The 44,002-nt window shown below is 41.1% G+C and carries 45 protein-coding genes (1 of these 45 running past the window's edge); 33 read left to right on the forward strand and 12 right to left on the reverse strand.

Annotated elements, in window-relative coordinates; genetic code table 11:
• The 4 genes from VB733_RS08130 to VB733_RS08145 form a co-directional block, all read left to right on the forward strand.
• Positions 1 to 59, forward strand: partial view of a GspE/PulE family protein gene (locus VB733_RS08130; RefSeq protein ID WP_323339566.1) — the 3' portion only. It extends 1,957 nt beyond the left edge of the window; the window shows 59 of its 2,016 coding nt (coding positions 1,958-2,016); its start codon lies off the left edge, out of view; its stop codon occupies positions 57 to 59.
• Positions 60 to 194: 135 nt separating this feature from the next.
• On the forward strand, positions 195 to 1,313 hold the full coding sequence (locus tag VB733_RS08135) for a type IV pilus twitching motility protein PilT (protein ID WP_323339567.1): 1,119 nt from the start codon (positions 195 to 197) through the stop codon (positions 1,311 to 1,313).
• Between the two features lie 193 nt (positions 1,314 to 1,506).
• On the forward strand, positions 1,507 to 2,724 hold the full coding sequence (locus VB733_RS08140) for a type II secretion system F family protein (RefSeq protein ID WP_323339568.1): 1,218 nt from the start codon (positions 1,507 to 1,509) through the stop codon (positions 2,722 to 2,724).
• A gap of 128 nt (positions 2,725 to 2,852) precedes the next feature.
• Positions 2,853 to 3,407 (forward strand): hypothetical protein, encoded by a 555-nt coding sequence (locus tag VB733_RS08145; protein WP_323339569.1) that lies wholly within the window; start codon positions 2,853 to 2,855, stop codon positions 3,405 to 3,407.
• Positions 3,408 to 3,429: 22 nt separating this feature from the next.
• On the opposite strand, the gene crtO is transcribed toward VB733_RS08145, so the two are convergent.
• Positions 3,430 to 5,118, reverse strand: a complete 1,689-nt coding sequence (gene crtO, locus VB733_RS08150) for a beta-carotene ketolase CrtO (protein WP_323339570.1) — start codon at positions 5,116 to 5,118, stop codon at positions 3,430 to 3,432.
• A gap of 196 nt (positions 5,119 to 5,314) precedes the next feature.
• Here crtO and VB733_RS08155 point away from each other — a divergent pair, with 196 nt between their 5' ends.
• The 3 genes from VB733_RS08155 to VB733_RS08165 all read left to right on the forward strand — a co-directional run bounded on the left by VB733_RS08155 (position 5,315) and on the right by VB733_RS08165 (position 6,612).
• Complete coding sequence (locus tag VB733_RS08155; protein WP_323339571.1) at positions 5,315 to 5,530, forward strand: hypothetical protein; 216 nt, start codon at positions 5,315 to 5,317, stop codon at positions 5,528 to 5,530.
• Positions 5,531 to 5,721: 191 nt separating this feature from the next.
• Positions 5,722 to 6,246 carry a J domain-containing protein gene (locus VB733_RS08160; protein ID WP_323339572.1) on the forward strand — a complete coding sequence of 175 codons (525 nt, stop codon included), beginning with the start codon at positions 5,722 to 5,724 and terminating at the stop codon, positions 6,244 to 6,246.
• A 96-nt stretch (positions 6,247 to 6,342) separates the two neighbouring features.
• Positions 6,343 to 6,612: a DUF3143 domain-containing protein gene (locus VB733_RS08165; protein WP_323339573.1), complete on the forward strand. Its 270-nt coding sequence runs from the start codon at positions 6,343 to 6,345 to the stop codon at positions 6,610 to 6,612.
• Positions 6,613 to 6,846: 234 nt separating this feature from the next.
• Here VB733_RS08165 and VB733_RS08170 read toward each other — a convergent pair whose 3' ends face one another.
• From VB733_RS08170 to lysA, 3 genes are all read right to left on the reverse strand, one after another.
• Positions 6,847 to 7,596, reverse strand: coding sequence for an isoprenyl transferase (locus VB733_RS08170; protein ID WP_323339574.1), 750 nt, complete (start codon positions 7,594 to 7,596; stop codon positions 6,847 to 6,849).
• The gene (gene cdaA / locus VB733_RS08175; RefSeq protein WP_323339619.1) at positions 7,593 to 8,513 is read right to left on the reverse strand and encodes a diadenylate cyclase CdaA; all 921 of its coding nucleotides are present in this window, start codon (positions 8,511 to 8,513) and stop codon (positions 7,593 to 7,595) included. The genes VB733_RS08170 and cdaA overlap by 4 nt, the downstream gene beginning before the upstream one ends.
• Before the next feature lie 117 nt (positions 8,514 to 8,630).
• A complete protein-coding gene (gene lysA, locus VB733_RS08180; protein ID WP_323339575.1) occupies positions 8,631 to 10,028 on the reverse strand; it encodes a diaminopimelate decarboxylase in 1,398 nt (465 codons plus the stop codon).
• A 282-nt stretch (positions 10,029 to 10,310) separates the two neighbouring features.
• Between lysA and rimI the strand changes: the two genes are divergently transcribed.
• Positions 10,311 to 10,862 (forward strand): ribosomal protein S18-alanine N-acetyltransferase, encoded by a 552-nt coding sequence (gene rimI, locus VB733_RS08185; protein WP_323339576.1) that lies wholly within the window; start codon positions 10,311 to 10,313, stop codon positions 10,860 to 10,862.
• A 280-nt stretch (positions 10,863 to 11,142) separates the two neighbouring features.
• On the opposite strand, the gene VB733_RS08190 is transcribed toward rimI, so the two are convergent.
• Positions 11,143 to 11,307, reverse strand: a complete 165-nt coding sequence (locus VB733_RS08190; protein ID WP_323339577.1) for a hypothetical protein — start codon at positions 11,305 to 11,307, stop codon at positions 11,143 to 11,145.
• Here VB733_RS08190 and VB733_RS08195 point away from each other — a divergent pair.
• Complete coding sequence (locus VB733_RS08195; protein ID WP_323339578.1) at positions 11,291 to 13,768, forward strand: ATP-dependent Clp protease ATP-binding subunit; 2,478 nt, start codon at positions 11,291 to 11,293, stop codon at positions 13,766 to 13,768. The genes VB733_RS08190 and VB733_RS08195 overlap by 17 nt on opposite strands.
• Positions 13,769 to 13,997: 229 nt before the next feature.
• On the forward strand, positions 13,998 to 14,573 hold the full coding sequence (lepB, locus tag VB733_RS08200) for a signal peptidase I (protein WP_323339579.1): 576 nt from the start codon (positions 13,998 to 14,000) through the stop codon (positions 14,571 to 14,573).
• 260 nt (positions 14,574 to 14,833) lie between these two features.
• Here lepB and VB733_RS08205 read toward each other — a convergent pair whose 3' ends face one another.
• Together VB733_RS08205 and VB733_RS08210 are read right to left on the reverse strand one after the other, a co-directional pair.
• On the reverse strand, positions 14,834 to 15,364 hold the full coding sequence (locus tag VB733_RS08205) for a ComEA family DNA-binding protein (RefSeq protein WP_323339581.1): 531 nt from the start codon (positions 15,362 to 15,364) through the stop codon (positions 14,834 to 14,836).
• Between the two features lie 14 nt (positions 15,365 to 15,378).
• Positions 15,379 to 15,750, reverse strand: a complete 372-nt coding sequence (locus VB733_RS08210) for an NINE protein (RefSeq protein ID WP_323339582.1) — start codon at positions 15,748 to 15,750, stop codon at positions 15,379 to 15,381.
• 279 nt (positions 15,751 to 16,029) lie between these two features.
• Between VB733_RS08210 and VB733_RS08215 the strand changes: the two genes are divergently transcribed.
• Positions 16,030 to 16,353, forward strand: coding sequence for a DUF1825 family protein (locus VB733_RS08215; protein ID WP_096609798.1), 324 nt, complete (start codon positions 16,030 to 16,032; stop codon positions 16,351 to 16,353).
• Between the two features lie 162 nt (positions 16,354 to 16,515).
• On the opposite strand, the gene VB733_RS08220 is transcribed toward VB733_RS08215, so the two are convergent.
• The gene (locus VB733_RS08220) at positions 16,516 to 18,438 is read right to left on the reverse strand and encodes a transglycosylase domain-containing protein (protein WP_323339583.1); all 1,923 of its coding nucleotides are present in this window, start codon (positions 18,436 to 18,438) and stop codon (positions 16,516 to 16,518) included.
• Between the two features lie 114 nt (positions 18,439 to 18,552).
• On the opposite strand from VB733_RS08220, the gene tyrS reads away from it, so the two are divergent.
• The 3 genes from tyrS to VB733_RS08235 all read left to right on the forward strand — a co-directional run bounded on the left by tyrS (position 18,553) and on the right by VB733_RS08235 (position 21,432).
• Positions 18,553 to 19,815, forward strand: a complete 1,263-nt coding sequence (tyrS, locus tag VB733_RS08225; protein WP_323339584.1) for a tyrosine--tRNA ligase — start codon at positions 18,553 to 18,555, stop codon at positions 19,813 to 19,815.
• Between the two features lie 223 nt (positions 19,816 to 20,038).
• Complete coding sequence (gene pyrF, locus VB733_RS08230; protein WP_323339586.1) at positions 20,039 to 20,755, forward strand: orotidine-5'-phosphate decarboxylase; 717 nt, start codon at positions 20,039 to 20,041, stop codon at positions 20,753 to 20,755.
• Positions 20,752 to 21,432 (forward strand): hypothetical protein, encoded by a 681-nt coding sequence (locus VB733_RS08235; RefSeq protein WP_323339587.1) that lies wholly within the window; start codon positions 20,752 to 20,754, stop codon positions 21,430 to 21,432. The genes pyrF and VB733_RS08235 overlap by 4 nt, the downstream gene beginning before the upstream one ends.
• 108 nt (positions 21,433 to 21,540) lie before the next feature.
• On the opposite strand, the gene VB733_RS08240 is transcribed toward VB733_RS08235, so the two are convergent.
• Positions 21,541 to 21,774 (reverse strand): photosystem II protein, Psb35-related, encoded by a 234-nt coding sequence (locus VB733_RS08240; protein ID WP_323339588.1) that lies wholly within the window; start codon positions 21,772 to 21,774, stop codon positions 21,541 to 21,543.
• Positions 21,775 to 22,370: 596 nt separating this feature from the next.
• On the opposite strand from VB733_RS08240, the gene hemE reads away from it, so the two are divergent.
• The 8 genes from hemE (at position 22,371) to VB733_RS08280 (ending at position 28,948) form a co-directional block, all read left to right on the forward strand.
• The gene (hemE, locus tag VB733_RS08245) at positions 22,371 to 23,429 is read left to right on the forward strand and encodes a uroporphyrinogen decarboxylase (RefSeq protein WP_323339589.1); all 1,059 of its coding nucleotides are present in this window, start codon (positions 22,371 to 22,373) and stop codon (positions 23,427 to 23,429) included.
• Positions 23,430 to 23,542: 113 nt separating this feature from the next.
• Positions 23,543 to 24,097, forward strand: a complete 555-nt coding sequence (locus tag VB733_RS08250; RefSeq protein ID WP_323339590.1) for a Uma2 family endonuclease — start codon at positions 23,543 to 23,545, stop codon at positions 24,095 to 24,097.
• 154 nt (positions 24,098 to 24,251) lie between these two features.
• Complete coding sequence (locus VB733_RS08255) at positions 24,252 to 25,178, forward strand: hypothetical protein (RefSeq protein ID WP_323339591.1); 927 nt, start codon at positions 24,252 to 24,254, stop codon at positions 25,176 to 25,178.
• Between the two features lie 292 nt (positions 25,179 to 25,470).
• Complete coding sequence (locus VB733_RS08260) at positions 25,471 to 26,166, forward strand: alpha/beta hydrolase (protein WP_323339592.1); 696 nt, start codon at positions 25,471 to 25,473, stop codon at positions 26,164 to 26,166.
• Positions 26,132 to 26,437 carry a hypothetical protein gene (locus VB733_RS08265; RefSeq protein WP_323339593.1) on the forward strand — a complete coding sequence of 102 codons (306 nt, stop codon included), beginning with the start codon at positions 26,132 to 26,134 and terminating at the stop codon, positions 26,435 to 26,437. Before VB733_RS08260 ends, VB733_RS08265 begins: the two co-directional genes overlap by 35 nt.
• A gap of 48 nt (positions 26,438 to 26,485) precedes the next feature.
• Positions 26,486 to 27,046 (forward strand): Uma2 family endonuclease, encoded by a 561-nt coding sequence (locus VB733_RS08270; RefSeq protein WP_323339594.1) that lies wholly within the window; start codon positions 26,486 to 26,488, stop codon positions 27,044 to 27,046.
• Between the two features lie 103 nt (positions 27,047 to 27,149).
• The gene (locus tag VB733_RS08275) at positions 27,150 to 28,163 is read left to right on the forward strand and encodes a hypothetical protein (protein ID WP_416336302.1); all 1,014 of its coding nucleotides are present in this window, start codon (positions 27,150 to 27,152) and stop codon (positions 28,161 to 28,163) included.
• A 191-nt stretch (positions 28,164 to 28,354) separates the two neighbouring features.
• A complete protein-coding gene (locus VB733_RS08280) occupies positions 28,355 to 28,948 on the forward strand; it encodes a hypothetical protein (protein WP_323339595.1) in 594 nt (197 codons plus the stop codon).
• A 498-nt stretch (positions 28,949 to 29,446) separates the two neighbouring features.
• Here the strand turns inward: VB733_RS08280 and VB733_RS08285 are convergent, their stop codons facing one another.
• Positions 29,447 to 30,274 carry a carbohydrate ABC transporter permease gene (locus tag VB733_RS08285; protein ID WP_323339596.1) on the reverse strand — a complete coding sequence of 276 codons (828 nt, stop codon included), beginning with the start codon at positions 30,272 to 30,274 and terminating at the stop codon, positions 29,447 to 29,449.
• A gap of 203 nt (positions 30,275 to 30,477) precedes the next feature.
• On the opposite strand from VB733_RS08285, the gene VB733_RS08290 reads away from it, so the two are divergent.
• The 6 genes from VB733_RS08290 to folE all read left to right on the forward strand — a co-directional run bounded on the left by VB733_RS08290 (position 30,478) and on the right by folE (position 35,508).
• On the forward strand, positions 30,478 to 31,173 hold the full coding sequence (locus VB733_RS08290; RefSeq protein ID WP_323339620.1) for an aldehyde oxygenase (deformylating): 696 nt from the start codon (positions 30,478 to 30,480) through the stop codon (positions 31,171 to 31,173).
• Positions 31,174 to 31,287: 114 nt separating this feature from the next.
• The gene (locus VB733_RS08295; protein WP_323339597.1) at positions 31,288 to 32,307 is read left to right on the forward strand and encodes a long-chain acyl-[acyl-carrier-protein] reductase; all 1,020 of its coding nucleotides are present in this window, start codon (positions 31,288 to 31,290) and stop codon (positions 32,305 to 32,307) included.
• Between the two features lie 119 nt (positions 32,308 to 32,426).
• The gene (locus VB733_RS08300) at positions 32,427 to 33,407 is read left to right on the forward strand and encodes an acetyl-CoA carboxylase carboxyltransferase subunit alpha (protein ID WP_096609770.1); all 981 of its coding nucleotides are present in this window, start codon (positions 32,427 to 32,429) and stop codon (positions 33,405 to 33,407) included.
• A gap of 1 nt (position 33,408) precedes the next feature.
• Positions 33,409 to 33,612 (forward strand): hypothetical protein, encoded by a 204-nt coding sequence (locus VB733_RS08305; RefSeq protein ID WP_323339598.1) that lies wholly within the window; start codon positions 33,409 to 33,411, stop codon positions 33,610 to 33,612.
• Between the two features lie 382 nt (positions 33,613 to 33,994).
• Positions 33,995 to 34,732 carry an SDR family oxidoreductase gene (locus VB733_RS08310; RefSeq protein WP_323339599.1) on the forward strand — a complete coding sequence of 246 codons (738 nt, stop codon included), beginning with the start codon at positions 33,995 to 33,997 and terminating at the stop codon, positions 34,730 to 34,732.
• A 77-nt stretch (positions 34,733 to 34,809) separates the two neighbouring features.
• The gene (gene folE, locus VB733_RS08315; RefSeq protein WP_323339600.1) at positions 34,810 to 35,508 is read left to right on the forward strand and encodes a GTP cyclohydrolase I FolE; all 699 of its coding nucleotides are present in this window, start codon (positions 34,810 to 34,812) and stop codon (positions 35,506 to 35,508) included.
• 249 nt (positions 35,509 to 35,757) lie between these two features.
• Here folE and VB733_RS08320 read toward each other — a convergent pair whose 3' ends face one another.
• Positions 35,758 to 36,408, reverse strand: coding sequence for a phosphoribosylanthranilate isomerase (locus VB733_RS08320; protein ID WP_323339601.1), 651 nt, complete (start codon positions 36,406 to 36,408; stop codon positions 35,758 to 35,760).
• A 277-nt stretch (positions 36,409 to 36,685) separates the two neighbouring features.
• On the opposite strand from VB733_RS08320, the gene psaK reads away from it, so the two are divergent.
• Complete coding sequence (psaK, locus tag VB733_RS08325; RefSeq protein WP_323339602.1) at positions 36,686 to 36,940, forward strand: photosystem I reaction center subunit PsaK; 255 nt, start codon at positions 36,686 to 36,688, stop codon at positions 36,938 to 36,940.
• 101 nt (positions 36,941 to 37,041) lie between these two features.
• On the opposite strand, the gene VB733_RS08330 is transcribed toward psaK, so the two are convergent.
• Positions 37,042 to 38,346, reverse strand: coding sequence for a sugar ABC transporter substrate-binding protein (locus tag VB733_RS08330; protein ID WP_323339621.1), 1,305 nt, complete (start codon positions 38,344 to 38,346; stop codon positions 37,042 to 37,044).
• A 312-nt stretch (positions 38,347 to 38,658) separates the two neighbouring features.
• Between VB733_RS08330 and VB733_RS08335 the strand changes: the two genes are divergently transcribed.
• The 4 genes from VB733_RS08335 to VB733_RS08350 all read left to right on the forward strand — a co-directional run bounded on the left by VB733_RS08335 (position 38,659) and on the right by VB733_RS08350 (position 43,880).
• Complete coding sequence (locus VB733_RS08335) at positions 38,659 to 39,765, forward strand: type IV pilus biogenesis protein PilM (RefSeq protein WP_323339603.1); 1,107 nt, start codon at positions 38,659 to 38,661, stop codon at positions 39,763 to 39,765.
• Positions 39,766 to 39,769: 4 nt separating this feature from the next.
• Entirely contained in the window at positions 39,770 to 40,537 is a 768-nt protein-coding gene (locus tag VB733_RS08340; protein ID WP_323339604.1) for a PilN domain-containing protein, read from the forward strand.
• Positions 40,534 to 41,310: a pilus assembly protein PilO gene (locus tag VB733_RS08345; protein ID WP_323339605.1), complete on the forward strand. Its 777-nt coding sequence runs from the start codon at positions 40,534 to 40,536 to the stop codon at positions 41,308 to 41,310. Before VB733_RS08340 ends, VB733_RS08345 begins: the two co-directional genes overlap by 4 nt.
• A gap of 275 nt (positions 41,311 to 41,585) precedes the next feature.
• Positions 41,586 to 43,880, forward strand: a complete 2,295-nt coding sequence (locus VB733_RS08350) for an AMIN domain-containing protein (RefSeq protein WP_323339606.1) — start codon at positions 41,586 to 41,588, stop codon at positions 43,878 to 43,880.
• The last annotated feature ends 122 nt before the right edge of the window (positions 43,881 to 44,002 follow it).

Consider the following 44,002-nt stretch of genomic DNA (forward strand, 5'->3'; position numbering starts at 1 on the left):
AACTTCAACCAGAATGGCTTGATTGTCCTTACTGTATGACACCGCGTTTTTCAGATTAGTTACTAGTTACTAGTTAATAGTCAAAATAGTTGATTAAAAAATAATTATTATCTATTACCTATTTCCATGACTAATTAACTAATTAACTAATAAATATTCACAAATCATTAATAATCAAAAAAAGGAAATCAACTATGGATTACATGATTGAAGACTTGATGGAAGATATGATTGGGCAAGGGGGTTCCGATTTACATTTATCCGCAGGTCTACCTCCCTATTTTCGTGTTAGCGGAAAGCTCACTCCTCAAGAAAAATATGGTGTTTTAACAGTTGATAGCTGTCAGAGACTAATTTTTAGTATGCTCAACAATACTCAACGCAAAACATTAGAACAAACTTGGGAATTAGACTGTTCTTATGGTGTCAAAGGATTGGCTCGTTTTCGTGTTAACGTCTATAAAGATCGTGGTGCTTATGCTGCTTGTTTGCGTGCTTTAAGTTCAAAAATTCCTAACTTTGAAAAGTTAGGTTTGCCTGATGTTGTCAGAGAGATGTCTGAAAAACCAAGAGGATTAATCTTGGTTACTGGACCTACAGGTTCTGGAAAAACAACAACTTTAGCGGCAATGATTGATTTAATTAACCGCACCCGTGCTGAACATATTCTCACAGTAGAAGACCCGATTGAATTTGTGTATGAACCGATTAAAAGCTTAGTTCACCAACGTCAATTAGGTGAAGATACTAAGAGTTTTGCCAATGCACTCAAAGCCGCTTTACGGGAAGACCCGGATATTATTCTAGTCGGAGAAATGCGCGATTTGGAAACCATTTCTTTGGCAATTTCTGCGGCGGAAACAGGTCACTTAGTATTTGGAACTCTACACACTAGTTCGGCGGCACAAACAGTTGACCGGATTATTGACGTTTTCCCCCACGAAAAACAAACTCAAGTTAGAGTCCAATTATCTAACTCATTAGTAGCTGTATTTAGCCAAACTTTAGTACCTAAGAAAAATCCTAAACCTGGTGAATATGGTCGAGTAATGGCACAGGAAATAATGGTAATTACTCCTGCTATTTCTAACTTGATTCGTGAAGGCAAAACATCACAAATTTATTCAGCTATTCAAACTGGCGGTAAGTTAGGTATGCAAACCTTAGAGACAGTTTTAGCTAATTTATATAAAGCTGGGACTATCTCATTTGAAGCGGCAATGTCTAAGACTTCTAAACCTGATGAAGTACAACGCTTAATTGGTGGCGCTCCTCCGCAAGCTGGTGCAAAAACAGCAGCGAGAACACATTAAATCATCGAGACGTGCTGTAGCACGTCTCCATCGGAGTTATGAACTAGTAATTAATAATTAATAATAATTAATTTTTGAAATTAATTATTAATGCTCATTTTATAACTTTTATTCTTGTTAAATAATTACTAATTTTTGGCTTTTCAATATCTAAAAAGCAAATCTAAAAATTCAAATCTAGAAAAATCTAATTATGCCAAGTTTTGTTGCCCGTGTTCGAGATACACAAGGAAAATCTCGAACTGAGAAAATTGTTGCAGAATCTATCAAAGAAGCTCGTGTAAATTTGCGACAGCAAGGTTTTGTTATTCAGGAACTCAAACAAGCACAAGCTTTTGATTTAAAGTCAGCGCTTGACTTTAATACACGCTTTGCCACGGTTTCTGTAAAAGATAAAGCTGTTTTTTCTCGTCAATTTGCTGCGTTAGTCAACGCAGGTGTCGCGATTGTGAGAAGTTTGGGTGTATTGTCAGAACAATGTAATAATCCCAAGTTAAAAAAAGCCTTGATGGATATTAGTTCAGATGTTCAAAATGGATTGAACCTTTCTGATGCAATGCGGAAGCATCCTCAGTGTTTTGATGGTTTGTATGTAAGTATGGTGCAAGCTGGGGAAGTTGGTGGTGTATTAGATGAAGTGCTTAATCGCCTAGCCAAATTATTAGAAGACGTTGCTCGTTTACAAAATCAAATCAAATCAGCACTTTCATATCCAGTAGTGGTTGGTTTGTTAGCTGTGGCAATTTTTATTGGGATGACAGTTTTCCTGATTCCAATTTTTGCTGCTATCTTTAAAGATTTAGGTACTCAATTACCAGCCCTAACTCAATTTATGCTGGAGGTTAGTAAATTTTTGGTTGGTTTTTGGTGGACTCTACCAATTATTTTTGTTGCTTGTAGTTTTTCTTATAAAACTTACTACAGCACTCCTGTGGGCAGGTTAAATATTGATAGTTTGTCATTGAAGATGCCTCTATTTGGTGATTTGATTCAAAAATCAGCAGTTGCTAAATTTAGTCGTACTTTTGGTTCACTGACTCGTTCTGGTGTTCCGATTTTAACCTCCTTGGAAATTGTGCGTGATACCGCAGGTAATCAGGTTATTGCGAATGCAATTGATGCATCAAAAGTAGAAGTTCAACAAGGTGGCATGATTAGTATCGCACTACAGAAAGAAAAGGTGTTTCCAGCAATGGCAATTCAGATGATTAGCATTGGAGAAGAAACTGGGGAAATTGATGCAATGTTAATGAAAGTAGCTGATTTTTATGAGGATGAAGTAGAACAAACTGTAAAGGCATTAACTAGTATTTTGGAACCTGTGATGATTGTAGTTATTGGGGGTATGGTGGCGACGATTCTGTTGTCGATGTATCTACCAATGTTTGCGGTATTTGAGAAGTTGGGTTAGGAAATGTTAAATCTAGGAGTTAGAAGTCAGGAGTTGATAATTTTCTATGAAAACTTCTATCTTTTAACTCTACATATATTTAGAAATTATTGATTTTTTTATAAAAATTAACTATTCAATATATAACTATGCCAGTACAAAAATCTGATTATGAAACTTGTTTAGTAGATTATTGTCATCATGAAGGCATTATTACTCTTTTCAAACTACATCGTCCCTATTTGGAGATGATTCCTAGCCTTCGTCGCCCAGATGAAAGTGTCATTATTATTCCTTTACCTATTATTCGTCTTCGTAAGACTAATTTACCTGCGGAAGCAAATCATTTATCCTGCGATGTAGCAGTTTTAATGTGTGATCCGGAGTGGAAAATTAAAACTGGCGCAGAAATTTTTATTTTTATTCATCGCCCCCATGAGGATTTTTCAGATTTATTAAAACGCTGGCGAGAAACACAGATGTTACTCGATAAAGATTATGAGTGGTTGATGCCTTCACGTCATAGTCATATTTTGAGTGAGGGAAGCAATACTAAATATCCCTTGTTTGTGGTTTTCCCAGAAACATCAGAACGCATCAAGCGTGGACTATTAGGTACTGAATTACCTTTTGTAATTCAGATACCTGAAATAGTTTCTGATGAAGAGGGATTAGGTATTAGGGAAGAGAGATTAGAGAGATAAATTAAGTGATATTAAGTAGATATTAATTAATCTTAAATACAGAAGCAAGTGTAGATGCGATCGCATCTCTTGCATCTTTGAATGTTTGCGCGATCGGACGCTGTGTTTGTAGGAAAACTCGCGCACAATTACGTCCTGGCATCCCAGATATTGAACCACCTGGATGTGTTCCTGCACCTGTCAAAAATAAGTTGTCAATTGGTGTTTTATAGTTAGCAATTTCGGGTAAGGGACGGAAGAAAACCATTTGGTCTAAGGTCATATCAATATGATAGTAATTACCTTTATATGCACCTAGTCTTTCACCTAATTCGGCGGGACTTTCAACGCGACGGGCAATGATTGAATGTTGTAAATTTGGTGAATATTGTGCTAATTTGTCAACGACTTTATCGGCAACTTTATTTTTCAAATCATCCGTCCAACCAGTTCCTCTTAAACCAGTTTCTTCTGCACCTGCTATCTGATATGGGGCAAAAAATTCAATCCAGACTGTGTGTTTTCCAGGAGGCGCTAGGGATGGATCACGGAAACTAGGCATGACTACATACATCGAAGGGTCACTATCAGGAATTTCCCCCATAGTACACAAACTATGTGCTTTTTCGACATGCATCATTGAGTCAGCTATTAATATTGACCCCACTAAATATTCATCTTTATGCTCGTGATTAACAAAGTGTAACGGCTCGTCTAATGCCAAATCTATCTTGAGAATTGTTTCATTATTATTAACAATTCTTCTTTCTAATCGTTCACGCAAATTTTTATCCGCAGCATCAACATCACTACTATCCACTAACTGTAAAAATAACCGCTTGGCATCAATATTAGAAATCACACCACACTTCGCGCGATATTCATTAATTCCTGCTTGAACACCAACAGCTTTACCATCATCAATTAAGACTTTTTTTACATGCTGATCTGTTAATATTACTCCACCTAAACTAGTGACTAAATTCACTAAAGCTTGTACTAAAGCACCTGTACCACCACGGGGACGTGCCATGCCAGGGTTATGACGCATTGCCATCATCATCACACCAATAGCGAGGTTTTTTTGCGAAGGTGGTGCGCCTAATTCTGCTGCCAGCCGTGCTAAAGGTGCTTTTAAAAACTCCTCATCAAACCATTCATTGAGGATATCTTCAGCACTAGTTAACATTGTGCGGACAAAATCTAAAGTTTTATTTGGTGAACCAACAACTGAAAATAAATCTTTTATTTTGGCAATATCATAATTACCAAATATATCAATTACTGATTTTGGAGGTGCATTAAACATAGGAATCATCGCACTAATTGCACGTTGCCAATAATTTGTAAATTCGGCATATTTTTTGGCATCCCGTTCGTTATAACGGGCTATTTCGGTACAGGTTTTTTCTAGAGATTTATGCCCTAGAAAATATTTGCCATCGGGATGGGGACAAAATACAACTGGATCACAATCTAAATATTCTAAACCGTATTTTTCCAATTCTAATTCTTGAACAACAGGACCTAAATGAATAAATTCATGATCGATCGCACATAAATTAAATTTAAATCCTGGAGCTTCTGGTATACATTCTTCAGTTGTGGCTGCACCTCCAGGAACAGAGCGTTTTTCTAGCAAAATAACGCTATAACCAGCTTTGAGCAAATAGGCAGCACACACCAAACCGTTGTGTCCAGCACCAATAATTACGACATCATACTCTTGCATAATTGATATTTTAGTAATACATAATCTATCCCGATGCTAGAAATGACTTCATCTTTCTACATCATTCGGGAGTTATAAAAACTTACCTAGAAAGGTATATCTCTTATGATATTCCTTTTAGTAACTAAAATTCTGTATAGAAGATATTTTAATTGCCCGATGGAGAGAATTCTAGGAAATTGATACTTCTGGGAAAGTGTTATGTATTACAGAGGTACAAAGTAATTTCGAGCGATCGCAAATAATTTCGGTTATATTTTTTGTAGATAATTCTAAATACCCAACTATGTTTGTTTTCTTACTAGATGAAAATGGCAAATATCACCGCAATCAATTTCCAGCAAATGGTATTACCATTTCCCTCACATTTCCAAATTTAAAGTTCACAGTCGAAGAAATATTCAAAACTTGAGTATTTTCGCAAAAATATAATTTATTCTCTACCACTAAAAGGAATGGCAGGGATAATTTGTCATCAAAATTATCATTCCCCTTGCCAAGTATAACTAACTAACTGCGATCGCTCACAATTCACTTGCTTTAAAATAATAAAAAGCTTGAACAACAATAATTCAACAACGAGCAGTGAACCACGACGGGGAAATGCAACAACGCAGCAAACCGCAGGCAAAATCTAACTATTACACCATGCTGGGACTCCATCCCTCTGCATCTGTAATTGATATTCGCCGCGCTTACCGCGAACTCAGCAAGCGCTACCACCCAGATACAACTGATTTACCTGCTACTGTTGCTACAGCCCAATTTCAACAAATAAACGAAGCTTATGCAACCCTAAGCAGTCCAGAAAAACGATTCAACTACGATCTCAAAATCGGTTATTCCCGTTTTGGTGTCATCCAAGCACCACCCGATTTAAACCAACCCGTTTCCCATTCCGCTTACGACTGGACAAAATCAGCTTATATTGATGCTACAGACAGACCGCTTTCTGGTGGCGAATTATTTGCCCTATTCATTATGGGAATGACCCTTTTGGGCTGTTTGCTACTGGCGATCGCAGTTGGGATTATACGTGGAGATACTGCTTTTCAACCTGTCTCTCAACTACTTACCGATCACCTCGCATCAATGTGTACATTTATTTACCAACTGCGAGTCAGATAAAGATAAGATTATTAACATAAATTATAAATAATTTACTTCAACCTCCGGTGATAGACCGAAAGGTATTCTTGTCGTTTCACTCCTCATCCGTAAACTATGGCTATCTCTCCCGACACTCCCTTGTACAACCATTCCCTACCTGGAATCGAACAATGGTTACGTGAACAAGGTTGTCAGCAAGATGAACAGGAATTACACTGCTGGCGTTTACAAAAGACTACCTGGAGCGCCGAACTATGGCTAGATACGGAACAAATAACAGTTCGCTACATCCAAGCAGGAGAAGATGGACAAGATATTATGCGTTCCTTTAAATATTCCCTCAGTCGCCAAGATATTGAAAAAGCAGTCTTTGCCGGACCATAAATTAATGCTGGATGCTGAGAAAAATACTCAGCACTCAGCACTCAGGTGATTTGCGAAAAAGAAATTACCCATCTTGTTGTTGGTGTAGCGGGCAAGATGCCTGCACTACAAGAATTTTCGGGAAAACCTCTTCTTTTTCTGTAAAGTCAACCGTTTGTAGCGAGCAAGATGCCCGCACTACAAGAATTTTCGGTACATTATTTCCTGGAAATCTCCTCAGTCCTCAGCCCTCAATTAAATTTTCCCAAATCTCCGCTCGCGCTGCTGGTAGCTAGACAAAGCTTTATGTAACTGATTGCGGTCAAAATCGGGCCAAAGTGTATCCGTAACGTATATTTCTGTATAAGCAATTTGCCAGAGAAGAAAGTTACTAATCCGCATTTCCCCACTTGTGCGAATTAATAAATCTGGGTCATCAATACCAGCTGTATACAAATGCCGCTCAAATACTTCCTCGTCAATTTCTGAAGGTTTAAGCAAACCAGCCTCAACTTGTTGCGCGATCGCCCGGCAAGCTGATAGTATTTCTTGCCTACCACCATAATTAGTAGCGATCGTAAACTTAATGCCGCGATTGTTTTGAGTTTCCTCCATCGCGTTTTGAATCTGCTCTTGCAACGCTGCTGGTAATGCCTTTAAATTTCCAGCAAACTTAACCCGAACATTTTCCTTCATCATTTCGCGCAACTCTTGACGCAACACCACTTGAAACAAAGTCATCAAAAAATCAACTTCTTCAACTGGACGCTTCCAATTTTCTGTGGAAAAAGCATAAGCAGTTAGTGCTTCAATACCCCAATCATTACATGTACGTAAGATTTCTTTCAGGGCATTGACACCTTGCTTATGCCCCATAATTCTTGGTAATCCTCGATGCCTAGCCCATCGACCATTCCCATCACAAATCACGGCAACATGTCTAGGTAATAATTCGCGTTTTAGATCAGAAGGTAAAACTGGTAGTTCTGTTTGTTGTGCTGTCATTTTTTATCCCGAGAAGCGGTCGATGGTAATCCGAGTAAACGTGAAACCATAAAGAGTGCCTTGCTACGGATTTGCCTTCCTAAACTGAGTAATCCGGGTGCAACTGCTTCCCGGTCTACATTAGGAGAAAACTTGTCCTCAAGCAACTCTTTTAGTCTCCCAATTGTTAATGGTCTATTTAGGGTTCCCCGTTCTGCTAGAGAAATAGAACCTGTTTCTTCTGATACAACGACACAAATACAATTTTCGACTCGCTCAGTAATACCCATCGCCGCCCGGTGGCGTGTTCCCAACTGGCGCGAGGCTGTGCGTCCTGAAAGCGGTAGAATTATACCTGATGCGATAATCCGCGAGCCACGTACTAATGTAGCACCGTCGTGTAAAAGTGTCTTCGGCTGAAAAATAGTTTGAATTAGTTCTTTAGAAACTTCAGCATTTAGCTTGACACCAGGTACAGAAAAATCCCGTTCGTCAATCGGACCCTTAGTTTCTATAATTAACAAAGCCCCAATCCGGTTTTTCGACAGTTCTTTGACTGCTTCCACTATTTCATCAATCGTGCTATCAGACTTAGGAACCGATAAACTCGAAGGTTGAAACAATTGTCGGAACTCTCCACGTCCTAGCCGTTCCAAAAATCTGCGAAACTCAGATTGGAGTGCAACTGCCATCGCCACTGCACAACCAATTACCAATTTTTCTAATACAAAGTTCAATAGTTCCAGCCTCCACTGATGCGAGAGTGCTGAAGCCAACATCAAAATAATAAAACCTCGCACCATCCACAGCGTCCGGCGCTCATTAATTAGAACTAGCATCATATACGTTAGCGCCAGCACTAATACTATATCCAGTGTCTTCAGCAGCAAGGTGTGCGACCATTCCGGGGCTATCAGCTGCTTCAAAAAATCTTTCATGACACCTGGAAGGAAATATTCTGCTGCCAATACATTTGAGTCATTTGTCATTTGTCATTTATCCTTTGTCATTAGTCATCCGTTTTTTGCAAATGACCAATGACTAAGAACAAAGGACTAAGCTTTCAGTTTTTCGGGTAAACAATCTTGTCGAAGTAAATCCGCATAGGTTTCGCGTCGCAAAATGGTGTTTGCTTCGCCATCGGCAACTAAAACCGCAGCCGGACGAGGCACACGATTGTAGTTTGATGCCATACTGTAATTGTACGCACCTGTTGCCATGACTACTAGGATATCTCCAGACTGAGTTTTTGGTAGTTGAGCATTCTTAATTACAATATCCCCTGACTCGCAGTGTTTTCCGGCAACTGTCACAGTTTCAGTACAAGGTGCTGACATTTTGTTGGCAATTACTGCCCGGTAAATCGATTGGTAGGTAATTGGACGGGGATTATCTGACATGCCTCCGTCAACTGCAATATAATTACGAATTTCCGGGATTTCTTTAGATGAGCCGACTGTATAAGCAGTAACACAGGACGTTGCCACTAAAGAGCGTCCCGGCTCTGATAATAATTTTGGTAGGGTTACATTTGCTTCTGCACAAGCATTTTGAATTACTTCGCAAATTGGTTTTACCCACTCTTCGATACTTGGGGGGTCATCTGATTCTGTATACTTTATTCCTAAGCCACCACCAACATTTAATTCAGTAATATTTAATCCGTAAGTTGAAGCTTTAGTCAACCACTGCACCATTACTGCTGCTAAATCGCGATGGGGTTGACGTTCAAAAATTTGCGAACCAATATGGGCATGAACCCCCACACAGTTAAGAAAACTTTGTTTGCTGACGAATGTAAATACTTCGTCGAGTTGGTTGGGGTCAAATCCAAATTTACTGTCGAGGTGTCCAGTCCGAATATATTCGTGGGTGTGACATTCAATACCTGGAGTCAAGCGTAACAGAATACGGACGGGTTGCGAAGGAGAAGCAATCTTCACCAGAGTTTCCAGTTCGTACCAGTTATCAACAACAATGTTCACCTGTGATGTAATTGCCAGAACTAGTTCTTCCCGTGATTTATTATTACCATGGAAATATATTTTACTGGGACTAACTCCCGCAGCTAAAGCAGTGTGGAGTTCGCCTCCAGAGACGACATCAATTCCTAATCCTTCTTGGTGAGCGATCGCGCAAATTGCTAAACAACTCCATGCTTTGGAAGCATACAGGACTTGCGACTCCCCTTGGTAATAACGTTGAAAACTATCACGGTATTGGCGACAAGCTGCACGCAATGTTGCTTCATCGACTATATATAGGGGTGAACCGAATTGCTGTACTAGTTCTGGAACATCACAGCCACCTATTGCTAAATGGTCTTTGCTGTTAATACTAGCTGTTAGCGGTAGCAACTCCTGATTTGGAGAAGTTTCAATCTGATTGTTTTGAATCTGAGGTAAATATTTACTGCCTGAATCTTGAACCCCAGCCGGATGAGTCGATACCATAACTGTGAGAGTTGTCCTTGATTGTAATTAGAATTTGGGCATTGTCATACCCTGCCGATAGACACCCAGTCGCTTCTGCAAGTAGTTGCGATCGCGTCTATAACTTGAACATGGGCAATTTAATTGGTAATACTTAATGGGTAAGTAATTAGGTATTTAGTTAATGGGTAGTGGTGAGCAAGAATCAATGCTTTATCTAGTGCCCAATGCTCATTACCCATTTTAAATAAGCAAATACTCCCACTCCCAGTTTACAGAGGGAATGCACCATTACCAACAAGCGTGAACACACTCAATTTAACACTTCAGTCATTGACACAGAAGCACCTCAGTGCTGTCATCGAACTCGACCAAGCTTGTTTTGGTGGTCTGTGGACAATCGATGCATATCAACGAGAAATAGACAGTCCTAATAGTACTTTACTTGGTCTCATTTCCCCCCTCTCCCACATTGGTCTGTTGGCAATGGGTTGTTTTTGGTCAATCTTAGAGGAGGCACATATTACAATTTTGGCTGTTCATCCCCAATATCAACGTCAAGGTCTGGGACAAGCTTTACTATTTTCTCTACTGAAGACGGCTCATGAATCTGGTTTGGAGCGGGCTACCCTAGAAGTGAGAGCTTCTAACTTGGGTGCTACTACTTTATATCAGAAATTTGGCTTTAAGACAGCTGGATGCAGACGCGGCTACTACAAAGATAACGGCGAAGATGCCCTCATCCTTTGGCTGGGCGATATCCAAGACCCCCAATTCCCCAAAACTTTGGAGACTTGGCAGCAAATTACCGACAAACGCCTGAAATTATCTGGTTGGTTGTTTACTTGTTCTTAACTTATATGCCTTAAGTTATTACCTGTTGCCTCCTTTGTACCTTTTTCTGCAATCCTTAACAAATCTTTATTATTTGCTGAGAAATATTAATTTTTGAATTTTGTGCCGGCGATCGCACCAAAAACACCTCCTAAAGTTCAGATTCAACTTGACAGACAATAGGAAATGTGATAAAAATTTTCACTTAGGGGCTGTTTTAGCAAACACTCAACAAAAGTTAAAAACTGCCGAAAAATCAGTGTTTAAAAGGCTCTTGACGTTCGCCACCTCAGTACAGTAGTTAGGTCAAAGCAATAAAAAATTCAGGGTAAGTTCCGTAACCCGATATCCTCGTGGCAAATGCCTGTATCTTTATACAGACATCTGTTCGTTTTGGCTGTGCTAAAATCAGCGTACCGGCACGACGCAGGTGATGGGAAAACTGCCATATGTTTGAACGCTTCACAGAAAAAGCCATTAAGGTAATCATGCTCGCCCAAGAGGAAGCTCGAAGGCTAGGGCATAATTTTGTTGGTACCGAACAAATCCTCCTGGGTTTGATTGGTGAAGGTACCGGAGTAGCAGCAAAAGTACTGAAATCGATGGGTGTCAATCTCAAAGATGCCCGGATTGAGGTAGAGAAAATTATAGGTCGAGGTTCGGGCTTTGTAGCTGTGGAAATTCCGTTTACGCCACGGGCAAAGCGGGTTCTGGAACTATCTTTGGAAGAAGCGCGACAGTTGGGGCACAACTATATTGGCACCGAACATCTGTTGTTGGGCTTAATCCGAGAAGGGGAAGGAGTAGCAGCCAGAGTTTTAGAGAATCTTGGGGTTGACTTATCGAAAGTCAGAACCCAGGTAATTCGCATGTTGGGTGAAACTGCTGAGGTGACTCAGGGTGGTCCATCTAACCGGACGAAGACCCCAACGCTGGATGAATTTGGCTCAAACTTGACCCAAATGGCAGCCGACGGAAAGCTCGACCCAGTTGTGGGACGCGCCAAAGAAATTGAGCGCGTAATTCAAATTCTTGGTCGTCGGACTAAGAATAACCCAGTATTAATTGGTGAACCAGGGGTTGGTAAAACTGCCATTGCCGAAGGTTTAGCAACACGGATTTCTACTAAAGATGTCCCCGATATCCTCGAAGATAAGCGTGTTGTCACCTTGGATATAGGTTTGCTGGTAGCAGGAACCAAATATCGAGGTGAGTTTGAAGAACGCCTGAAGAAGATCATGGATGAGATTCGTCAGGCAGGAAATGTAATTTTAGTAATTGACGAGGTTCACACCTTAATTGGTGCGGGTGCGGCGGAAGGCGCAATCGATGCAGCCAACATCCTCAAGCCAGCATTGGCACGGGGTGAGTTGCAATGTATTGGTGCGACAACCCTAGATGAGTATCGCAAGCACATTGAACGCGATGCAGCATTAGAGCGTCGTTTCCAACCAGTCATGGTAGGAGAACCCTCAGTAGATGAAACCATAGAAATCTTGTACGGTTTACGCGATCGCTACGAGCAACACCACAAGCTGAAGATTTCCGACGAAGCTTTGTTGGCTGCGGCGAAGTTATCCGACCGTTATATATCTGACCGTTACCTCCCCGATAAAGCGATCGACCTCATCGATGAAGCTGGTTCGCGGGTACGTTTAATTAACTCCCAATTACCCCCAGCAGCTAAAGAGCTAGACAAAGAACTGCGTCAAATTCTCAAGGAAAAAGACGATGCAGTCCGCTCCCAAGACTTTGACAGGGCTGGAGAATTGCGCGATCGCGAAATGGAAATCAAAGCCGAAATCCGCGCGATCGCCCAAAACAAAGCAACTGGAAGCAAGAGCGAAGGTGGCGATGAACCTGTGGTGACAGAGGAAGACATCGCTCATATTGTTGCCTCTTGGACAGGTGTACCAGTGAATAAGCTGACGGAATCAGAATCCGAGAAGCTTTTACACATGGAAGATACCCTGCACCAGCGCCTTATTGGTCAAGAAGATGCAGTCAAAGCTGTGTCACGAGCAATTCGCCGCGCCCGTGTCGGTTTGAAGAACCCCAACCGACCTATTGCTAGCTTTGTTTTCTCCGGTCCTACCGGGGTTGGTAAAACCGAATTAGCAAAATCATTGGCTTCTTACTTCTTTGGCTCTGAAGAAGCAATGATTCGCCTAGATATGTCTGAGTACATGGAACGCCATACCGTCAGTAAACTGATTGGTTCGCCTCCAGGTTATGTAGGATACAACGAAGGCGGTCAGTTAACTGAGGCAGTACGTCGCAGACCTTACACAGTGGTGCTTTTCGATGAAATTGAGAAAGCGCACCCCGATGTATTCAATATGCTACTGCAAATCCTTGAAGACGGTAGATTGACTGATGCTAAAGGTCGGACTGTAGACTTCAAGAACACCTTATTAATTTTGACCTCGAACATTGGTTCTAAGGTAATTGAAAAAGGTGGTGGTGGTATTGGTTTCGAGTTTGCCGAAGATGCTAGCGAATCCCAATACAACCGGATTAAATTCTTGGTTAACGAAGAACTCAAAAACTACTTCCGTCCTGAGTTCCTCAATCGTCTCGACGAAATCATCGTCTTCCGTCAACTCAACAAAGCCGAAGTTACGGAAATTGCCGATATTATGCTCAAGGAAGTATTCGGTCGCTTGGGCGAAAAAGGCATCACCATGGAAGTTACCGATCGCTTCAAGGATAGGCTTATCCAAGAAGGTTATAACCCCAGCTACGGTGCTAGACCATTACGTCGGGCGATTATGCGCTTGTTAGAGGATAGTCTCGCCGAAGAGATTCTCTCTGGACGTATTAAAGACGGTGATATTGCCGTAGTTGATGTGGATGAAAGCAACAACGTTGTTGTTCGTCCGGGCGAACGTCCCGAACCACCAGTCTTAACCCCAGCCGGGGAATAGATGAGTTAGATTTTGGATTTTAGATTAAATTGAGAATCCGAAATTGAGAATTTATTAAGCGGTAGAGGATAAAAAATCTCTACCGCTTTTTACTGGTGACAAAACTAGCAAGTGCTGCAATCTGCGTACCTGGAGGCTCTACTAACGGATATATTTTGCTAAACTGCGATGGTGGCGCAAGTCTCACACATCCGGCATCGTTTGAGTTGATTATTTGGTTAGAAATGATATGGCTTCTCAGGAAAATAATGCAAAAACAAATTCAGCTACCTCACAGTTATGGAAGAATATTCGTGAGAATATCACATTAGTGGCGATCGCCCTTTTTCTCGCTTTTCTAATCCGTACCTTTATTGCTGAACCCCGCTACATTCCTTCACCTTCGATGGTGCCAACTTTATATGAAGGGGATAGGCTAGTAGTGGAGAAGATATCCTATCACTTTAACCAGCCACATTTTGGCGACATCGTGGTATTCACCCCTCCATTAGAACTACAACGCCAAAGAAAAATAGACAAAGATCAAGCCTTCATCAAACGCATCATTGCCACACCAGGGGAAACAATCAGTATCCAAGAGGGTAGAGTTTATCGGAATGGACAAGCCATCCAAGAAAACTACATCGCCGAACCTCCAAATCAAGCATTTCCAGAAATTAAAGTCCCCCCTAATGAATTTTTTGTCATGGGAGATAATCGCAACAATAGTTACGATTCGCGTTACTGGGGATTTGTACCTAGTGAAAATATTATTGGTAGAGCGGTATTTCGGTTTTATCCTGTGAATAAAATTGGCGTGATTTAGGTTAATTTTAACTATAAGTATTCGTGTAAAAATAAATTGAACAAGTAGTGTGGAGAGGAGTTTCCGGGGAGATGTTCTTCACGGAAAACTCCGGAGCCGGAAAGCCCACCTTTGGGAAATAGCAAGCGAGACGCTGACACTACTTATTTTTACATGATTCCTCAGAAGTAGTCAGAATAGAGGAATCAGAAAATAGTAGTCAGAATTTCCTTTCTAGATTCTGGCTCCTGACTCTTGAATTATCCTTCGGTATCAAACCATCAAAACTTCAAGTAATACATCAACTGCGCCAACACATCCCCAGGTAAATTTAAGCGCCTTTGAAAATCGACTATATCTCGGTACAATCCATTCTCGACACGATTTTTAACCACAGCTTCAGCTAACAACAAATCCATAAAGGGCGTGTTTGCCAGCACTTCTACAGTTGCAGTATTAATCTGAATAAATTTTGTCGCAATCTCGATCGCCTCATCGTCATAATAATCAAAAGTCAGTATCGCTTGAAAATATTCAAATCTCACCGGAGATAGGCTCAAAGCCGCAGCAATATCTTCAACACAGTAAAATTTAACACCTGCTTTCGATAGTTCTACTAGTGTTTTTGCCTGATGTATTGATAATCCTGGTAAACGTAACCAGTCGTCAACAGTAGCATTATTAGCATCAATACGGATACCCAACTGAGATGCGATCGCAATTTCTTCCCCCGATTGGAAGCGGTAGTAAGGATTACTCAGTATTTGATTTCGGAGCTTTTGTAATCTCAGATTAAATCGAAAAGAATTCATTGATACCTAAATGATCAAATATGCTCTAACAACTGACGACGCTTTTGCTCAAATTCGTATTCCGTAATCAAACCATCTTGACGCAATGTATCTAACTCACGTAAGGCATCGGCAATCGAAGCAACTTGCATACCCGCAGTTTGGGAGATTCTTGTCGATTTTCCCAAGTTGAAATTTTGATCAAAACTCTCTTCATCCTGTGCCAAAAACCAAACGCCTTCAATTGCACTGGCAACTTTCGGAATTGGTGTCCAAGAAAGCAAAACATAAACTACACCCCATAAGGGTTGACCCAAATAGAACTTATGTAACCCAGAAATTGTTAATGTCCCAGCAAATGCCAAGACAGCAGCAACACTTCGGCTTTTATGTTGATTTTTGAACATACTTGATTCAGATAAATTTTACTGCTAGCAGGGTAATTCGTTTGCTTGAACCTACTTAAACCTATTAGAACAGATATATTAACAAACTAGCTGGAGAAATTTCGCTTTGTAGCTATTACCTTGCTTTTCCCCTTTCATCTTCTCAGTCAAGTGTTGAAATCTCGGTACAAAACCGTACTTAAACCGTGACTTACCAAAATATCGCTCTGGACTAGAATAAAACAAGAGGCGAAAGTATGAAAGCAACTGAGAGCAATAACTCAGTCGAGTGGGAGTAACATGGGATTCTTTGACTCTGACATCATTCAACAAGAAGCAAAGCAATTATTTGAAGATTATCAAGCATTGATTCAGCTTGGTAATGGCTACGGAAAATTTGACCGTGAAGGCAAAAAGTTGTTCATTGAGCAAATGGAAGCAATGATGGAGCGCTATCGCATCTTTATGAAGCGCTTTGAGCTATCGGAGGATTTCATGGCTCAAATGACTATGGAGCAATTAAAAACACAACTCGGTCAATTTGGTGTCACTCCGCAGCAAATGTTTGACCAAATGAATATGACGTTACAACGTATGAAAACTGAATTAGAAAAACAAAAATGACCAAGTTAGGAGTAATAAAGTTGAGGTTTAGTAGTTAGAAATTGGCAATTAAGAGTTCAAAAATTAAGTAACTTGATTTAAAAAACACTTTCACTCAAAAGTTGATCAATTTATCAATCCAAACTCTTAAACTCATAACTCACAACTTATCACTCTTAACTTTTATCCCCCTTTGGGACGAGGGAACTGCGAAGTGGGTTTAAAGTTTTCCACAGGTACATCTTTAAGTGCCCGTCGCATAAAGTCAGCCCAAATTGGCGCTACGGTTGTACCGCCGGTTGCGCCGCGTGCCAATTGTCTATTATCATCTCGACCGATCCAAACTGCGGTTGTTAGCTGCGGTACAGTTCCTACAAACCAAATATCTTTTTCTGAAGATGTGGTTCCCGTTTTTCCTGCAGCAGGGCGACCGATCGCAGCATTTTTCCCTGTCCCTTCCGTAATTACCGATCGCATCACGTCAATAGTAGCTGCTGAAGCCCAGGGGTCTAGAACTAGCTGGGGTTTTGGCGTATTATCCAGCAATACATTTCCACTACTGTCTGTAACGCGCACAATCACAGTCGGGGGAGACTGCCAACCATAATTGGCAAAGGTGGCATAAGCACTAGCCATTTCCAACGGTGTCAAACCGATCGCACCCAGAGGTAACGAGGTGACAGGTTCCATCGGACTGGTAATTCCTAAAATCCGGCAAGTCTCCACAACCTTGTTCATCCCGATACCTTTACCAAGCTTAATTACGGGAATGTTACGTGATTGTGCTAAGGCATAACGAATCGACATGGAACCACCAAAACTACCATCATAGTTACGGGGGGAATACATCCCATCGCCATCACGGTAGCTGACAGGAGTATCCAGGACTGTCGAATTCGGTGTGTATTTTCCAGTTGCGAAAGCCGCATAGTAAACAAATGGCTTGAATGCAGAACCGGGCTGACGTAACGCTTGGGTTGCCCGGTTAAATTCACTGGTTTTCGCATCAACACCACCCACAAGCGCCTTAACATAGTGGGTACGTGGGTCTACTGCCACCAATGCCATTTGGTTTTTGTATAAGCCTTGACTAAGAAGCCGCTTATGCCACTTACTGACGGTTTCTTCAGCCATGCGTTGAAAATCGCTGTCTATAGTGGTTTGCACACGCATTCCACCTTTTAGAAGTGCCTCACGACCAAATTTTCGCGCTAGTTCTGCCGATACAGCATTAGTAACGAAGGGTAAAGCACTACCTTGGAAGGAGCGGATTCTACCTAATTTAATTTTTTCATTTAGGGCATTATCGTGTTCTTTTTGACTAATCCAACCGAGAGTCAGCATCCGTGACAAAACAATCGCTTGCTGTTCCTTCGCTTTTTTCATATTCACGAAGGGGCTATATTGTTCTGGGGCTTGGATTAAAGCCGCCATCATTGCCGATTCCGCCAAGGTGAGGTTTTCTGCACCCTTGTTAAAATAGCTGCGAGCTGCCGTTTGTACCCCATAATTATTGTGACCCCAATAAACTTGGTTGAGGTACATTTCCAAAATATGGTCTTTGGACAAAATTTGTTCGAGGCGAATAGCTAAAACGGCTTCCGCGATTTTCCGGGTAAAGTCACGACGACGCGATAGAAACAGGTTTTTTACCAACTGCATGGTTACAGTTGAACCACCTTCCCGCACCCCCCCAGACCTTAAGTTGCTGGCGATCGCTCGTCCCACACCTTTGGGGTTAATCCCATGGTGAAAATAAAAATCAGCATCTTCACTCGCTAATACAGCCCGTTTAAGTTCCGGAGAAATGCGATCGAGGGGTACAACTTCGCGGTTTGCTTCCCCGTGGATGCTCGCGAGAAGTTTACCTTTAACGTCGTAGAGGTAGGTGGTTTCGGAGGGAAAAAAGTTACGTAGCTGCCTCACATCAGGCAGATTTCGGAAACTGATGGCTAAACCGACTAGTCCTCCGGCTACAATAGAGCTTGTCAGCATGGTAATGGCTAGAAGGGTTCCGCCAGTTACTTGACCAACACCCTTGACAAACTCTAAACCAGATGTAGTCTGATCTGGGTTTTTCTTATCTTCAAAAGTCCTTGACGACACGGCGATTTCACTTCCTCACATGTATATATAAGTGTAATTTCTTGGGCGAAGCAAGGCGGTTGATTTTTTGTAATTATATTAATTTGGCAGATGAACTTTTAGACAAAATCAATAGTGACTATAACCAATCCAACTTCTCTTGTGCAAAACATCGCTGATAATCAACCTAACAATCAACTTTCCAGTATGACGCATAATTTATCGTGGTTGCGTCGCGGGACAGCAGAAATTTTCCCACAAGCAACCGATGCTCACAGCGAAAACGATAACCTTGAAAGCTTGCTGGTTAAAATTGACCGTCCTTTGCGGGTAAAATTGGGTATTGACCCAACAGGCTCCGATATTCATCTCGGTCATAGCATACCTATGCGGAAATTACGAGCTTTCCAGGATGCTGGGCATACGGCTGTTTTAATTATTGGTGATTTTACAGCCCGAATTGGCGACCCGACGGGTAAATCGGATGTGCGTCGGCAATTGACTGAAGCTGAAGTACAGCAAAATGCGAAGACCTATCTTGACCAAATACGCCCAATTTTAGATTTTGATACACCCGGACGCTTAGAAATCCGTTATAACTCGGAATGGCTGGCTCGGCTAGATTTAGGCAAAATTTTAGAGTTATTGTCCACAATGACTGTAGGGCAAATGTTGGAGAAAGAAGGGTTTGATTTACGCTATAAGGCGCAAAGCCCTATTTTTCTACATGAGTTTATGTATCCTTTGATGCAAGGCTACGATTCAGTTGCTGTAGAAGCGGATGTGGAATTGGGTGGTACTGACCAGAAATTTAACATTGCCCTAGGGAGGGATTTACAACGTCACTTTGGGCAAAAACCTCAATTTGGCTTGTTATTACCAATTTTAATCGGAACTGATGGTGTCCAGAAAATGTCTAAATCCATCGGTAATTACGTAGGATTATCAGACCATCCGAATCAAAAATACCAAAAGTTGCAGGCAATACCCGACAATTTGCTAGAGCAGTATTTTGAATTATTAACAAATTTACCTTTGGACAGTTTGCCCCCAGATGGACGGGAGAAGCAGAAAATGCTGGCATGGGAGATTGTGAGACAGTATCACGGAGAGGTAGGAGCAGCAGCAGCCCAGAAAGCCGCAGAATCAGGAGGTCAGGAGGGTGATATTCCCGAATTTTCTCTTGCTGGTGTGGAATTTCCAGCGAGGTTGGCATCAATCCTCAAAGATAGTGGCTTATGCGATAGCAACAAAGCAGGTAAACGCAAAATTGAAGAAGGGGGAGTACGGATTGACGGTGAAAAAATCACTGATGGCGAAATCACTTTCCCCAATCAGGAAGAACTCAAAGGAAAAGTTCTCCAACTGGGGAAAAAAAAGTTTATCCGCTTAGTTTGAGTTTTTAGTTAAGTAGTTCATTGAGTCATCTTAATTGAGTCATCAATGACTATGGACGCGCTCTGACAAGCAGATTCAAGCTTTTGGCAGAGTGTTTCTTTTTTTAGAGTCGCAGTTTCAGGCTGTTCTGAGTGGGAAATAGGCAATTGTATAGCTTGCTGCCGATCGCGAGTATGGTAAATTATCTCCTTCCCCCTTGCTTTTTCCTTTCCCATTTCCCCAAATGAAAACCGACAAAATTATCGTTCCTTTAGATGTACCCACAGTTGCAGATGCGATCGCACTTCTTAATCTCCTGCCGGAAGTTTCTTTCTGGAAGGTTGGTTTAGAACTTTTCACCAGTTCTGGTTCGCAAATTCTCGATTTACTCAAAACTCGCCAAAAACGCATTTTTCTGGATTTAAAATTCCACGATATCCCCAATACTGTTGCCGGCGCTTGCCGCGTTGCCGCCCGTTACGGGGTCGATTTACTCACAATTCACTCTACCAATGGGCGTGATGCCCTCAAAGCGGCTGTCGATGCAGTCCAGGAAGGGGCAAACCAAGCAGGGGTTCAACCACCAAAATTAATCGCCATCACCTTGCTAACTAGCATTTCCTCGCAACAGCTAGCCTTCGATTTGCACGTTCCCCTCGAATTGCCTGAATATGCTCTGAAGATGGCACTCATGGCAAAAGAAGCCGGTTTGGACGGTGCAGTATGTTCGCCTCAAGAAGTGGCACAATTACGTGATACCTGTGGTAGCAATTTTCTGTTAGTATGCCCTGGTGTACGTCCTGAGTGGGCAGATAAAGGCGACCAAAAACGTACTTTTACACCTTCTGCATCACTCCAGGCTGGAGCCAATTATCTCGTCATCGGTCGTCCCATCACCACTGCCGAGAATCCCGCACTAGCCTGGAAGAAAATTTGTGAGGAGGTTGCGACTGTTGCATGAAGTCAAGAGTCAAAATAAAAGCCAAAATAAAAGCCAAAATAAATAATTATGGCTTGTGGTTGCCTTACTCCTGCTTGTGGTTTTTGATATCGAATTGGTATCTTGACCCAGCGTTATCATTAAACTCTTCCTGGCAAAACCTGAGACAGGGAAGAGAACTATATTCTCATGTTAGGAAAGTAAATAATTTACAGTCACTTTGCTCCCAGCAAAAACTAGAGTTAATTACTACTAATCTTTTGCGTGATTTACCTAGCTATGCTAATCGGGCTAGTCAACGTGCTCGTCGTCTCACTCGCAGAGGCGACACATTTAGTTATGTTTTGGCAGCTGGAAAACCAGAATTTCAACCCCTTCCATTAAATCCAATTTCTGCCAGTAGCGATGCTACAAACACTCTGGAGGATGGAGTGGAACAAGTATTTTTTACAACTTTAGAGCGTAAGTATACGGCTGGTAAAGCTGTGGAGTTACAACAGTTCCATTGGTTGTTGGTAACTAAAACCAACATCGGTTGGCGTAAGGTAATGATGTTTTCGCAAATTGGTTCGTTTCCCGTCAGCAAGCAGCCCGTTACCCCTATACGTGAAAGTAGCAATGGAGTTGTGGCGCAGGCTGTTGATACTTGGTTACGGGATTGTCAAGCTGGAAGTGTCAAGCTTGTAAGTAAGCAGTAATAGCACAAATAAAAAGTAAGATATGCTAATCGGGTGCATTAATGTTTCTTAACACACCCGACATCACTTAACTAGAAATCACAACTTTGTATCAACGTTTCGTCAAAGTTAATTAACCTTGATTACTTGAGTTGCATAGGCATCCAGTGCATATGCGGGAATGCGATCGCTATAATCAATCTCTTTACCTGTCAGATTTTTCGCCAAATTGTCAAATGACTCTGAAGCCCAGTTGCGTTCGTGAATGGGTTTTCTTTGTTCTCCCATGAAATATGCCAATGTACCAAGCACAGAAGCAGCAACCCAACCAACTATGAATAGTGCAATCAAGATAGTCATCATATCTTTATATCCTTGTATATTTATTTTGTTGCGTTCTTTGTTGCCTTATGTAAACAAGTGTAAACAAATATTTACAAAACTGCAACATAGGACTTTAGTGTGCTAGCCGATGAAGAAGGTAGGGTATACCGTACTGAAATTAGTTATCTTGAGGACTCATACCATGTCCACCTCAATAACCAATGCGAGAACTGACGTGGAGATAGAGGGATGCACAGAAAAATGCGATCGCCATCTTTGTGAACAGATTCTTGTTCCGGAAAAACCAAAGACAAAATAATGATTAGCGATTGTTCGGGAAACACTCTCAGGCATCAGCGATGCACTATTTTTCTGCAAATTCAATATATTTAAATCAATCTTTACTTTTAATTTTTGATAAATTTTAAGAACTTTTGATGAATTTTTTGGTTGATTTTAGAGTTCGTAAATAAGTAGAAAAAAACTCAATAAATCTTTACTTTTTGTTTTCTCTTTTGCTATTCCCCTTTCGCTGAATCCATTGCTCATTCCCCTTTCCGTTGCCCCTTTTCCCTTTGCCCTTTGAACGGTAAGCTAAAAAATGACATAAAAAAGTTATATAGGATGAAGTGTTAATGGGTATTTCCGCAAATGAGCCTCTATTGTTACGGGCTGCTCGTGGTGAAGTTGTAGATCGTCCTCCAGTGTGGATGATGCGTCAGGCTGGACGCTATATGAAGGCTTATCGAGACCTACGAGAAAAATATCCCTCATTCCGCGAGCGCTCGGAAATTCCTGAAGTTGCGATCGAGGTATCTTTGCAACCTTGGAAAGCGTTTCAACCCGATGGAGTCATCCTATTTTCCGATATCGTCACCCCCCTTCCTGGTTTGGGTATCGATATGGATATAGCGGAAGGAAAGGGTCCAATTATTCACGAACCCATTCGCACTCAAGCACAGGTAGAGAAATTAAATCCCCTCAACCCTGATGAGTCGATGCCGTTTATCAAGACAATTTTAGGGGCACTACGGCAGGAAGTTGGCAATAAATCCACAGTTTTAGGCTTTGTTGGCGCACCTTGGACATTGGCAGCCTACGCTGTCGAAGGAAAGGGTTCTAAAACCTATTCCATCATCAAGAATATGGCATTTTCCGACACAGCGATGATTTTACATCAATTGTTAGAAAAACTTGCCGACGCGATCGCTACCTATGTCTGCTACCAAATTGATTGTGGGGCGCAGGTGGTGCAAATGTTCGATTCTTGGGCAGGACAATTGAGTCCTCAAGATTATGATACCTTTGCTCGTCCTTATCAACAGATGGTATTTGAGAAGGTGAAACAAACTCATCCTGATACCCCATTAATTTTGTTGGTGAGTGGTTGTGCTGGTGTCCTAGAGCGCATGGGTAAATCCGGTGCTGATATTGTTTCTGTCGATTGGACAGTGGATATGGCAGATGCTCGCCAGCGTCTTGGTAAAACCATGAAAGTACAGGGTAATTTAGACCCAGGTGTATTGTTTGGTTCCCAGGAATTTATCCGCGATCGCATTTATGATACTGTGCGTAAGGCTGGTAATTGGGGTCATATTCTTAACTTAGGACATGGTGTTTTACCGCAGACCCCAGAGGATAATGTGCGCTTCTTCTTTGAGACAGCGAAGGAATTGAGTTTAGCTACTGTATAATTTGTTTCTTAATTTGAATTCAGAGGAATGTTGAGTTTTTTATTGACGTTCCTCTGTTTTTGTAATTATTTTTGGTGAAACTAAGTATTGTTAGCTGCTGAAGGAAATCGGCAATGGTACAAACACCCACTCAAAAATTAACATTAGAAGAATTTTTGCAGCTACCAGAAACTGAACCTGCTAGCGAATATATTGATGGAAATATCATCCAAAAACCAATGCCTCAGGGTGAGCATAGTGTACTTCAAACTGAATTACCATCTGCAATTAATTTAATAGAGCAAATTGCGCGAGCTTTTACTGAACTGCGCTGTACTTTTGGTGGACGTTCTGTTGTACCTGACGTTTCAGTTTTTTTGTCGAATAGAATCCCGCGTCAAGAAAATGGTGGAGTTGCAAATGTTTTCTCGATTTGCCCAGATTGGACAATAGAAATTCTGTCACCAAATCAAAGTCAAACTAAAGTCACCAAAAACATTTTACATTGCTTGCAATATGGGACGCAGATGGGATGGTTAATTGATTCGGAAGAGCGCTCGGTATTTGTCTATTTACCAGATAAACCAATAGTTATTTATGATGTTGCTGATACAAAATTACCTGTTCCTGAATTTGCCAGGGATTTTCACTTGACTGTTGAAGGTTTGTTTAATTGGCTCCTCGAATAGGATTTGCTTATCTTCAGGAGTATTATATTGTTAATGCTAAAGTTTACTTTTTTAAAGTTTAATATGAGATACAGGTATACAGCATAAGGGTTATCTCTGAGGTAATTACGTAAGCTATGGTTTATTATAGCCATAATGTTTACTTAGCAATTGTATGCTTGTCTTTTTTATACATGGTGTTAATACGACAAATTCTAACTATGCTAATGTGCTTACGCAAAAAATTAAACAAGAACTTCATAACAACGATTATGTAAACTCAGCAAATTTTTATTCCAGCTTTTGGGGTAATTTATTCAATAATAAAAAGGAGCAAACAGTTAGTTATATAGAAGAAGATTTCAAGCTAGCTTGTACAAAACATCAAGAATATGAATGGCTTCACGATGATATTTATCGGTATAGAGAACGCAGAAGTCAGTTTATTAATAATTTCCTAGGAGATTTTTTAATTTATCAAAACCCTGAAAGGGGTAAAGAAATTCGTAGAAGTATTTTAGAAGATTTTAATCGATTTAAAAAAGACCATTCTACTGAGACAGAAATTCATTTTATTGCTCATTCTTTAGGTAGTATTATACTTTGGGATATTCTTTTTGCTAATACTTTCTCAAAAGACGATCCAGCTTTTTTATTCCGAGAACAGTTAAAACACTTAGATTTAGCAAGCATCACAACGTTAGGCTCTCCCTTACTATTTCTTAAACAAATGTGGGATATTGATTTTTCCTTAATAAATTTGCTTCTTAATGAGGTGAATAGAAAAAACATATTGAGATGGATTAATGTTATCCACTCTTCTGATTTAGCGGCATATCCCTTGAATGCTGCAATTAAAGACGAAATCGGTTCTAAAATATTTTTTTGCGATCAATATGTTTGGCAAGATGCCAATGGAACCGAAAAAGCATTAAACACAATTGGGAAATCAGATTTGGCAATGGTTGTTGGGGCAGAGGATGCACATTCTTCATATTTCTATGATAATCTCGACGGTGCGATCACATCTCGGCTAATTGCTTATAATTTATTGGGAAAAACTGAAAACCTTAAAAAGAGATGTATCACTCCGAGATTATAAGCTGATGTGCAGTTAAATTGTATAAAGCGAAAATATGAATTTATTGTAGTGCGGGCATCCTGCCCGCTTTGTCTATATAATTTAGGCGCTTAACAGCTTATTGCTAGTATTACTTATCTAACATTGCGAAAATTTATGTAAAAACCTAATATATTTAGCTTGGTGCTGTTCTAATAATCTTGCTTCTAGTTGACAACTCATATAGTTAAACGCGATCGCAACAGAGTTATAGTAAACATGGGTTTGTGTTAATCTGCAATCAATTAATGCAAAACTATAGCAAGCTTGCAAAATGCCTAGTTATATCCAATCGCTTTTACTGGCAGCAACAACAATTTACCATGCGATCGCCTGTTGGTTAGAGGATAAAAATCCTCCTCCAGGAAAACTAATCGATGTTGGTAATTACAATTTGCATTTGTATACCAAGGGTGAAAGGAAAGATAAAGCTAATCCAACAGTAGTTTTAGAGCATAGTTTAGGTGGAATTGAGGGATATTTTCTCATTGATGAGTTAGCAAAGCTAGGACAAGTTTGTATATACGATAGGGCTGGGTTTGGTTGGAGCGATATTAGTCCCTATTCCCGCACTAGTCAAAATATGGTGATGGAACTTGATTTACTGTTGAATAATGCCGGTATCGAACCACCCTATATTTTCGTTGGCAATTCGTTTGGAAGTTATAACGTGCGGTTATATGCATATCGTTTCCCGGAGAAGGTTGTCGGGATGGTACTGAGCGATGCTTTACATGAAGTTGGGATGTTAAAAATGCCTTGGAGTTTGCAAGGGTTGAAATACTTTTTTGCTTCTGGGTTTGTGATGTCGGTATTCGGAGCAATATTAGGAATTATTCGTGTTTTCAAGATCATCGGTGCATTTGAATTACTCAAGCCAGAATTACGACGGTTTCCCCAAGTTGTACGTCAGTCGTCCTCAGCACTGGTTGACAATGGCGCAGGAAATTTTGCATTTGGACACCAATAGTAAAGAAATTAGTGTGGCAAATTATTTTGGTAAATTACCGATTGTCAATATTAAAGCCGATAGTTTTTTTAAACCTGCGCTGTGGACAAGTTTTATCCCATTGAAAGCTGCCAATAAGTTGCGAAATACCATGCATGATGAATTGATGCTACTATCAACAAACTGTACGCAAATTCAAGCTCATAAAAGTGGACATTTTATCTGGATTGACGAACCAGAAATGATTGTAACTGGGGTGAGAATTATTTTAGAAAAAGTTGCCAGAATGTAATGTGTTGAGGGTATTTAGTATATTTTAAGTGATTAAGCAAGAAACAGTATGAGTGATTTTGCCATGAAAACGCTAGCAAAATGGTCTATTGATGAATATCATCGCATGATTGAAGCAGAAGTTTTACGCGATCGCAAAGTCGAGTTACTAGAGGGTGAAATAGTTGAAATGACTCCAGAGACTCCAATTCATTACAACACGGCAAAACGCGGGGCGAAATACTTAGAGGAATTACTTGTAAATCAAGCCGAAGTTCGTTTCAATGGACCAATTACCCTAGCAAATTCCGAACCCGAACCTGATATTGCCATTGTCAAATTACCGGAGTCTACTTACAACAGTCGTCATCCTGAGCCTGGAGATGTTTTTTGGGTTATAGAAGTTGCCAAAACCAGCTTAAAAAAAGATTTGCAACTGAAAGCAGCAATTTATGCTAATGCTCAAATACAGGAATATTGGATTATAGATTTATCTACCAGGCAAATAATCGTACTGCGAAATCCTCAAGACAACAAATATACTCAAGAACAGATAATTCAGAATGGAATAATTACACCATTAGCATTTCCGAATATCCAGGTTTCCGTACAAATACTCTTAAATTATTAATTTTTATTGACTTACTGTCACATTGAAGGTTGCTCAGATTGTGGGATAATAGCCATCGCGCATAACCTACCCTTAGCAGCAAATCGTGGAATACACTGAATCGATGAACGACCTGGCAGATGCCCTACAACAGCCAGTAGACTTTAGCTTTGAGCTTCCCGATCCTGAAGACGAAGCAATACCAGAGTCAGAATTTCAAGAACAAGTAGATATTGCTTGGCAGGTGTGCGATCGCTTCGATTTGCAAACCGATATTTGGCGGGGTAGAATCTTACGTGCCGTACGCGATCGCGAAAAAATCGGCGGAGATGGACGGGGCACAGGGTTTCTTCATTGGTTGAAGGAACGTGAAATCAGCAAAACTCAGGCTTATACCTGGATTCAACTGGCAAATAGTGCGGATACCCTGCTGGCGGATGGCAAACTCCAACCCAGTTCGATTAAAAATTTTAGTAAACGTGCATTTATTGAAACTGCGAAAGCTGTACCGGAAGTACAGCAAATGGTGAGCGAATCCGCACAAAAAGGTGATAAAATCACGCGCCGCGAAGTCAAGCAACTGACGGAAGAATGGACGGCGATGACAAGCGATTTATTACCGGAATCAGTTAAGGAAAAAGCGGCTGATAACTCCCTTCCTCCCCGTGTCATTGCCCCCTTGGTGCGGGAAATGGAGAAATTACCTCAAGTTCATCAAGCTCCATTACAAAAGGAAATTGGCGCTAATCCCGATTTGGACACAATCAAACAAGCGACTACCGAAGCGCGAAACCTAGCAAAATACCTCAAAGCCTCCGCCCAGGTACAAGCATTGACACAAGAAGATGTCAATATTGAAACTGCTTTAGTGGAAGCACAACGATTAGGTTGTTTGAATGTGGCTGCTGATTTAGTTAATCAAGCCTCGCAACTCGAACAAATTATCGGAAAATTGTACATGACTTGGAAAAAAGTTGGCAATTTAGCCGATCGCTTGTATGTCGATACTGGTGCCAGTACCCCTAATTTACGTTCTTTACTTGAATGTATAGAACCACTTGGTAGTCAAGTTATGACTATTCAAATTGGTGGTGCTAACGAACGTACTATTCGCCTGCAAATTCAAGAGGAAGAGTAAGGCGGCAAATTTGAGGTTGCTAAATCAAGAAATCAAAACTGGCTGTCATATTTTGTCATATTTTTGGAGATGAATTCCCATTTCCGAAGATATGCTCATTTTCCTCACCTATATCGAATATCGAATACAAGATTAGCCAACTTTAGATAATTTATATGCCATAATCGTTATCTAAAATTTGGCATGGATAAATGCGAATATCTTTATTTTTTATAGGTAGTTTAATTGCTCTGCAAACAAACTGGTTAGCGATCGCTTCTTCATCAAAAGTTCTTCCTGCTGTGCGTGGCATTAATTTCCAGAATATTGAGTATATTAATTCTGAAAGCAAACGCAATCCTGAAATTGATCAAGCTATGCGTGCTTTAGTGGGAGAAGTGAGTAAATCCGTTAGATATTACTACAATCGCGTTGATTTAAATGGCGATCGTAATCCCGAAATTATCGCTTATGTAGTTAGTAAACATGTGTGCGGAAAAGGTGGTTGTCCGACAATGATTTTTCAAAAAACAGCACCAGGATATAAATTAATATCCCAAATTTTAGTCACAAATCAACCGATAATTGTCACCGACCAAAAGACGAATGGTTGGCAAAATATGATTTTTTTAACTAGTAGTGGCGGAACAAAAGCAAATTATTGGCTAGTTAAATTTGATGGGAAAAGATATCCTGAAAGTCCCTATTTAGGTCAGGAGGTAGCTGCTAATTTAACTGTTAAAGGCAAAGCTTATATTGCTGATGATATTACTAACTATTCGGGTATTTCTCTCGACCCTGATTAAACACTGAAAATTAAATATTTAGCATCAGTAGTTCGCGATAAACATCGTGATACTTCATATCCTGTGAATTCATAAACCCATTATTAGTGACAGTTTCAGAAGCCATGTATAGAGTAAACTTAATGCCAAATAAACCCGGTTTCTTGGATTTAAGTATTGAGCATTATCTGACTTTGTTGATGGAAAATAGGGATTTGCAAGGCAAAATTAAGCACTAATATTGACTGTGTAAATGGAAAATCGGGGATTTGCAAGGCAAAATTAAGCCCTAATATTGACTGTGTAAATTGTCGCGAAGGCATCTTTTATAATGATTTTGGTGGGTGATGATGTTTCCTCTAACCCATTCGACAATACCCATATTTATCTATGAAAATTGACATGTGAGAATTTATTGGACGATAATTTCTCTATGACAACTATATATTCTGATGATAGTTAACGAATAATTAAAAAATCCATTGCAGACAATTAGATATTCCTATATTGCCTTTCTTCCTAATTCTTAATTCCTGTAGATGCAATACCTTGAATAAACTGGCGCTGACCAATTAAAAACAATAATAATACAGGGACAGTGGCAATAGTTACTGCCGCCATCATTAATGACCAATTATTAGTAAATTGTTCTTGGAATTCAGCTAACGCTAATTGTACAGTTCTTAGCTCCGGTCTAGTAGTAAAAACCAAAGGCTTAAACACATCATTCCATTCACCAATAAAAGTAAATAAAAATAAAGTCACCAAAGCCGGACGAGCAAGCGGTAACATCACTTGCCAAAGTATTTGTAAGCGGTTGGCTCCATCTAATGCAGCAGCTTCTTCTAACTCAACGGGAATGCCCGCAAAGAACTGTCTTAAGAGAAAAATCCCAAAACCATTGACTGCCGTGGGTAAAATTAATGCTCCATAGGTATTGATTAAATTTCCCCATTTCAAAACTAAGAAAATAGGAATTACTAACAATTGAAAAGGAATCACCAAAGTGGCGAGAACTATGAGTAATAGTGCCTGTTTTCCGCGAAACTTTAACCTTGCCAAAGCATAACCAGCCAAAGCCGAAGTGATAATTTGCAAGGCGGTGACAGCTAATGCAACAAACGTCGAATTCCAAAAAGCGAGTAAAAATTTACCTCGCTGCCATGCTTCAGTGTAATTAGCAAACGACCAACTTTGTGACGATGCTGTCCCAGACAGAGTACCAGAGGGAGCAAAGGAGGTAAGAAAAACAATAATCAGAGGTAGCAAGATGATAAGTGCCAGCAGTACAAGGACTCCCAGGCTTAAAACATCAGTTTTTTTCAGATTCCAGCTTGCTTTTAACATAATTTCGACATAATAGTTTGATAACTTCCAAGCGTTTATTGTGATGCAATCGAGCAATAACTACCAGCAAAAGCTAATCTATAACATAGTGACTTGTTAAGTTAAATTAAACCACAGTGAACATCAAAGCTATCGGCAACGCCCTACTAGCGATCGGTCGTAACGCTGTATCAAATAATTCAAATCACAGGAGCAAACACTCTATGCAGCAGCTAGCAGACGAATTAAAAATTGATTTTCAGAGCGAAACTTACAAAGATGCCTATAGCCGCATTAATGCGATCGTGATTGAAGGAGAACAGGAAGCTCATGAGAATTACGTGACATTAGCGAAACTACTACCGGGACATGAGGATGATTTAGTCCGTTTATCGAAGATGGAGAGTCGTCACAAGAAAGGCTTTGAGGCTTGCGCGAAGAATCTTCAAGTTACCCCTGATATGGTATTTGCTAAGGAATTTTTCTGCCAATTACACCAAAACTTTCAGGTAGCAGCAGCAGAAGGGAAAATTGTCACCTGTTTGTTAATTCAATCTTTGATTATTGAATGTTTTGCGATCGCGGCATATAACATTTACATTCCAGTCGCCGATGATTTTGCCCGTAAAATTACGGAAGGAGTGGTCAAAGATGAATATATGCACCTAAATTTTGGTGAAGTTTGGCTCAAAGAAAACTTTGAAGCATCCAAAGCCGAACTTGAAGAAGCCAATCGTCAAAACCTTCCGATTGTCTGGCAAATGCTCAACCAAGTTGCAAAAGATGCCAAAGTCTTAGCAATGGAAAAAGAAGCATTAGTAGAAGACTTCATGATTCAATATGGAGAAGCATTAAGCAATATCGGTTTTAGCAACCGTGATGTTCTGCGTTTATCCGCCCACGGACTTCGCACGGCTTAAAATCCCAGTGCTGAGTAGACAATGCTGAATAAAATCCAAGTCAGCACTCAGCACTCTCAACTTCCCACACCCCACTTATTACTTTATTTTACCCACGCCCAATAATAACCGTACATGTTTGGTCTAATCGGACATCTTACAAGCTTAGAACACGCACAATCCGTAGCCCGCGAATTAGGTTACCCTGAATATGCCGACCAGGATTTAGATTTTTGGTGTAGTGCCCCACCTCTAATTGTTGATAACATAACAGTCACCAGCGTCACCGGACAAAAAATCGAAGGGCAGTATGTCGAATCTTGCTTTTTACCAGAGATGCTAGCAACACGACGCATAAAAGCAGCGACTCGGAAAATACTTAACGCTATGGCTCACGCCCAAAAGCATGATATTCATATCACTGCTCTAGGTGGCTTCTCCTCAATCATTTTTGAAAATTTTAACTTGGAACAGTTTCGCCAAGTTCGGAATACGACATTGGAATTTGAGCGTTTTACTACGGGTAATACCCACACAGCATATATTATTTCCAAGCAAGTAGAAGAAGCTGCCAAGCAAGTCGGAATTAACTTGTCAGAAGCAACGGTGGCTGTTTGTGGGGCAACAGGTGATATCGGTAGTGCAGTGTGTCGCTGGCTAGATGCAAAAACCGATGTGAAAGAACTTTTGCTTATCGCTCGAAATCAAGAGCGCTTGCAGGACTTACAAGCCGAACTGGGACGCGGAAAAATAATGGTATTGGAACAAGCGTTACCCGAAGCTGATATTATAGTTTGGGTTGCGAGTATGCCTAAAGGTGTAGAAATCAATCCCGCTATCCTCAAAAAGCCTTGTCTGATTATTGATGGCGGCTACCCCAAAAACCTGGCGACAAAGGTTCAACATCCCGACATCTGCGTCCTGAATGGTGGCATTGTCGAGCATTCTTTAGATATTGACTGGAAAATCATGCAAATTGTCAACATGGATGTTCCCGCACGTCAATTATTTGCTTGTTTCGCCGAATCTATGCTTTTAGAATTCGAGAAGTTACGTACTAACTTTTCTTGGGGTCGTAATCAGATTACCGTAGAAAAAATGAGTTACATTGGTCAGATTTCGCTCAAACACGGATTTCGACCACTTTTAGTCTAGATTGGCACATGGGCAACGGGCAATGGGCAGTTAATAATTACGAATTACGAATTGCGAATTACCAATTGCCTATCCCTCCCCCGACTCCTCCCTACTCCCTATCTCCAATTCCCTAATCTATGGCAACTACTGAGCGCAAACCGCTACTGTTGGATTTTGAAAAACCTCTCGCAGAACTGAATACTCGCATTGACCAAATTCGCCAATTGGCGGAGGAAAATGGGGTCGATGTCACGGGTCAAATTCGTCAACTAGAAACGCGAGCTACGCAATTACGCGAGGAAATTTTCAGCAGTTTATCGCCTTCGCAGCGATTGCAGGTTGCACGCCATCCGCGTCGTCCTAGTACCTTAGATTACATCCAGGCGATCGCCGATGATTGGATGGAATTACATGGGGACAGATGCGGTTCTGATGATCCAGCTTTAATTGGTGGTGTCGCCTATTTGGCTGGACAGCCTGTAGTCATGTTAGGTCATCAGAAAGGGCGCGATACCAAAGATAATATTGCTCGCAATTTTGGGATGGCAACCCCTGGAGGTTATCGCAAAGCCATGCGTTTGATGGAACATGCCAATAAGTTCCGAATGCCGATTTTAGCTTTTATCGATACACCCGGTGCTCTGCCGACGGTTGTTGCCGAACGTCAAGGTGCGGGAGAAGCGATCGCCTATAATTTACGCGAGATGTTTAGCTTGGATGTACCCATCATCTGTACAGTTATTGGTGAAGGCGGTTCTGGTGGTGCTTTGGGTATTGGTGTTGGTGATAAATTACTAATGTTTGAACATTCAGTTTACACTGTCATCACTCCAGAAGCTTGTGCGGCAATTTTGTGGAAAGATGCGAGCAAAGCACCCCAAGCAGCAGCAGTATTGAAAATGACTTCCCACGACTTGAAAAATTTGGGCATTATTGACCAAATTCTCTCAGAACCGATTGGAGGAGCGCATTCAGACCCCCTCAAAGCCGCTACATCGCTCAAAACTGCCTTATTGGATAACTTAGAAGAACTCAACCGCCTCACTCCTCAACAACGCCGTCAACTACGCTACGAAAAATTCCGGAAAATTGGCGTTTTTACTGAAGCATCTGCTTGATTTGAGCATAGTTCAGAGAAGTGTTCGAGAAATTGCCGACACAACACTCTTTTCGGCAATTTTTGAGGAAATTAAGTCACCCGTAAACAAGACAAATGCTATAATTGCCTATGGCAAGTTAAAAAATGTTAACATTGCTTGTGTTGACAATCTAATTGCTATAGGCATTTTGCATTTTTGGGATGTAAAAGCTTTTAGCCGTTAGCAGCTATTGGTAAAAGCGTATTTCATCACCTAAATCTGGAGTGATTGATATTTTGATCTTCCCAAAAAAAGAGAATTTGTTTACTGTTGTAGTGCTTTTATTTTCCCTAGCAGCTAGTGGCAAACGCTCTATAGAAGGCTATCCCAAGCCACCATAGTATTTTTATCTATTCTTATCTCAATATTACAAATGCGTCTATAAGTTGCTCATGCAGGTTAATTTATTTCCGCAGAAAATAATTAATCCAAAAAATATCCATATTTTAACCAACAATTTTAGCAGCTTTTGAGACAAATATCTGCGAAATTTAGATTTTCTTAATGTGTATGAACCGATTAATTTGCAGCTATTGAATAGCAAAACATCCAGGAATTCCATCACAATGGGAGATAGCATTTTGGTTGAACAAAAACGACGCGCTTTAATTACTGGAGCAAGTAGCGGCATTGGCAAAGCTACAGCTCTAGAATTTGCTAAAGCTGGGATTGATGTTGCTCTGGTGAGTCGATCGCTAGATAAATTATCAGCAGTAGCTACCGCCGCACAACATGTAGGGGTAGAAGCCAAAGCTTACGCCGTGGACTTAGCAGATGTTGGCGAAGTGCAAGCCAAAATACAAGCGATCGCCCTTGATTTCGGAGATATTGACATCCTCGTGAATAATGCGGGGATGGCATATACAGGAAATTTGAGCGACACACCCTTAGCAGATTGGCAGCGTGTGATTGACTTAAACTTGACCGGAGTTTTTCAGTGCATCATGGGGATTTTGCCGGGAATGCGGCAGCGACAAACAGGTACAATTATTAACATTGTCTCCATTGCTGGTAAACAAGCTTTCGCCAATTGGGGCGCATACTGCGTTAGCAAAGCAGGTTTAATGGCATTGTCGCAAACTTTAGCACAGGAAGAGCGATCGCACGGTATCCGTGTCACCGCCCTCTGTCCTGGTTCTGTCAACACAGAATTATGGGATACAGACACGGTTAATGCTAACTTTGACCGTTCCCAAATGCTCACCCCAGAAATTGTTGCCCAATCAATTCTTTACACTGCACTGCTACCACAACAAGCAGTTGTAGATGAATTGACTCTCATGCCAAGTGCTGGCGTTCTTTAAATAAGGCAGATAACTAAACGTTAAGCACTCAGCACTTCTTCAACCACCGAAACATCACCAAACCAAAACAGATATTTATGACTATCGCTCGTTCCAACGGTTCTCAATCTCCGCTAATTCCTGACTTGAACGAAATTATTAGCACTAGACCAGATCGGAATACTCACAATGGTGGACAGCCTGAGTTGCATCCACCGACAGAAGAGCAAATGGAGCAAATGCAGGATGCCGTACGTAATATTTTAGTCGGTATTGGAGAAGACCCAGAACGGGAAGGACTACTGAAAACTCCCAAACGTGTAGCCGAAGCCATGCGTTTCCTCACCAGTGGCTACAGCCAGTCCCTCGAAGACTTGGTGAATAATGCCATCTTCGATGAAGGGCATAACGAAATGGTATTGGTTCGCGATATCAATTTCTTTAGTTTGTGCGAACACCACATGTTGCCATTTATGGGTAAAGCGCATGTCGCCTATATTCCCAATCAAAAGGTTGTTGGTTTGAGCAAACTCGCCCGTATTGTCGAGATGTATTCCCGTCGCTTACAAGTACAAGAACGTCTGACTCGTCAAGTTGCCGAAGCAATCCAAACCATTCTCGAACCCCAAGGTGTCGCTGTGGTAATGGAGGGTGCCCATATGTGCATGGCAATGCGTGGTGTTCAAAAACCTGGTTCTTGGACAGTGACTAGCGCGATGGTTGGGGTATTCCAAGAGGATCAAAAAACCCGCGAAGAATTCTTTAATTTGATTCGCCATCAAGCAGCATTTTTCTAAAAAATTATGGATTAAATAAATTAAAGTGTAAATTAATCCATCCATAATTAGTGGTATGACACAGCTAAAATAGTACGTTAGGCTTTTTGTATTTTCGGGCTAAAGGCAAAAGTAAGACCTTTCGATTCCATCATTTTCAGCGTGTCATGCCAGTAGCTGATGCGGCATTTCCAGTGTATTCAGATTACATCTCTAAGTGGAAAATTAGAGATTTCAGATTTTTCTTGTTCTCAAATATTCAATCTCAAATTATACCTTTCCCAATTTCTCAAACAATCTCGCCACTTTATCCAAATCCTTATTTCCGGGTGTGATTTCAACCCCACTTGATAAATCAATCCCATGAGGTTTAACTTGGTTTAATGCATCAAGAATATTATCGGGTGTCAAACCTCCTGCTAAAAACCAAGGACAACCGGGGTGAAAATTTTGCAACAAATTCCAATCTAAGGTTTGTCCAGTTCCTCCTAATTGTTGTGGATGGTAAGCATCAAGCAATAAGGTATCAACATAACTCGTATAAAGTGCCGCCTTTGCTAAGTCGTCAAGGCTGCGTATTCTCAAAGCTTTAATAATTTCTATCTGATTGAGTTTATCAAACTTATCTATTATTTTTTGGCGTAAATCTTGACAAAAATCGACTGATTCATCACCGTGTAATTGTATGCCCGTTAGCCCAGATTTTTGACATGTAAGAATAACTGTTTCTAGCATTTCATTGGCAAATACTCCAATTTTATCAATTTTAGTCGGTAAATCATCCACTATTAACTTAATTTGTTCCGTGTTAACATAACGTGGTGAAGTTGGTACACAAATAAAACCTAAAGCAGTTGCTCCATAAGTTGCGATCGCTTGACCTTGCTCCAAATTAGTGATACCACAAATCTTAATTCGCATAGATTTAATTTGTCTAAATTTTATCAGTGTAGAACATTAGAGACTATCGAATTTGCAAATTTATGGAGAGAAGTGGATAATTTGATTAATTGTAGTTTTGAATACAGTAATTATAAATTAATTGAAATCATCACAGTTTATTTAGATAAAATCCTATAATCTTGTTAAGAATTCAAGAGTGAAAATCTAAAACTCAGAATCTTGAATAAATCAAGAAATATTCTGATTTTTGACTCCTGAGTGACTCCATAAATTATGCTTTCGAGGAGATAGAAAATTGAATCCATCATTATTATTCGCATTATTGTCGAGTGTTCCCAACACTCCTTCCTGGACTCCCACTATCGGAATTATTATCAGTGGTTGTTCCTTTTTGGCACTTTTACTAACATTTAAAGTTAGCAAGCCAATGGTGGGTATGAAAATGCCTTTACTACCCATTAGCGTTCCCACATTTATTGGCGCAATGTGTTTTGGTCATATTCTCGGTGTTGGTGTCATTTTAGGACTTTCTAACATCGGCGCAATTTAGTAATTGCACATAAACTCCAACTCAATTCCAAATCACACATGTTTGTGGGGACGTTACAGACAACGTCTCCACAATTATTTTGAGAGGCATTCAGTGCCTAACTAGCTGCCTGCACTATTCCATTCTTTTTCCGCATCCGCGATCGCCTGTTCAACATTCTTCTCACCTAACATCGCCGCTTGCAAATTTTCATAAATTGCTTTTTGCAGCAGGTTAGAATTCTTCAAAGTTGGCGTTAAAACCTCAGCTTGTTGTAGTTGGCTAGCACTAACTGTTCTGGCTTGATCATAGGTAGAAGCATCGGCTGGTACTTCCTTAAAGTAGCTATCAGTCAGGGCTTTAGTAGTTGATGGCAAGACATTTGCAGCTTTGGCAAAAGCTAGCTGATTTTCGTCGTTAGTGAGAAACATCGCAAACTTTACGGCTGCATCAGGTTGCTTCGAGTCGCGGGGAATCACAACATTCATCACCGCCACATTTTTCTTCCCAGTTTCCCCAGTCATCTGCGGAGCGATCGCACTTACGGCTGATACTTTCGGCGCATTTTGGGCGATCGTTTTCAAAAACTCCGGTCCTGAAGTTAACATTGCCGTTTGCTCTGACTGGTACAAATTTATTCCGTGTCGGTGTCCCTTCGTCAAAACTTCTTTTGGCAGTAAACCTTTTTTGTACATATCCACCCAATACTGAAATGCTGCTTTGCCCTGGGGAGAATTAAAAGCCGCCTTCCCGGAATCATCAACAAGCTGCACACCCATCTGGACAAATGACTCCAGCACCTCACCCGAATCCTGGGGCACAAATGTCACAAAAAAGGCATACTTACCTGTTTTGTCTTTAATTTGTTGAGAAACTTGTGCGAGTTCAGTATATGTACTGGGCACTTTTGCAATACCTGCCTGTTTTAATAAATCAGTGTTATAAATGGTTAACCGCGTTGTGAGATACCAAGGTATACCGAAACTCTTACCATTCAATGTACTGGCTTTCCAGATATTGGGTAGATAGGAGGAACGAACATCATTGGGAACTTTCGCATCCAAATCTAGCCAAGCATTTCGCCCCGCTAATTGCGATGCGAAGCCTGGATTTAGGTTAACTACGTCAGGCGGAGTTTTTGCGGATACAGATGTTAAAATTTTGTTCTCCATACCATCCCAAGGTATATCTACCCAGTTCACCTTTATACCTTGGTTTTGTGACTCAAAGCTCGTAATCAAACTTTGGAAGTAGTCAGTAAATTTCGGTTTCAGCGACATTGTCCAAAACTCGATTTTTGCCGATCCAGAAGAAGTTTGATTCGTATTTGTGGGAACATTGCCCGTGCCACAACTGACAATCCAGGTTGTCAATAAGCTGAGTAATGCCCAAGTTGTGATTTTCTTAAACCTTTGAGTTTTAATCATGTCGATTTTAACCATGTTGAACTGAAATGATTATATTTGTCGTTTTTCGACTCAAGCGGGGTGAAATACTTGTGCAGAATTGTCGAGATTATAGGCTAAACAAATTACTTAGTAAGTAGCTAGACATAACTAAAACGTTGTTATTGTTCTTGATTCATAGTTGTTTAGTGTTTGTGATTATGTCTTTAGTTCTTGATTACTTGTTCAAAAATAGCTAATCACCTCAAAGCCAATCACCACTAAGCACTAGTCAATAACCAACAACTTAAATCAATAAAATTTTCACCTTATTGCAGTTCTGCGGTCAAAACTGTGGCTAAACGTTTTAATAGTTTATTTGGGAAATCAAATAAAGGGATAGGCATCGAACTTGCATCACAACAAGTTAATATTGCTCGCATACGCAAGCAGGGTCAAGGCTTAAAATTAGAAGCTTTATCATCCGTGCCTGTTCCCGAAGGTGTATTTACTAATGGTAAAATTGCTGACCCTCCAGCAATGGCGGAAATCATTCAACAGACTTTAGCTGATAATAAAATTAAAGTCTCTAAAGTGGCGACTTCCGTTCCGGGGGAGCATTCAATTGTACGTTTGATATCTGTACCTGCCGAACTCGATGATAAAGAACTTCGGGAAATGGTACTTAACCACGAAGCCGGGTTGTATTTACCCTATCCTCGCGAAGAAGCTGATGTAGATTACCAGAAGCTTGGGTATTTTGTCGATGAGGATGGCATAGAAAAGGTACAGGTTTTGTTAGTAGGAACACAGAAAGACATTACTGATACTTATGTCAGAACTTTTGAACAGGCAGGATTAGAAATCGATGTCTTGGAGATTAGTAGTTTTGCCTTGATTCGGACAATTCGTGAGCAACTGCGGCAATTCGGACCACAGGAAGCTGCTGTATTGTTTGACATCGAGTTCGATAGCACAGAAATTGCCATTATCGTCAACGGTGTACCCCAATTCTCGCGGACAGTACATATCGGCACCCATCAAATGCAAATAGCAATGGCGCGGGCAATGAATTTACCAGCATCACGAGATATGGAATTGCTCCAAGGAATCACGATTCCTTCAGCTCCGATGGATGGTGGTAAAACGGGTCAAACCTCAGTCAATCCAGGCATAGCCGCAATTATGCGGGTATTGAGTGAACTCACGGATGAGTTGCGTCGCTCTATCGATTTTTACTTGAATCAGGGTGAAAATTTGGAAATCGCCCAGATTTTATTAGCGGGACCTGGTGGTGGATTATCACAAATAGATGAGTTTTTCACCCAAAGATTGAGCTTACCGACTACTCAGATTGACCCTGTAAGTGCTTTGTCATTGGAAGTGGATGAAGAGAAATTTCCCGCAGTTCAGCGTGCTGGCTTAGGGATAGTTCTTGGTTTGGGAATGCGGGAGGTATAAGTAAGTGTACGGTTTAGATGTTAATTTTCTGAAAGAGCGGACTGCGGATCAGAAGAATTCTTCTGATAAAAAGCGTAAAGCACCAGCTACACCAGGAGATTTAACACCTCTATATATCGGTGGAGCGATCGCAGCTTTTACTTTGGCACTGGTGGGAACTGGATGGTGGTTTTTACAGGCAAAGAATGGTGAATTAGAGCAAAATATTGCTCAACTGGAACAAGAGAACCAAAAGTTAGAAGCTGAAATTGGCAATATTAATAAAATTCGGGCAGAAATCACCCAGGTTAAGAGTGAAACACAGGCTCTGGTGACAGTCTTCGACCAGATTCGTCCTTGGTCGGCAATGTTACAAGATGTTAGAGACCGGATTCCGGCAACTGTTCAATTAGATGCGGTCAAACAGATTGCCCTACCTGCACCCGAAGGTTCGGCTCCAGCCCCAGCAAATAATGCGGGTGCGATCGAGATTGCTGGCTTTGCCCGTACTTTCAACGATGTCAATGACTTTTTAGTTTCACTACAGCAGTCTCGATTCCTGAAGTCGAATGAAATTCGCATTGGTAGTGCTGAGTTGGTTGATGCGCCCTTAGCTCCCGGCGTGAACTTGGCTCCTGGAGTCAAGCCACCGCAAGTAGTGAAATACACAATTCAATCAAATGTTAGTGAAGTTCCAGCATCAGAATTAATGCGCGAGTTAGAACAGAAAGGCACAGTTGGGTTAGTCACCCGCATTCGCAGTCTGCAACAAACAGGAGCGCTTCCACGATGACCTATAGTGAAGATTTAGAGTTTGAGGGTGGAGGTTTTGAAGAAGCAGGTTCTACCTATCCTGTTCTCTTCGGTATTACTTTTACACCCAAAGTTAGCGGTATTTTAATTGGATTTGCTGGAGTTGCTGGGGCTGCCTATATTCTGCTGAATTTAGTTATGCCAAGTTGGGAAACTTTTCAGCAGCAGCAGGCGAAACAAACAGACTTGCAAAGTCAAATCGACCAGAAGAAAGCTAGCATTCAGCAAATTGACAAGGTGAAAGAGGAATTAGCCCAAGCAAAAGTTCAACAGGGTCAAGTTTTGGGATTATTCTCAAATGAAAAAACCTTAGATACGTTGCTGCTGGACTTAAACCGTTTGGTTGAATCTGGTAATGATTTGCTGCCAGCAAATGCAGTCAAATCAAAGATGAAGAAATATACTCCCGATGCCCAAAAGACAGAGGTAATTACTGATAGTTCTTTTGGTCCGCTAGTGAACGGAAAATTAAAGCGTAGTAAAGTAAACATTGAATTTACTGGCACTTACGAACAAACACAGTCAATTCTTCGCAATATTGAGCGTTTGCAGCCATTATTAATTGTTAAAGATTACCAATCGACACTGACACAAGATAGTGCGACAGATGCATCCGGTAAACCAATTCGTAAGATTGGACCTGTTTCGATTACTACTGCTTTCCAGCTACAGGCATTGATGCCATTAACACCGCAAGAATTAGCAGCACAGGCAAAACCAGCGACTCCTGTCGATGGGGAAGCGCCGAAGTAGCAAGGGAATGAGAGGGGGAGAAAGGAAAGGGAGATGGGGAGACGCGGGGACGCGGAGAATGAACACTCATAACTCTTAATTCCTAACTTCTAATTTCTAATTCCCAACTTCTAAATTCCAACTTCTAACTCAGTGCTTATTACTTATTCAGTGTAAGTTTGGGGAAACCGGGAAAGGGTTTAAATTAAGGTTCAATTTGTTGCAGCAAATTGATTGTGAATTCTCAAGTAATAAATTACACAAATTTTTAGTTGATTTCAGGTGAGGAATGAACTGTGAAACAACTTCACGGTAATGCTTTTATTTTTGGTGCTACGGCAGCTATCTTGGTTGCACAAGTCGGACAACCAGCATGGGCGCAAACTACTCAAATTACGGGTGTGAAGCTGAAACAAGTTGATGGTAAAGTCAACCTGGTTTTAGACGCTTCGGCAGGCGATCGCGCCCAAGTTTTCACTACTAGGCGCGGTAACGCTTTGGTAGCTGATATTATTAACACCCAACTACGTTTACCAGAAGGTAATAGCTTTCGTCAAGATAATCCTGGTCCCGGTATTGCTTCTGTATCAATTAATCAACTTGATTCCAACAGTATTCGAGTTGTAGTGACTGGCAGCAAAGGTACACCGAATACACAACCAGTGATTCGCGGACGCGACGGGCTAACCCTAAGTTTTGTTGAAGGTGATGGCACTGTTGCCGCAGCGCCACCGATATCTTCAGCCCCTGCTGTACCAAATCCCCCAATTGCACCGCCTGCAACTATTAGTCAGCAGCCAGCCCCAGCAGAGGGACCAGGGCAACCAAATAACTCTGCACCACCATTTTTACCCCGTGCGGTGGCTCCACCAGTGGGTGATATTGCAATTTCGGCACTTGATGCTTCTCCGAGTGTGATTGATTTGGGTACACAAGAACGTGTACCTCGCTTGGTATTGCGGGATGCGCCTGTGCGGGAAGTGCTGTCTTTGCTGGCTCGTGCGGCAAATATGAACTTGGCTTATTCATCGGTTGATGCAACTGCACAGGGTGGACAACCTGCGACAGCGACACCAGGAGATGGGTTGAAGGTTTCGCTCGATATTCAAAATGAGCCTGTCCAGGATGTATTTAATTATGTCTTGCGTTTGAGTGGCTTGGAAGCTAACCGTAGCGGACGGACAATTTTTGTTGGTCCCAGACTGCCAAACTCGAGTCGTGATGTCGTCATGCGGAACCTGCGACTCAACCAAGTAACGGTTAATGTTGCCTTGAATTTCTTGGTTGGTTTGGGTGCAGAAAGCGCTGTGAGTAGGGAACGGCAGGTTACTAGTATTAGTGCAATTCCTGTAGGGCAAGGTGCAAACCCCATTACCCAATCTCAGACGACCACAGAAACTAAAATCGAACGTCTTTCCCTTGAGGATTCTAAATATTCTTCTCCATTGTTACGAGGTTTACAAGCCCTGGGCGACGAAAGAACGAATTCGATTACCTTGATTGGGACTCCGAAGCAAGTGGAATTGGCGATGGCTCAATTAAGTCAGTTGGACATCCGTCGTCGCCAAGTTGCTGTTAATGTCAAGATTGTTGATGTTAATTTGACAGGGATTAAAGATTTTAATACCAGTTTCTCATTTGGAATTGGAAATAACTTCTTTTCTAGCGATAATGGTAGTTTTTCCTCAAATTTAGGTGGTTCTAGACCTCCGACATCTGCTGAAGTTCAGGGTAGCGTCACAGGAACACCTATAATTCCGAACCCTGTAGTAGGAGAAAATGTGTTTTTAGGTGATGGTTTTTTTCGACAACGCGACCGAAATAACCCCTTAGATAGACCATCTGCAAACCCTTCAGTTAGTACCAACCCGCTACGTACTGGCATTACCCAATTTACTCCTGGAACTGATGGTGCTCCTGATACATATGTCTTTAACCAACCTTCTCTGTATCAATTCCCTAAACGTTTCCTGGCTTCAGTACAAGCACAAGTCCAAAATCGCAATGCTAAGATTTTGACTGACCCAACTTTAATAGTTCAAGAAGGGCAAACAGCAAACGTTAACTTAACTCAAGAAGTTCCAGGGAAAATAACAGAGACAATTACTGATACTCCGTCTGGTTCTAGAACAACTAGAGAAGTTGACAAGGAAAAGGTCGGTTTGACATTGAATGTGAAAATTGATCGCATTGATGACAATGGCTTTGTTTCGCTTTTTGTTTCTCCCTCGGTAAGCGCTCCTGTCGCCACTCAGAATACAGGAGCTGGGATCGTCACTCTCATATCTGAGCGTACACTAAATTCTGGTTTAGTTCGCCTACGTGATGGTCAAACCCTAATTCTGAGCGGTATTATCCAAGATTCTGACCGAACCTCTGTATCTAAGCTACCTATCCTTGGCGATATTCCCTTAATTGGTTCACTATTTAGAAGAACTAATCGAGAAAATCAGCGTAATGAGGTAATCGTTTTACTGACTCCCCAAATCATAGATGATTCAGAGCGTTCTTCCTACGGTTACAATTACAACCCCAGCCCGGAAGTACGGCAGATGCTCGAACGTCGTGGTTTGCAAGTACCGAGAAAGTAGTTCGGGACTTGTGTTGTTGAAATTACCTGAAATAAACCGATAAATTTTGTAGAGATGCGTAGACTGCCGTAGATATCGCACCTCTACATTTTTTGCTGAAATCTTCAGAAACCCGGTTTCCC

The organism is Calothrix sp. UHCC 0171 (assembly GCF_034931845.1).
In the GTDB taxonomy this organism is placed as follows: Bacteria; Cyanobacteriota; Cyanobacteriia; order Cyanobacteriales; family Nostocaceae; genus Brunnivagina.

Coding starts and splice junctions, on each gene's coding strand:
- VB733_RS08135 (WP_323339567.1), top strand. CDS start 195: ATGGATTACATGATTGAAGACTTGATGGAAGATATGATTGGGCAAGGG.
- VB733_RS08140 (WP_323339568.1), top strand. CDS start 1,507: ATGCCAAGTTTTGTTGCCCGTGTTCGAGATACACAAGGAAAATCTCGA.
- VB733_RS08145 (WP_323339569.1), top strand. CDS start 2,853: ATGCCAGTACAAAAATCTGATTATGAAACTTGTTTAGTAGATTATTGT.
- crtO (WP_323339570.1), bottom strand. CDS start 5,118: ATGCAAGAGTATGATGTCGTAATTATTGGTGCTGGACACAACGGTTTG.
- VB733_RS08160 (WP_323339572.1), top strand. CDS start 5,722: ATGCAACAACGCAGCAAACCGCAGGCAAAATCTAACTATTACACCATG.
- VB733_RS08165 (WP_323339573.1), top strand. CDS start 6,343: ATGGCTATCTCTCCCGACACTCCCTTGTACAACCATTCCCTACCTGGA.
- VB733_RS08170 (WP_323339574.1), bottom strand. CDS start 7,596: ATGACAGCACAACAAACAGAACTACCAGTTTTACCTTCTGATCTAAAA.
- cdaA (WP_323339619.1), bottom strand. CDS start 8,513: ATGAAAGATTTTTTGAAGCAGCTGATAGCCCCGGAATGGTCGCACACC.
- lysA (WP_323339575.1), bottom strand. CDS start 10,028: ATGGTATCGACTCATCCGGCTGGGGTTCAAGATTCAGGCAGTAAATAT.
- VB733_RS08195 (WP_323339578.1), top strand. CDS start 11,291: ATGTTTGAACGCTTCACAGAAAAAGCCATTAAGGTAATCATGCTCGCC.
- lepB (WP_323339579.1), top strand. CDS start 13,998: ATGGCTTCTCAGGAAAATAATGCAAAAACAAATTCAGCTACCTCACAG.
- VB733_RS08205 (WP_323339581.1), bottom strand. CDS start 15,364: ATGAATTCTTTTCGATTTAATCTGAGATTACAAAAGCTCCGAAATCAA.
- VB733_RS08210 (WP_323339582.1), bottom strand. CDS start 15,750: ATGTTCAAAAATCAACATAAAAGCCGAAGTGTTGCTGCTGTCTTGGCA.
- VB733_RS08215 (WP_096609798.1), top strand. CDS start 16,030: ATGGGATTCTTTGACTCTGACATCATTCAACAAGAAGCAAAGCAATTA.
- pyrF (WP_323339586.1), top strand. CDS start 20,039: ATGAAAACCGACAAAATTATCGTTCCTTTAGATGTACCCACAGTTGCA.
- VB733_RS08235 (WP_323339587.1), top strand. CDS start 20,752: ATGAAGTCAAGAGTCAAAATAAAAGCCAAAATAAAAGCCAAAATAAAT.
- VB733_RS08240 (WP_323339588.1), bottom strand. CDS start 21,774: ATGATGACTATCTTGATTGCACTATTCATAGTTGGTTGGGTTGCTGCT.
- hemE (WP_323339589.1), top strand. CDS start 22,371: ATGGGTATTTCCGCAAATGAGCCTCTATTGTTACGGGCTGCTCGTGGT.
- VB733_RS08250 (WP_323339590.1), top strand. CDS start 23,543: ATGGTACAAACACCCACTCAAAAATTAACATTAGAAGAATTTTTGCAG.
- VB733_RS08255 (WP_323339591.1), top strand. CDS start 24,252: ATGCTTGTCTTTTTTATACATGGTGTTAATACGACAAATTCTAACTAT.
- VB733_RS08260 (WP_323339592.1), top strand. CDS start 25,471: ATGCCTAGTTATATCCAATCGCTTTTACTGGCAGCAACAACAATTTAC.
- VB733_RS08265 (WP_323339593.1), top strand. CDS start 26,132: ATGGCGCAGGAAATTTTGCATTTGGACACCAATAGTAAAGAAATTAGT.
- VB733_RS08270 (WP_323339594.1), top strand. CDS start 26,486: ATGAGTGATTTTGCCATGAAAACGCTAGCAAAATGGTCTATTGATGAA.
- VB733_RS08275 (WP_416336302.1), top strand. CDS start 27,150: ATGAACGACCTGGCAGATGCCCTACAACAGCCAGTAGACTTTAGCTTT.
- VB733_RS08280 (WP_323339595.1), top strand. CDS start 28,355: ATGCGAATATCTTTATTTTTTATAGGTAGTTTAATTGCTCTGCAAACA.
- VB733_RS08285 (WP_323339596.1), bottom strand. CDS start 30,274: ATGTTAAAAGCAAGCTGGAATCTGAAAAAAACTGATGTTTTAAGCCTG.
- VB733_RS08290 (WP_323339620.1), top strand. CDS start 30,478: ATGCAGCAGCTAGCAGACGAATTAAAAATTGATTTTCAGAGCGAAACT.
- VB733_RS08295 (WP_323339597.1), top strand. CDS start 31,288: ATGTTTGGTCTAATCGGACATCTTACAAGCTTAGAACACGCACAATCC.
- VB733_RS08300 (WP_096609770.1), top strand. CDS start 32,427: ATGGCAACTACTGAGCGCAAACCGCTACTGTTGGATTTTGAAAAACCT.
- VB733_RS08310 (WP_323339599.1), top strand. CDS start 33,995: ATGGGAGATAGCATTTTGGTTGAACAAAAACGACGCGCTTTAATTACT.
- folE (WP_323339600.1), top strand. CDS start 34,810: ATGACTATCGCTCGTTCCAACGGTTCTCAATCTCCGCTAATTCCTGAC.
- VB733_RS08320 (WP_323339601.1), bottom strand. CDS start 36,408: ATGCGAATTAAGATTTGTGGTATCACTAATTTGGAGCAAGGTCAAGCG.
- VB733_RS08330 (WP_323339621.1), bottom strand. CDS start 38,346: ATGATTAAAACTCAAAGGTTTAAGAAAATCACAACTTGGGCATTACTC.
- VB733_RS08345 (WP_323339605.1), top strand. CDS start 40,534: ATGACCTATAGTGAAGATTTAGAGTTTGAGGGTGGAGGTTTTGAAGAA.